The sequence below is a fragment of the Kosmotoga sp. DU53 genome, assembly GCF_001639905.1.
In the GTDB taxonomy this organism is placed as follows: domain Bacteria; phylum Thermotogota; class Thermotogae; order Petrotogales; family Kosmotogaceae; genus Kosmotoga; species Kosmotoga olearia.
Genome location: NZ_JGCK01000007.1, coordinates 1 through 57,671, shown reverse-complemented (window position 1 = coordinate 57,671; position 57,671 = coordinate 1). Strand labels below are relative to the sequence as shown.

Here is a 57,671-nt window from a genome sequence, read left to right as displayed (position 1 = left end):
TCTTTCCTTTATTCTATGCTGTTGCTCTCCTTTTGTCCAATCCTTTTAGGGGGTAAATATGTTTACGCACAACCTACAACCAACAACCGACAACGTTTCTTGATTCCCGCTTCTCTATCCCCTTTCATTGTATAATATCAATATGAACATCATACCGATTTTTCTTCCTCATGCCGGATGTAAGCGGCGCTGTGTTTTCTGTAATGAATATTCAGCAACAGGGTTAAGAAGGGTTCCGACAAGAGATGAGATCTTTCACGAGGTAGATAGATACCTCGCGTATTTTGCAGACAGGGAGAATGTGGAGCTCGCTTTTTACGGTGGGACTTTCACAGGCTTGCCTGAAGGGCTCATGCATGATTATCTGGATTTAGCGATGGAGATAATAAATTCCGGGAAGGCTAAAGCGATTCGCTTTTCAACCTCTCCCGAGGAGATAACCCAACGCAAGGTGGAGATTCTAGCGGATTATCCGGTCTCGCTCATCGAGATTGGTGCTCAATCCTTTGATGAAGGGGTCCTGAGGCTTGCCAACCGCCCTCACGAGGTTAAGGATATATATACTGCCTGTGAACTTCTGAAAGAGGCGAAAATTCCTTTCGGGATACATCTTATGACAGGTTTGCCAGGGGATAGCGAGGAAAAGGATATCAGATCCGCGGTAGAGGTCGTAAAGTTGAAGGCTTCGACCTGTCGTATTCATCCCACCGTTGTCCTTAAGAACAGCACGTTAGAAAGCATGTATCACGAAGGGAAGTACAAACCTCAGGAGCTGGAAGAGGCGTTAAATATACTGTGGAAAATGTACGTGATTATTAGCCTGGGTGGTGTGAAGATAAATAGGATAGGTATCTGTCTTTACGGTGATGAAGTGAACAACGTCGTAGCCGGCCCGTACCATCCTGCGATGGGGGAATTGGTTAAGAATCGGGTGGCGCTGGAAATACTGAGGGTTTTAAAAAGAAGACGGGGTGATAAAATTATACTTAAGGTGGATGAAGGAACGAAGCAGTTTTTCACCGGGCATAAAAAATGTGTTTTGAATAGAGCAAAAGAAGAAGGAATGGAAGTGATTTTCGAAAGGGCCAGTGCTCCGGAATTGAATCTAAGAGAACTCATGAAAACTGTGTTGGTTGAGTCTTTGGATGAGCTCTTTCGCTCTGAAGTTTCCGGGATATTGCTGGCGAATTAGGGGGTACAGTCATGAGACTCGTTTCTATATTCATAAAAGGTTTTAAGAGTTTCGCTTATCCGACAAAGATAGATATAAGTAAAGGTATAACGGCCATAGTGGGTCCCAACGGCAGCGGGAAGTCAAACATCGTCGATGCCATCCGCTGGGTTTTTGGTGAACAGTCGATGAAAACCATAAGGGCGGACAATCGTGAAGACGTAATCTTCGCCGGTTCCGAAAAGAATCCGCCTGCCAACTCGGCTGTTGTCAAACTCACCTTTGAGGATGAACGCGGTTTGATCACTATCGGCCGTGAGATAACGAGAGATGGATTGTCTCAATACAGTATAAATGACAAGCCGTCGCGACTGAGGGATATAAAAGAGATCTTTCAGGGTACCGGTGTCGGTATGGATATATATTCAATAGTGGGCCAGGGACAGGTGGACAAGGTCGTTACCGCTTCCCCATATGAATTGAGGGCTTTGATTGAAGAAGCAGCGGGAACCGCGATCTACAAGGAAAAGAAGAAACAGTCTCTCGCCAAGCTATCGGAAACTGAAGCGAATCTAAACCGTATAGAGGACATTCTTTTTGAACTTGGAAAGCAAAGAAAGTCTCTGTACCTCAAGGCGAAGAGGGCAGAAAAATACCTTGAATATACCGAAAGACTCAAGGAGGTAAGGACCCTTTATTATGGTAACGCCGTGCGAGTAGAAAGGGAGATCCTGAACACGCACATGGAGGGGCACGAAAAGGTAAGCGCCGAACTCAAGGAATTGCAGAGAAAGCTCATAGAGCATGAATCAAAATGGTCAACCCTGAGACAGGAATTCTCCGAGATGGACAAAGAAATAGAGGGTTTTACCCGGTTGCTTGAAGAGTATAAGAAAAGGCAAAACGATCTACTTGAGTTGAAGGAGATGTACTCAAAGAAACTTAGCGATAAGGAAAGTAAGCTAATAGAGGTTAGCACGAAATTAGACACGTTGAAGGCAGAGGTTGAAGACCTTGAGAAGAGGAAAGATGAGTTAAAACTCATAAGTGATGGGATGAAACAGCAGATTGAAGACGAAGAAAAGGAATTGAAAGAGCTTGAGAGTATTAAAGATTCCATGGTACATAAGTACAGCGAAAAGGAGAAAGACTGGCTGAAACTGCAGGAAGAACTTGATTCCGTAGTGAAGAGGATGTCTAAGATAGAGAACGAGCTGGAGAGGCTCAGTAATGTTAGAGAAGACACCCAGAAGAGGTTGAATCTTATAGGTTCTCAACTTCAATCCAAGGGAGAGCGTCTTGAAGACCTGAAAAAAGAGATAGAGGAGCTGGCGGCTCAGGGAAAAGAGAGTACGGAGAAACAAAAAGAGCTGGAGGAAAACATAGCACTCTCAAAGGAAAGAAGAGACACTCTCGAGAATCAACTCGAGGAACTCAAAGAAAAGATAGCCCAATCCATGGAGGAACTCCGGCGATCCCAGATTGAAAGAAGTACCCTGGAAAGGCAGCAGCAGGAGTATCAGGGTTTTTCAAGAGCGGTTCGAGAAATTTTCTCGAGGAGCGACGATTTTGATGGACTCATCGATGTTGTTGCCAACCTTGTCGAAATTCCCAAAACTTTTGAGACGGCTGTCAGTGTCCTTCTGGGTTCCAGAATGCAGGATATTGTGGTTGAGAGCTCAATAACCGCGAAAAGAATTGTTGCCTTTTTGAAGCAGCATAAAATCGGAAGGTTAACGCTTTTACCCCTGGATATGCTGAAGGGTAATTTCAAGAGATTCAAAGCGGTTGAAAATCATCCGGGATTTCTCGGTTATGCTGCTAAAGTTGTTGATGTTGCAGAGGAGTTCAAAATCGTTCCCGAGTATCTCTTTGGTAGCGCTATTGTGGTGAAATCTCTGGATGACGCTATAGATATTCGTAAGAACCTAGGGTTCCAGGGGAGGATAGTGTCTTTGGACGGACAGCTTCTTTCGGCCGGTGGAGCGATAACCGGCGGATACATCGGAAACGATGTCAGGCTGGACCTCGTTACCAGAAAGCGCAGGATTCAGGAGCTTGAACAGAAAGAGAAAGATCTGCAAAAAGCTATGGAACGAATGCAACGTGAATCGGTTAAGATCAAGGACGAGATTCAGGAACTCAGGGGATATATCAGGGTTCTCAATGAGGAATTGAACGGGATCATTTCAAAGGGTGCAGCCATCAACAGGATGATTCACGAACTTTTGAAGACGGCTAATGAGCTTGAAAGCGAAATCGGCGAACTCGATAAGCTCAAGGAAGAGTACACGAAGAAACTGAACGATAGCCTGAATAAGAGGGAAGAACTGGAAGAGGAATTCAAGATCCTCAACCAGCAGAAAAAGGAATTCGAGAAAGAGCTTCAAACCTTCTCTCAGGAACTGAAAGAAGAAAAGAAGAAACTTGAGGAGATCCAGAACCAGATAGTTGACAGGAAGTTGAAACTTTCAGGATTGTACGAAAAGCAGGAACAGTACACGAAAGAGCTGTCTGCTATAAGCCAGAAGAAACGCGAGAACTCCGAAGCGATAATTGTACTCGAGAGAGAGATCGAAGAGCTGGAGAATGAAGCGGAAAAGCTCAGGAAGCAGGTTGCAGATCAGGATAGGGAGCTCCAATCGGTCAAGCGGGAAACAGAAGCGCTCTTTTCAAGCATCAGGGATCAAAGGCAGGGAAAGGAAGAACGTCTCAATGCCCTGCAGGAGCTTGAGAGTGAGATCGAAGCCCTCAAGAGTGAGAGAGAACAGAAGAGAGAGAAGCTTCATCAGTTTGACCTTTTAATCCAGGAATCGAAGATGCGGCTAGAGCAGCTGGAAAAAGAACTTGGAGAGGTTGAAGGCGAGATACCGGTGCTGAGCGATGAAGAGCTGGAAAAGACCCGGATGGAACTCGAGGAGCTGGAAAACAAGCTTAAATTCCTCGGTAGTGTTGACCTCGACGCCATCGAAGAATACAAGCTGGTTGACGCTGAGTATCAGGAATTGATGGTTCAGAAGGAAGATCTGGAAGAGGCACGCCAGAAGCTAATTAAACTGATAGAAAAGATCGACGAAGAAGCGAGAAATCGTTTCAAAAGCACATATGAAAAGGTTAACGAGAATTTTGGAAAATATATATCGGAGATTTTTGACGGCGGTGAAGGCGAGATCCGTATAATCCCGGGCGAGGATTTGCTGGAATCAGGGCTTGAGATCTCTGTCAGACGGCCAGGTAGAAAATTCCAGAAGCTTCAGCTCTTTTCCGGTGGGGAAAAGGCCCTGGTAGGAATAGCCCTGGTGTTCGCGCTTTTGAGCATCAAACCCAGTCCTTTCTATGTTCTGGATGAGGTGGATGCTCCACTGGATGATTTCAACGCCGAGCGATTCAAGAATATGCTGAGAAGGCATGGCGAGGACACGCAGTTTCTTGTAATAACCCACAACAAGATTGTGATGGAAGTTGCATATGTTCTTCACGGTATCACGATGACGGACGGAATTTCCAGAGTTATACCCGTTAAACTCGGGACTATCGAGTCCGTTATAGGTTGATTTTTTAGAGGTGATGGCCACGGAGATTGGAGTTGTAACCACGGAGATAGGTGCTATTCTTTTGCATGCTGATTCTGGAATGCTTTCGAGGATAGAGCTTGTGTTTGACAGCAAACTGGCTCCAAAGCCTCTGCCGCCTTTTACCACGCAAATCCAGGAATACCTCGAAGGGTGCAGAAAAACCTTTGACTTTCCACTGTATTTGCCTTATGCCGGGTTTAAAAAGAAGGTTCTTTTGTACGTTAAGGAGATTCCTTTTGGAAGAGTTGTCACCTACGGTGAGGTTGCAAAAGCGGCAGGAAGCCCGGGGGCTGCCAGGGCTGTTGGACAGGTTATGAAGCGCAATCCGCTGCCCATTGTCATTCCGTGCCATAGAGTTGTTTCAGTGAGAGGTATCGGGGGGTTCAGTGCAGGCCTTGAGTGGAAGCGTTTTCTTCTTGAACTTGAAGGTGTTTCCTTTGACGCCATATAGCGATAGACATTCCCATTCCTACCAGTAATGCGCCAACGTAGAAGAAAAGCGAAGGGCGATGTTTCAAGAATATGATGTCGCCTAAGATGGTGAAAACGGGGATTGTGTACACCCAGAGGGTGGCCGCTTTTCCTCCCCAAAGATGTATTCCCTTTCCCCACATCAGGTATCCAAGGGCGGATGCCAGTATTCCCAGATACAGCATTCCTGAAACAGCTTCTACTGAAAAAATCACCGGATCTTTCAAAAAGAAGACCTCTATAATGCTGAAGGGCGTGATGAAAACTATACCCCACACCATCAGCTGTACGATCGTAGCTATGGAGGAGTCTTTCACTTTATCGAAAAAGTACGTATAACCTGCCCATGAAAGCGCTGCGAGAAATGAAAGGAAATTTCCCAGCACGCTTGAACCCTCAGAGAATTGCCCGCCATAAATCACTATGGATATTCCTATAAAAGCAATGGTACTCCCTAAATATTCGAGACCATCGAATTTTCTGTGTAGGATGTCATACAGGATCATCGTTAGAATCGGAGCAGATGAGACCAGCAGAGAAGCGTCTGAAGCGCTTGTAAGGCGCAACCCGTAGTTTTCGAAAAGAAAATAAAGGGTAACCCCGAAAAACCCGGCCATCGCGATATTGAAGTGTTGCTTGGTTGTTCTTTTCGGGCACACGCCTTTTTTGATTTGTACCGGAATAAAAACAGCCACAGCCACGATAAACCTGAAGAGCGCAAGGGTCATTGGTGGCATGCTTTCTACAGCCACCTTTGTAAAAAGATATGATTCTCCCCAGATGATGGCAGTGGTTGCCAGCAGGAGTGTTGCGGTAACTCTTTTATTCACAGTGCTACACCCTCTTATATGGTGTGTACCTGTCCGGAACTCTTTCGATAATGGGCTCAAGAATTCTGAAGGATCGTGGTTCAACCTGGAGGGTGATGTTCGACACGTCCGTTCGGAACGTTTCGCCGGTGAACAGATCCCTGAAAAGAGTTCCCGTCATTAAAGTGCTTTCATTTATGTAGGTTTTGAATTGAACCTTTTCAAAGGAAAGATTAAAAGCTATCAGTAGCAGATCGTCTATTCTTTCCGTCGAGCGTTTGAATACGATTGTCTTGTCGGGTTGCGAGGTATGGAGAATGCCAAAGCTTCCTATTTGTAGGGCAATTTTTTTCTTGCGTATTTCAGTCAATTTCTTGTAGAAGTTAAGCCGTTTTGGTGAGTTGCTCAGATTTTCCCATCGCATCGCATCGCGGTTTTCAGGATCCTCTCCGCCGATCATCTCAAGCTCTTCTCCGTAGTAGATCATTGGAACTCCTGGAAAGCTGAATTGGAGAGCGATAGCGAGTCGAATATCTCTTTCGTTGTCGAAAAGATTTGACAAACGCGGGACATCGTGTGAGGAGAGCATATTCCAGCACTTTGAGAGATAATCAATACCGCAGTCCTCAACGGTATCTTTCATTATTTTCGCTACTGTTTCAACCGGCATGTCCGCTTTCAGCAAATCTATCACCAGGGACCTGAAATGGTAGTTCATTATGCCATCGAGCCTTGCGAATTCGTTCCAGCCCTTTGGATAATTCCAGACCTCACCAATTATGAGTGCATCAGGTTTAACACTTTTTGCTGCTTCAACTATTATGTGGTTGAGATTTCCTATATCGTGCGCACAATCAATTCGCCAGCCATCTGCACCCTGCTTTAGCCAGTACTTTACCACTGAGTTTTCACCGGTAAAGAGGATCTCCTGGAGTTCCGGGTTTTCAAGGTTGAGTTCTGGCAGAGAACCGGAGTTTACCCAGCTCCTATATTTATCTCCCGAAAAGTAGAAATAATCCCGATATGGAGAATCCGGGGATTGGTAGGCTCCTTTTTCAGGAAACAGGTTCAATCCGTTGAACCATTTTGAAGCAAACCCCACATGGTTGAAAACACCGTCGAGGATTATTTTTAAATCATTCTGGTGAGCGGTTTCGCAGAGTTCCTTGAAATCCTGGAGTGTTCCGAAGGCGGGGTCTATCCTGAAAAAATCTATGGTGTCGTATTTGTGGTTCGTATGGGCATAGAAGATGGGAGTGAGATAAATTATTTCGGCTCCAAGCGACTTTATGTAATCGATTTTTTCTGTTATTCCTTTTAAGTCTCCACCCCAAAATAGAAGCTGCTGGGTTCTGTCACCGGTTCTTTTTGGTTTTTCCTTCCAATCAACCGTTCTCTGGCCTGGAAGCGGATAGAGGCCTTCATTTTCCTTTTGTTTGGCTGTTTTTCCATCGCCAATATTGAATCTATCCGGGAAAATCTGATAAACGACTTTAGATGTGTGCCACTCAACCATAATATCTACCTCTCGATCAGAGTTTGGGCATATGCCAGGTATACCATTCCGAAGAAGATATTGTTTCTTATCGACCACAGATCATCTACGGTCATATCGAGTTCAGAATTGTTTATCCAGCTCTTGAGCTGCCAGAAGGTTGTTTCGTAGATTTGCATCAAGCCTCGCGAGTATATAGTATCGGAGAAATCCTGTTTAATGCTTCTCTCTTCAGCCACTGCGTATGGGTTCATCATCGATTCTACGAGCATTATGGAAGCCACAAGATACGGATCGACTTTTGAAAGGTCAAGATCTATGGTTTCGTTATTGATCGTTAACGGAACCTTTGCGCTGGAGAAGTCCATAATCGCGTGATATATCTCCTGTGCTATTCTTTTTTTGAATGTCGTATCGGATTTTGAAAAACTGTTCAAAGAAAGAACAGCTCTTTCTATCCTTTTACGAAGCTCTGGCATAACCTTTCTCATGTTTTTGTTGACGTACGATTCTATGACGGGATTGGACGAAAATATTTTCTTTCCTTTGTTATCGACTGTTTTAATTCCTGCTAGCATCACGATTGGTTTCCGGTTTATTCCGAAGAAGTAGCGATATGCCTCGAGGACGCTGTCATCATAATCGTAAGATTCATTGGATAGGATTGCCTCATAATCCGAATTCAGACCAGCATTATACAAAACCGAAAGACGCCGGATCTTTTCGGTTTGTTTTCCGGTAAGGATCCTTGGGTTAGTAGGCATATACCATATAATTGCGGCAAGTCCCACAATTATGGATAAAATCAGTAAAAAAACAGGTAAATCGTACTTTTTTTCTCCAGACATACTTCTCGTATTATATCAAAATAAGAGGCCGGGAAGCCCGACCTCTTTTGTTAAATAGTTGTACGGAAAGATTATTTTCTTTTCTTCTTTTTCTTTTCGAACTTACAAACACCCACAGGACAGCTTTCGGCGCCAATATGGGCTTCAATCTCATCCCTGAAACGATCAAGCAGGGATCTGAGAGGTACCGGAACGGATTGGCCAAGGCCACAAAATGCCGAATTCTGCATCGTTTCAGCTATGTCATAAAGCTGGCCAATCATTTCTTTTGTTCCGCGACCTTTGCTGATTTCTTTGAGAATATTGACTATGAGTTTTGTACCTTCACGACAAGGTGAACATTTGCCACAGGATTCGTGAGCGAAGAATTCCATCAGGTTCAGAGCCACGTCAACGGCACAGTGAGTGTCATCAACAGCGAGAATAACACCTGAACCAAGTGCGACACCGTAATCTCTAAAAGAATTGAAATCCAGTGGCGTGTTTATTTCATCTGGTTTTATGAAAGTACCAGCAGCGCCGCCAGTTTGAACCATCTTAAGGTTTCTTCCGTTGGCTATTCCGCCACCATGTTTGTAGATCAGTTCTGCGACCGTGGTTCCCATAGGTACCTCCGTGATTCCTCTTCTAACGAGGTTTCCACAGAGTGAGTACACCTTGGTACCGGGTGAACTTTCCGTTCCAATAGAACGGAACCATTCCGCGCCGTTGAGGACTATCCACGGAACGTTCGCGAAGGTTTCAACGTTGTTGACTACGGTTGGTTTCTGGTACAGGCCTTTCACCGGTGGATACGGTGGTTTCAATCTCGGCCTTCCAGCATGGCCTTCAATTGACTCGATCAAGGCAGTTTCTTCACCACAAACGTATGCACCCGCACCTAATCTAACTGATAGGTCAAAGGAGAAGTTGGTGCCCAATATGTTTTCACCCAGCAATCCGTAATCGTAGGCCTGGGAAATGGCAATTCTCAGATTGTTGACTGATTCAAAGTATTCACCTCTGATATAGATGTACCCCTTGTTCGCGCCAACAGCGTACGCGGTGATGGCCATACCTTCTATAACAGAGTGGGGGTCACCTTCCATTATCAATCTGTCTTTAAAGGTACCAGGTTCACCTTCATCGGCGTTACATATGACGTACTTCTCTTTAGCGTCAACCTTGTATGTGAACTCCCATTTCAATCCTGCGGGGAATCCGGCTCCACCACGTCCCCTGAGCCCGCTTTCCTTTACTTCTTTTATAACGTCTTCAGGGCTCATTTGAAGGGCTTTTGCTAGACCCTGATAACCATCGAAAGCGATGTATTCATCTATGTTCTTCGGGTTTATCTCGCCGGCACGTTTCAGAACGATGCGCTCTTCCTTCGTGATCGTTCGGGCTTCGATGGTTTCAGATCCTTCAAGCTCTTCTACAATGAGATCTTCAACCCTTCGGCCTTTCAAAAGCTGCTCTTCAACAAATCTTTCCACGTCTGCTTCAGAGTTTATTTTGTAGAAGATGTTGTCTGGTAGAAGCAGGAATAGAGCACCTTCGTCGTAGCGCCCAAAGCTTCCTGTTTCCAGCACCTCAACGATACCGTCCAGGTTATATTTCTTCACCAGACCCACAAGATGATTCTTGAAGTGCCTCGCACCGAGCAAAACGCTGTTTGAATCCACCGAGACCAGCACAGTAATCGGTTTCATCTGGCATCACTTCTTTCCTTTTCGCGTATTTCATTGATGATTTTTTCTACTTTATCGGGAGTTAGGTTTCCGTAAGCTTCATCATTAATCATCATTACCGGGGACACACCGCACAACCCCAGACAGCTGCTTTCTTCAAGTGTAAACAAACCGTCTTCGGTCGTGTTACCGAAATCGATACCAAGGGTATCTTTCAGTGCTTCTACAACCTTCTCTCCACCGGTTACGTGGCATGGAAGGCTCTTGCAAACACGTATAATGTACTTACCGCGTTTCTCTGTTGAGAACATGGTGTAGAAGGTGAGGACCTCGTAGATCTTTGACAGAGGGATTCCCATAATGTCTCTCAAAGCTTCGGTAGCTTCCAATGGTATGTAATTTCCATAATAATCCTGAATGGCATGAAGCGTATTTATCAGGATGTCACCCTTTTCAAGGCTTTCGCTCATTACTTTTTCATATATACTGGCGACCGTTTCTTTCACTTCCTCAACAGCCATTCATGCTCCTCCTTTCACCCACTATTAATAACTAAAAACTGCAAAACCCCGGTGGGGTTTTGCAGGAGAATTTATGGAGAAACCTTCTTTATAGCGTCGAATCTACAAACCTCGATACAGCTTCCGCATCGCGTACATATTTCTGGATCTATCCTGTGGGGTTTCCTTATATCCCCAATTATGCCGTTCACCGGGCACACGCGGGCACACGCGGTACATCCCACACACTTCTCTTCATCTATGACAACTCTGGTGAGTTCCTTGCAGCGCTTGGCTGGACAACGCTTCTCTTTTACATGGGCAATGTATTCGTCCCAGAAATACCTCATCGTTGAAACCACCGGCTGTGGCGCTGTTTGTCCGAGCCCACATAGAGAGGTCTTCATTATGTGTTCTCCAAGTTCTTTGAGAACCTCTAAATCTTCTTCAGTTCCTTCACCAGCGGTGATCTTCTCCAGTATCTCAAGCATCTTTTTAGTACCGTCGCGGCATGGGGTACACTGGCCACAGGACTCTTCAACGGTGAACTCAAGGAAGAATTTTGCGACGTCAACCATACAATCATCTTCATCCATAACTATCATTCCGCCAGAACCGATAATCGTCCCAAGTTTCTTCAAGTTGTCATAGGTTATGGGAGTATCGAGATGTTCTTCGGGGATGCACCCACCGCTTGGGCCACCAGTCTGGACTGCCTTCAGTTTCTTACCATCTGGAACGCCGCCGCCTATTTCATATATAAGTTCTCTGAGGGTAATTCCCATGGGCACTTCAACAAGCCCGGTGTTCTTTATTTTACCTGCCAGAGCGAAGACCTTTGTTCCTCTCGAGCCTTCGACTCCATACTGAGCAAACCAGTCGCCACCGTGCAAAATGATGGGGGCTATATTTGCATAAGTTTCAACGTTGTTTATAAGGGTGGGTTTGCCCCAGAGACCGTAAGTCGCTGGATATGGAGGTTTTACCCTTGGAACACCGCGTTTACCTTCGATAGAGTTTATAAGTGCAGTTTCTTCTCCACAAACAAAGGCACCGGCACCAATTCTGATTTCTATATCAAAGCTAAACCCGGTTCCAAGTATGTTCTTTCCCAGGAAACCATATTCGCGTGCAGTTTCAAGGGCTTTAGAGAATCGTTCGATAGCCAGAGGGTACTCAGCTCTTACGTAAATGAATCCTTTTTGAGCCCCCACCGCGTAAGCGGCTATCGTCATGGCTTCAACGACGCTGTGTGGGTCTCCTTCAAGAATAGCTCTGTCCATAAAGGCTCCAGGGTCTCCTTCATCTGCGTTACAGATGACGTATTTAATATCGCCCTTTGCCTTCCTAACGAATTCCCATTTCAAGCCTGTTGGAAATCCAGCGCCGCCGCGACCGCGCAGCTCGCTTTTTTTGACCTCAGATATTACTTCTTCCGGTGTCATCTCTTTGATTGCTTTGTGGAGAGCAAAATAACCATCACGGGCTATGTATTCATCTATCGAGAGCGGATCGATGACCCCGAGGTTTCTCGTTGCTATCTTAACCTGCTTGGTGAAGAACGGTAGCTCTTCCTGAGGTTTTGCTTTAACCTCGCCAAATTCGCCCTTATAGAGCATGTCTTCAACAATACGGCCTTTCAGGAGGTGCTCTTCGACGACCCTTCTAACGTTTTCCGGGGTGAGTTTCTGATAGAAAATACCCTCGGGATAAACAATAATTATCGGGCCAAGGTCGCAGGCGCCCATACAACCTGTCTCAATTATCTTAACGACAGAATCAAGAGCATATTCTTTCAACAAATCCTGAAGAGCGTCTTTGACACTTTTTTCACCGGCCGAAATACAGGCTCCACCTGCACAGATAAGGATCGTGTTTTCTACTGTGGGCACTTAAATCACCTCTTCTTAGAGTTCTCCACGCTTCACTATGAGATCGCCTACAACTTTTCCTTCAATAACGTGCTGTTCTATTATTCTCTTTGCCTGTGCCGGGGTTACATGGCCGTAGATGATAGGCTCAGAATTTTCCATATGTACTTCGATCGTAGGTTCGACGTCACAGAGCCCGAAACAGCCGGACTGAACAACAGCTATATCATCTATTCCTTTTTCGTTAAGAGTTTCTACGATGGCTTTCAGTGTTTCTTTGGCACCAGCAGCGATTCCGCAGGTACCCATGGCCACGATAATTTTTCCGCGTTTTTCAGAGTCCCTCATTTTCAATTCTTTCAGTGCGTTCTCCTTTATTTTCATAAGTTCTTCGAGGCTCTTGATCTTTGCCATTACTTCTCCCCCCTGTACTTTTTGATTATCGCTGAAACCTCATCTGGTGTTACTTTACCATAAAAGTCGCGTTCCCCAACGAGAACAACGGGTGCCATACTGCAGGCGCCGAGGCATCTTACACCGTGTAAGGAAAAAAGGCCGTCACTTGTGGGTTCATCTAAATCCACCCCGAGTTCTTCTTTGAAGCGTTCGAGAATTCTATCGGCCCCTCTAACGTAACAAGCGGTTCCGAGGCAGATTTTGATCTGGTGTTTCCCCTTCGGTTTGGTGGTGAAGAAGTTGTAGAACGTCACGACTCCATGTACCTGACTGAGAGGCACACCTAACTTATCAGCAACATGCTGTTGGAGTTCTTCAGAGAGGTAACCAAAAAGTTCCTGAGCTTTGTGAAGAACGTTGATGAGCACACCCGGTTCTTCTTTTACCTGGTCTATGTACTCATTCAATTGGGTGTATAATTTTTCATGATCCTCGCAACCAACGTGTGACAAACCCTGCACCTCCTTGAGTAAATTCTTATACGATAGGGCTATGTTATTATTTATGTTATTTATTTCACTTGGATTATAACATGCAACTATAAAAAATGGATTTTGCCTTGTGTTAAAATAAGCTTTGTTGGTAGAGAATTAAGGGGAGGAGATAGTGTGAATCTTAAAGACTTTATACGCGACATTCCTGATTTTCCAAAACCCGGAATTATTTTCAAAGATGTCACCCCGATGTTAAAAGACCCCGGTGCTTTCAAAGTTTGTATTTCAAGTTTGAAAGAACTTGTAAAAGACTTTGAGTTTAATCTCATCGTTGCTCCGGAAGCCCGTGGTTTCATTTTTGCGGCACCTCTGGCACTTGAACTTGAAAAAGGATTTGTTCCTATAAGAAAACCCGGAAAACTCCCTTACAAAACCGTATCTGTGGAATATTCACTCGAGTATGGAACGGCGACCCTCGAGATGCATACAGATGCAATAAAAGAAGGCGATAAGGTTTTGATCGTGGATGACGTTCTGGCAACCGGTGGAACGATGAAAGCTATAGCAGAGATGGTAGAAAAGGTTGGGGGGACCATCAGCGGAATAGTATCTCTGGTCGAACTTTCCTTCCTTGAACCAAGAAAGAAACTTTCAGGTTATGAAGTGAGAAGCATCATAACCTATTGAGGTGAGGTTCTATATGCTAAAGTTTGATTTTTCCTTCGCCTTTAAAGAGAATCTAGGAACAGGTCTTTCAAAGGATGAGGTTTTTAATAACAGGGAATTCGCCAAAAGATCTCTTTTGGATGTAATCGAATCAGAGCCGGGATTTCTGAGGATCCTCAAAACCGATGAATATCTTGATGAGGTTGAAGCCCTGAAGGATTGGGTAAAAAACTTTGATACGCTTGTTGTTGTGGGAATCGGTGGTTCGGCTCTCGGTAACCTTGCACTTCATGCATCTTTGAAGCCCATGAACTGGAACCTTCTGAGCGAGGAAGAAAGAGAAGGAAATCTCAGGGTATTTGTCGTTGATAATGTTGATCCGCATTTTGTTGGCAGCGTTATTGAACAGATCGATCTTGACCGAACGCTGTTTAACGTTATTTCCAAATCCGGAACGACAGCTGAAGCCATGGCGAATTATCTCGTGGTGAGAGGAATACTCGAAAAGCGAGGATTAGATATAAGCGAACACCTGATTTTCACCACCGATCCTGAGAAAGGAGTCTTGCGGCAGATAGCGAAAGAAGAAGGCATAAGGACACTGACTATCCCTCAGGATGTTGGCGGACGTTTCAGTGTGTTGACACCCGTTGGGCTATTTTCTGCCATGGCTGAAGGAATAGATATAAGAAAGCTCTATGAAGGCGCTCGTAACGGTGTCAAACGTTATTCTGAGAGCAGTGCCGATACCAATCCTGTTCTGGTAAACGCGCTTCTCCATTATTCTTATCTGAAAGATGGAAAAAGCATCTCTGTTATGATGCCTTACTCGAATCAGCTTTACCTTCTTGCGGACTGGTACAGGCAGCTGTGGGCTGAATCGTTGGGAAAGAAGTACGATCTGGATGGAAATGTGGTTAATACCGGTCAAACTCCGGTAAAGGCCCTTGGTGCTGTGGATCAGCACTCACAGATTCAGCTGTACAACGAGGGGCCCAAGGATAAGATAGTCACCTTTTTAAAGCTTGAGAAATTCCCGGGGGATTTACAGATTCCCGAGCTTCATTCTGAAATTGAAGCGCTGTCGTATCTTGGTGGGAAAAGTCTATCGGAGCTTCTCAACTCAGAACAGGAAGGTACGGCCATGGCACTGACTGAAAACGGTGTACCGAATCTCACGTTGAGATTCGACGAACTGTCAGAATCCAGCGTTGGAGAGTTTATCATATATTATGAGCTTCTGACCGCTGTAATGGGGGCAATGCTCAACATAAATCCTTACGATCAGCCCGGCGTCGAGCTTGGAAAAAAGATCACCTATTCGCTCATGGGAAGAAAAGGGTACGAAGCCTTTGCCGGCAAGTTTTCTGAGAAAAAGTGGAGGTTCGAATTATGAACGATATGGTTAATTATCTGGTGGAATGCCTTAAAGAGTATAAACTTGAGGAATTCTACCATTTAGAAGGAGACGAAGTACCTTTCTATGTAATAGTTTCTCAGGAACCAGAAAAGGTCATAGAAGTTCTCCAGAGCCTTGATGATCTGGAAGCCGATGTTGTCGTTCTGTCGCCGGAAGAGAAAGAGGCAATCGGTTCAACGAACAGCGAAATAGCAGCGGCCGTTTCAAAAGCCATAGAAAAGGGGCAGAAGGTACTCTGATGAAAATCATAGGCGTTACGGGAAAAGCCGGCTGCGGGAAGTCTTTGCTTGTTTCACTTCTTTCCGGTCCTGAAACAAAGGTGATAGATCTCGACAGATTGGGCCACGAGGTTCTCAAGGAGCTCAAAAGCCAGCTTGTACTTACGTACGGTTCCGGGATACTGGATAACAGCAGAAAGAAGATCGATAGAAAAAAACTCGGTGAAATAGTCTTCAAAGATTCTCGAAAACTCAAGCTTCTCAACAGTATTGTGCATCCACTAATAAAAGAAAAAGTGAAAAAGATCATTTCAAAAACCAGGAAGAAATACGTACTGATCGATGGAGCGTTGATCCATCAGATCGGATTGGGCAAATTATGCGATCTGATCATCTGGGTTGATTGCCCTGATGAGGTTGCAATTAAGAGACTCGCTAGCAGAGGGATACCTCGCGAACGCGCTATCAGTATTCTTAATTCGCAGAAAGAGCTGGAAAATTATAAAGTATACTCAGACATAGCGATAGACAATACTGGTTCGCCTCAAGAGCTCTTAATCAAGGTTAGGGAAATTTTGCGGGGAAAAGAAATAATGCTATAATAGTTGGCGCAATGCCACTTCAACAAAGGAGGTAAGGGGTATGAAAAAGCTACTTCTTGTCATTACCATGGTACTTGCATTGTCCATTTTTGCCATGGCTGAGAAGATTGAAGTCGAGTTCTGGCATGCCATGGGCGGTGGACATGGTAAAGCCCTCGAGGAAATCGTTAACCTCTTCAATGAAACACATCCCGATATCGAAGTGAAAGCAATTTACGTTGGTAACTACGGGGCATTGTCTCAGAAACTTCTCGCAAGTGCTGAGTCTGGAAATCTCCCGGTTCTCTCTCAGGCTTACGGAAACTGGACAGCCAAGCTCATCCCGAGAGGCGTTGTTCAGGAACTCGATAGCTTCATAAAGAATCCAGATTACGGTCTTACTGAAGAACAGTGGGACGCTATCTGGGCACCTTTCAAAAAGATGATCACATGGGGAGACACAGTTTACGCCCTTCCGTTCAACAAGAGTACATATGTTCTTTACTACAACACCGATGCCTTCGAGGCTTACGGGCTCCGTCCGCCTGAAACCGTTGAAGACCTCTTCTTCGATGCTATGATGCTTACAGAAGACAAAGACGGCGATGGAGAAATCGATCAGTTTGGATTTGGTTTCAGAACAACCATCGACCACTTCGTTGTATTCCTCAGGGCAAACAAGGGAAAGATCATCGAAGTTAAAGACGATGGTAGCATCGAAATAACCATCAATTCCCCTGAAGCCAAGGAAGCTCTCCAGTTCATGTACGACATGGTTCACACATACAAGATTGCTTACACCCAGGGTGGTTATCTTGATGGTGTTTTCGGCGACGGCAAAATCATGATGTTCATCGAGACCATCGCCAGTAAACCCTATGTTGAAAGAGCTTCAACCGGTAAACACGGTTGGGCATGGGCTCCTGTTCCGTTGTGGAAGACTCAAGCTCCACCCTTTGCCGGAACAGACCTCATCATGTTCTCCACCGCAAGTGAAGAACAGAAAAAAGCTGCCTGGGAATTCATGAAATTCCTCATTAGCCCAGAAATTCAGGCTTACTGGTCAGTCAAGACCGGTTACATGCCCGCTGTTAAGACGGCTCTTGAAACAGCTCAGTGGAAAGAGTACGTTAAACAGCACCCCGAAGCCATGGTTCCAATCAACCAGATTCCCAAGGGAACGACCGATCCTAACATCGCAGAATGGTATGAAGTCAGAAGTGTCATCGGACAGATGGTCGGTGACGTTATGAACAACAAGAGAACCATAGACGAAGGTCTTGCCTGGGCAGAAGCTGAACTTCACCGCCTTATTTTTGGAGAATAATTAGAATTGTTTCTGATTTGCCGGGAGGCCATCATGGCCTCCCGGTTTTATTAAGTTTATCTTCTTTGGAAAGGGAGGCTGGAGTTAATAAACGGCAGAGGAATATACATACACAGATTCAATATATTTGCGGGACTTTTTTCTGTCCTTCTTTATTTGTTGGCCTCATCCATCAATACCGTAGCCGCGTCCTGGCAACTCCCCTATTTTTCGATTGGCCTTTTGAATTTTCTCGGTTCAATCGTCTACGTTCTTTCAACGCTTACCTTCGGTCGACTTGGTGATAAGATAGGTTTCAAACTGCTGCTGATTGTAAGCATGGTGCTCTTTGGATTATTTTTACCCGTTGGTTTTCTATGGTCTCAGGTATGGCATCTCTTTTTATTCGTTGTCGTTATGAACCTGTTCTTCGGAATATTTTTCCCATGTATTGAGGGTCTTATCTCAAGCCGCGAAAAATCCGAGGGCGTTAGCCCTGTTGCCACAACGATGCGTTTTACGCTCTCATGGAGCATCGGAAACATTTTTGGTATGGCTTTCGGTCCTTTTCTGATAGAACGTTTATCCTTTCTTGTTTTTCTTTATGGGATGGTATTATCTTTTCTCGCTGCCTTTCTCATTTACTCTCACTTTAGAAAGTACGGGGACCACCTTCCTGGCCCTTACAGTCCAAAACTTTTGAATACAAGGGCGAAAATAGATTTTCCCCGAATCCGTTTATACAGGAAAACTTATAGACTTACCTTTGTTATAGCCGGAATTATCTATTCGGCAGTTCTGGCTCTATTTCCAAAAATTTTGAGTTTCTACAATTTGCCTTTAGAAAAGGTCGGCTTCTTTATTGTGGGGGCAAACATAGGAGTGTTCCTAAGTTTCGTTCTTTTGACTCTATTCCGTTTCTGGGTTGGAAATCCCGGTTTTTCATTCCTTTTGATGGCCGTCTTTCCTGTAACCGCTGCGAGCTTTTTCCTTTCCCCATCTCCCGCGGTGTTTTTCCTGATTGCTTTTCTCGCGGGTGTTACCTATGCAGTTCCCTACACCTTCGCAATTTTTTACGGTCTCAGCTCGCAGGAAAATGATCACGGAAAGCAGGGCGGGATACACGAAGCGATGGTCGGCATCATCTTTGGCTTTGGCCCGTTGATCGGAGGGCTCTTTCTTGAACTTTGGCCTGATCTAAAGAGCCTTGGGGTAATGACAGCCCTTCTTTGCCTTGTTTCATATGCAATCCAGCTCAGATTTTTGAAAAGGTTACACGAAGAAGATGAAGCTTCACAGCGATTGTGAACAACAGGATTTAATGGATTGTAGTCGTATCTGTGGTGGAAAAAAGTGCGAGCTGTGCTATAATTTTGAAAACTGCTCTCGGTCGGAAATCTATTATTTGACCAGCTTAGGGAGGGGTACGAAGTATGTACGATTTCAAGTCGATAGAAAAGAAGTGGCAAAAGTATTATGAGGAAGAAGAGCCTTTCAAGGTTGATTTGAAAAACGCGAAAAAACCCTTTTACAACCTCATGATGTTTCCGTATCCTTCGGCTTCCGGGTTACATATAGGGAATATGTATTCTTTTATAGGTTCAGACGTTTACGGGCGTTATAAAAAGCTTCAGGGCTACGATGTTTTTGAACCAATAGGATTTGATGCTTTTGGTATCCACAGTGAAAATTACGCTCTAAAAGTTGGCGAGCACCCTGCAAAGCTCACACCCAAAAGTATCAAATACTTCAGGGATGAGCAGCTGAAAAAGATCGGGAATATCTATGACTGGAGCAGTGAAGTCAACACCTCTTCACCCGAATATTACAAGTGGACCCAGTGGATATTCCTTCAACTCTACAAAGCCGGGCTCGCAGAGAAGAAAAACTCCGAGGTCAACTGGTGCCCTTCGTGTAAGACGGTTCTCGCCGACGAACAGGTTATAGACGGAAAATGTGAACGTTGTAGCACTGAAATAACGAAGCGGGAGATGAGCCAGTGGTTCTTCAAGATCACAAAATACGCTGACCGCCTCCTTGAAAACCTGGAAAAACTCGATTGGACCGAAACCACAAAGAATATCCAGCGTAGCTGGATTGGGAGATCTGAAGGGGCAAAGATCCGTTTCCCGGTTGAGAATTCCGATATTGAGATAGAGGTATTCACCACGAGGCCAGACACGATCTATGGTGTTACTTACCTTACTTTAGCTCCGGAACACAAGTTGGTTAAAAAACTCATAAAAGAAGATAAATTTTCGCAGTTTGAAGAATTCCTTGAGAGCGTTAAGAAGATGGACGTCGCTACCAGAACGTCCAAGACGCGCCCTAAAACTGGTATGTTCACGGGAAGTTATGCTATTCACCCGCTCACTGGTGAAAGAATTCCTATCTGGGTTGGTGACTACGTGCTTGTGGAATACGGTACCGGTGCGGTAATGGCTGTTCCCGCACATGATGAGAGGGACTACGCTTTTGCGAAAAAATACGGGCTCGAAATCAAGCAGGTTATCGAGTGTGATCCTGAGGATTTGCCCTACACTGAGAAGGGGATAATGATAAACAGCGGTCCATATACAGGCTGGAAGAGCGAGGATTTTATCGCCAATATAGACAGTGTGCACGAGAAGATAGAATCGGCCGTCACCTATCACCTTCACGATTGGTGTGTCTCAAGGCAGAGATACTGGGGACCACCAATCCCAATAATATACTGTGATAAATGTGGTATCGTTCCTGTTCCTGAAGAGGATCTGCCTGTTTTGCTTCCCGAAACGGACGACTATATCCCGGATGGCAGCCGGAAAGTCCCCTCTGGCGAGGAATGAGGAGTTCGTCAATACCACCTGTCCTAAATGTGGTGGTCCGGCTAAAAGAGAGACAGATGTCAGCGATAATTTCCTTGACTCGGCATGGTATTTCTTGAGGTATATATCACCACACGATCAGGATAGACCTTTCGATCCTGAGCTGGCTAAAAAATGGCTTCCGGTGGATATGTACATCGGAGGTAACGAACATGCAAACCTACATCTAATGTACGCGCGATTCATTACCATGGCACTTCATGATCTCGGAATTCTCCACTTTGAAGAGCCATTCAAATCCTTCAGGGGCCACGGTCTGATAATCAAAGATGGGGAGAAAATGAGCAAATCAAAGGGAAACATCGTCAACCCAAACGACTATTTCGATACCCACGGTGTTGATGCGCTAAGAACTTACCTTATGTTTATGGGAAGCTTCCTTGAAGGCGGTGACTTCAGGGACAGCGGAATGGATGCCATCAAACGTTTCCTCAACAGGGTATGGGAGGTTGCCAACAAACCCGAGGGTGAAAGTTCTCTCCAGCTAAAGATCAAGATGGCAGAGACCATTAAAAAGGTGGAGTATTCGATTGAAAATATCAAGTACAATACGGCTATCGCTGCCATTATGGAATTTATAAATGAGGCTGTTAAAGAAGAACGCATAGAAAGGCAGCTGGTTGTGGATCTGGCAAAACTCCTTGCTCCTTTTGCACCCTTCATTTGTGAGGAAATACACGAAATGAAGGGCGGCAAAGGAACTATATTGAATGCCGGATGGCCCACAGGATATGACAAGTACCTTTCTATGGCGGATGTGGAGATTCCGGTGCAGATAAACGGTAAGATGCGTGGAAAAGTAAAAATTCATCAGAAAGCTTCGGAAGATGAGGTTATAGAGAAGATAAAAGGCGATGAAAGGCTTGCGCACTACCTCAATAAAGGAGAGATACGAAAGGTTATATACGTCCAGGACAAAATAATTAACATTATTGTGAAGTAATAACAGGAAGTTGTGGGGGAGGTTCTACCGAACCTCCCTTCTTAGTTTGGAGAAAATTTTAACTTTATACATTGTAACTTCATAGAATGATATGGTAGAATAACCTTGATAGAAAATTCACAATAACTGTGAGTTTACGTTGCCGAATGGAGGTGCTTCTGGGTGCCAGTTACCGTTACAATCAACGGAAAACAATATCAGGTTGAAGAAAATCGAACAGTCCTCGAAGTATGTCGTGAAATTGGTATCGAAATCCCAACGTTGTGTTATCATCCGGCGCTATCAATCGTGGGAGCATGCAGGGTTTGTATGGTTGAAATCGAAGGAGCACGCAACCTTTCTCCAGCGTGTGCTACCTATGTTACTGATGGGATGGTCATAAGAACGAATACGGAGCGCGTGAACCGCTCCGTGAGGTTCAATCTGGCTTTACTGCTTTCCAGCCATCCCAATGATTGTATGACATGTGATGCAAACGGGCGCTGTGAATTCCAGGATCTCATTTACAGATACGATATCAAGGATATGTTCCCGAAGGACCTCAGAAATATACCCTACGACACGTCCAGCCCTTCTTTGTTCAGGGACATGAACAAGTGTATTCTTTGTGGAAGATGTGGCCGTGCCTGTAAAGAATTGCAAGGACTTTCTATTCTTTCTGTGGCAGGAAGGGGATATCATTCTATACCAGTCCCAGCGCTTGGAGCTCCAATAGCTGCTACGGATTGTATCAACTGTGGCCAGTGCGCAACGGTGTGTCCGGTTGGAGCAATCACGGAGAGAATGGATTTCAGACGTGTAGCCGAAGAACTGTATAAGCATGAAAAAGTTCTGGTGGTGCAGACAGCTCCGGCTGTTCGTGTAGCTCTCGGTGAAGAATTCGGTGAAGAACCGGGAACGATCTCCACGGGTAAGATGGTTGCAGCCCTTAGAAAGTTAGGATTTGACTATGTTTTCGATACAGACTTTGCTGCTGACCTCACGATTATGGAAGAGGGATCCGAACTTCTTCAGAGGATAAAGGAAGGCGGTAAGTTCCCCATGTTCACTTCCTGTTGTCCCGGCTGGGTTAACCTGATGGAGAAACTCTATCCTGAATTCAGAGAAAATCTTTCCACAGCCAAGTCTCCACATGAGATGCTCGGTGCTCTTATCAAAACCTATTTCGCCAAAAAGATAGGCAAAGATCCAAAAGATATATTTGTCGTTTCCGTAATGCCATGTACAGCCAAGAAAGACGAAGCAGAGCGCGAAACATTGCTGGTTAGAGGGCATGTTGCTGTGGATGCTGTTATAACCACTAGAGAATTAGGAAAATTGATAAAGATGAAAAAGATTCCTTATGAATCACTTCCTGAAGAAGAATACGATACTCCTCTTGGCATATCTACCGGTGCCGCTGTAATATTTGGTGCTACCGGTGGTGTTATGGAAGCAGCTCTCAGAACGGCTTATGAGCTTTACACCGGCAAAGAACTGCCGAAGCTCGATTTTGAATTTGTGCGTGGATTTGAGGGAGTCAAAGAGGCTGAGGTTGACCTTGATGGAAAGATTCTGAAAGTTGCTGTTGCCCACGGTGGTGCAAATGTTGTCAAACTCATGGATAAGATAAAATCTGGTGAGGTTTACTATGACTTTGTGGAGATTATGGCCTGTCCAGGTGGTTGCATTGGTGGTGGAGGACAGCCCAAATCCACCAGACCAGATTATCTTGAGAGAAGAATGCAGGCTATTTACGAAATTGATGAAAACATGCCTATCAGAAAATCTCATGAAAACCCGGCGATCAAGAAAATCTACGAGGAATATCTTGAGCACCCGCTTAGCCACATATCCCATGAGCTTCTCCACACGCACTATCTCGACAGGAAAAAGAGCGTTGTGGAACGAAAGAAAGAACTTGAAGAAGTAAATTGAGCTCAATGTGAGCGGGAGATAGATAATCGGGGACACTTTATCAAATGTCCCCGATTTTTTTATTAGCAGCCTAGAAATCTTTAGACACCAGAGATTTTATTACAGCGTAGGGAGTTTTGAGCAAGCACAGGATATCCAGTCTCAGAGAGCGATTCAAAACGTAGTACAGATCGTATGAGGTTTTTATCATGTATTCCTCAGGGGTTGTAGTGTATTTATAGTTAATCTGTGCCCAGCCGGTGAGACCGGGTCTCACCAGTAAACGAAGCTTATAGTTTGGAACGTGTTTTTTACCCATCTCGTGAAAGGCTTTGAGTTCTGGTCTGGGGCCAACCAGGCTCATTTCGCCGAGAATGATGTTGATAATCTGGGGGAGCTCATCGAGCCTCAGTGGGCGCAAAATTTTGCCAACCCTGGTTATTCTCTTGTGATGTTCGCCGTTCGTGAACGTTCTGAACTTGAGCATTTTGAATACCTTCTCATTTCTTCCCATGCGATCCTGTGTTATGAACACGGGTCTTCCGGAAGTGATCAGGATTAGTACGGCTATTATGAGAAAGATTGGAGTCAAAAGAATCAGAAAAACTACTCCAAAAACAAAGTCGAGAAATCTCTTAAAACCATCATAAGTTTTTACGTGGACAAGCTCCTGAAAGTCTTCTTCGACTGTTCCGGGATCAACGGTCATTGGTCTGAGCTTGAAAAATCTTTTGAACCGAAAGAGGATTGTATAGCGGAATAGTGCGGATAATAACGCAGGCAAAAGAATGATTATATCAGATCCGGTAAAAACAAAAAACAGAATCGTTACCATCACCAATGACCCAAAGAAAGAAATTTTTCTTTCTTTGGGATCAAGGATAATCTGTGATTCATACCCCCTCATTGAAAGAGACACGAATCCGCTGATTAGAAATGCCAGTAAAAAATCCTCAACACTATTAGTTATCAAGGGAATCGAAAATAGAAAATCGATCACATAAAAAAACATGACATCTCTCCCATCGCTATTATTGTCGCATGATTTTTGGGAAATTTGAAGATACTGAGGTAAAATGAAAACGGTTAGGAATTGTCGCATTTAACGGTGTATGGTAAAATCACAACGTATGGTAACAAAGGTTTATCTGGGGGATCTTCATATTGGTGATGGAACATTCGAAACCGATTTTGAATACGATAACGAGCTCGCCGACCTTATAGAATCACTTGTAATTTCAGGTTGTTCTGAGCTTGTGATTGTTGGTGACGGATTAGAGCTGGTTAATTCAAATGAAGTTAAATCTCTCGGGTTGTTGCCTTATCCGATTCTTTCGAGGTCATTGACATCCAGACTCATATCTGACATTGAAAGTCGTCATACTCGTGTTTTTGACGCTTTCAGGCGATTTTCCGAGTATGGGAAAATTGTGTATGTTGTCGGGAACCACGATCATTATCTGCTCGAAAATCCGGAATTGCGAAACAGCCTCATAGAAGCTCTGGGTGGTCAAAAAAATGTAAGGATTTTGCCTTTCTATTATGACGCAGAGATGCAGCTTTTCACCCTTCACGGAAACCAATTTGACATTGTGGGAAGATTCTCAAAAGACGATAACGGTAATCTTTTGGCTCCTTTTGGGAACTTTATGGCGCGGTACATGGTGCTAAATTTTGAAGAAAAGTTGAAAAGATTGAATGCACCGGTGCCATTTATAAATGATTATCGATTTGTGCACCCTACTCTGGATGTCTTTCAATGGTTTGAACATATCAGGCAGCGTTATGACGTCGATACGGATCTTCTGGAACTCTGGACGAAGACGTTTATAGAAATGCTCAAGACGCCTGAAGCGCAGAGCTGGTTGAAGACTAACTATCCGAGATTGAGATATCTAACGACGATTTTTGTCAATCGTTTTGGCGGTATGAAATTTGGAGAATGGATAATCCGTGTAATCATGAGTTTCAGACGATTTATGCAAACCGATTATTTATATAGATGCGCTCGACGAATTCTTGGTTGCTCCTTTGAAAAAGGATTTAAGAAAGTAATGAGGAAAACTAATTTTGTTGGTTACTGCAATGGTGTTCCTGAGGTACTTCCCACAGATATAAAGGGGGTGATTATGGGGCATAATCATAGACATACGTTGAGAGGAATTCCGGTGGATGGTGAACTGAAATTTTATGCCAATACCGGCACATGGCAACCTGTGGTAGAAATGGTGGATAGGAAATCTTCGAATAGTTTTGTAAAGAGAGCTCAATTGAGTTATTTGATAGTTCAAAAAATCGGTAAAGATCTTAATATAGAATCTAGACATGTAATGAAATTAAACGGAATTGGTTCTGATCAAAGGTATGGAAGTGATAAATTCACTGCAAATGAAATAAATATACGTGTCTGAGGAGGGATAAGAATGTCCAGGAAAAGTAAGAGTCTGAGTAGTCCAACGCTATCCTTTGTGTTACTCGCCATTCTGGTAATTGGAATGATCTTCACTCTGTCTTCGTGTACCGAACCACCGAAGATACTCGTCAACGCTGTATCACCTGTGCCACGAAATAACGATGACACAGTGAAATACAGTAAGACGATTGAGTTAAGCTGGGACGTAATGTATAAAAAAACCAGTGAAACACTTACGGCAGAGATCTGGATGGGTGAAAGCAAAGACGCTCTTCGGAAGATTGCCGAAGGTGTTAAAGGTGTCCCGTCAAGGGAAGCAAAGGACATTGTGAAATTCAGTTATGAAGCCAATGTTAAGCCCCATAAGCAATATTGGTGGAAAGTTAAAGTATTCAACGAAAAAGGAAAATATGATGAAAGTGAAATTTGGACTTTCAAACTCAAGAATAGCGATCCAGATAAACCCGAGTTGGTTGCTCCTGCCAACAATTCGGCGAACGTTACTGCACGTGGTTTGACCCTGAAATGGATTTCCGGTGGAGATCCCGATGGAGATAATCTTACTTTTACGGTGATGTTTGATACTGACATACGTTTTACAAACCCCGAAAAAGTGAACGTTGGATCTGCTACAAGCTACACAATAGAAGAACTCGAATTCGGCAAGAAATATTATTGGAAGGTAATTGCAAAAGATGGTTACGGTGGAGAAAGAATCTCCGGAACCTATGCATTCACAACAGAAGTGGCGCCGCGGTTGAAGGGTATAACCCTGATAAGTCCAGCCGATACTTCCGTTGTTGGAGAACAGCCTGTTGAATTAACCTGGAAAGTCGAATACAACCGCTATTATTGGCCGGTGAAATTCCAGATACACATCGTTTCTGACGAAGGAGAAAAGGTTTTTGGCCCTGTCGTCAAAAACCCCGAAGAGCTTTCCAGTCCCATAAAGTTCGTACTTGATGAAAAGCTGAAAGGCCATACCAGCTATAAGTGGTATGTGGTCGCTGAAGGTGCATATGATGGCAAGGCCATCAAGAGCGATGAGTGGGCATTTGAAATGTCAAATACAGAACCGGAAGTTGCTTTTGTCTACCCAGCGGAAGAAATGCAGGAAGTTTCCAGAGACGCAACGTTTAGCTGGATTGGAACAGATGCTGACGGTGATAGCCTTGTATACGATGTTTACATTGCGAAGGTTGGAGAACTTTACACCACGCTGGCGACAAATCTTGAGGATGATTTCATTGCTGTTACAGGACTTGACAGTGCTTCCACATATTCGCTGAAGGTTGTTGCCAGGGATACTTACGGTGGCCAGGGCAGCGTGGAAAGAAAGTTTGTTGTTGGCAATAGAGCGCCTGTTGTTGAGATCCTTTCTCCTGAAGATGGGACATTTATTGATCCAAGAAGCGTTGTTCTGGAATGGCACTGTTTCGATCCTGATGGCGATGATGTGATTTATCATGTGTTCATCAGACAAGCTGAAGGCGAAGAAGAAATGTACGAAACACCAGACAGCACCTTCAAGCTTGAAAAGGTTCAGGCACGTTCACAGTACTTCTGGAGGGTTGAAGCAATTGATTCAAAGAAGGCTTCAACTGTAACGGAAGAACACATGTTCTTCACAGAAAACACTGAACCCAATAGACCTATTGCTGAGAGTCCCACTCCAGGTGCTACCGATCTGGATAATTTCGATAGGCTAATCTTTGCCTGGAGTTGCGATGATCCTGACGGAGATGCCTTAACCTACACAATCGAAATAGCGACTGACACGACTTTTGAAACTTTGATAGCTTCTGCAACCCTTGAAGAAAAAACAATAACAGTGGAAGGCATTTTCAGTCCCAGAAGCACCTATTACTGGAGAGTAACTGCAACCGATGGTGCTGCCACAGTCACGAGTGATGTATGGGAATTCTCCACCTTTGATGAACCACCGGTGGTTGAATTAAAAGAACCTTTCGATGGTGCTCCGGTTTCAACAATTAAATCAAAATTCAGCTGGTCGGTATTTGATCAGGACGATCCTGTATTCACGGCCAAACTGTTCCTTCTCCCTGATGGCGAAGAAGAACCCGTGGTTGTAGATCTTGGTGCTAACGTTGAAGAGGTCGAGCTTGACTTCCCGCTGACACCTGATACAACCTATACCTGGTGGGTAGTAGCAAGCGATCCGATCGGCAAGAAAGGAATAAGCGAAAAACGCAGCTTCGTCACAGGTAACGAAAAACCGGTGATAGAGATAACCGGTCCTGGAGACCTCTGGAAATACGGTGCAGTTGCTCCTCTTGAATTCACATGGGAAGCAACCGATCCTGAAGGCGAAGATGTCTTCGTTGAGGTTTATTTTGACACAAGCAAAGTTCCTGAGACGTTGGTGGCTACCGGTATCAATCTGTCAAGCTTTGTAGCCGAAAATCTGGCACCTGATAGTATTTACTATCTCAACATTGTCGCTACAGATGCTCACGGTGCAAAGAATTGGTTAGAGCAGCCTGAGAGAATTGAAACAGCTGATTCTAACCTCGAGTATCTGTCACCTGAAGACGGTAGCGTAATTGATCCAGCTACAGCCACATTCTCATGGGAATACACCAGCGATGATGGGACTGTAAATTACATTTTTGTGCTTTACGACAGTGAGGAAAAGATGATCGACCGTGAATTCGTAGGATCCAAAACATCTTTGACCCTTCCTGAGATATTCTCTAAAGAAGTTGTTGATTCATTGCTAGGAAACAGAACATATTACTGGAAAATCAAGATAGAAGATGAAGAACCGCGTTACGGAAAAGTGAGCAGTTTCATTGTTGAGGACAATCCTGTGGAATTCTCCAATCCGACTCCTATGGATGGGTCTGAAGATGTGGAAACCACTGACGTTGTTCTAATGTGGAATGCGTATGATCCGGACAACGCAAAGCTTGTTTTCGATGTTTACCTTGACGGCCAGGCTGAACCCCTGTACACAGGACTGATCACGCCTGTTGCTACGATAACGACACCGCTTGAAAGCCACAAAAAATACACCTGGCACGTTGTAGCGCGGGATGAATTTGGAAATTCAACTGAATCACCTAAATGGACCTTCACAACAAAGAACAACCCACCGGCTGTTGAGTTGATTGCACCAGAAAACGATGCAACAGATCTGACAGGCGAAATAGTGCTCAGCTGGGAAGGAACCGATACTGATGGTGATACGTTGTTCTACACTCTGTACATTGGAACAGATGTCGATAATATGCAACAGATAGATCTGGCTACAGAAACAACTTACGGTTTCACTGAATACAGTGGAAATAAAGTCTATTATTGGAAAGTCGAAGCCAGCGACGGAATAGACTCAGCCGTTTCAGATGTCTGGAGCTTTGTTACCGGGAATGCCGCCCCAAGAGTGCAATTGAGCGTTCCGGAGAATGGAAGCGAAATGGTTTCTCTGTCACCGGAGTTTGAATGGAAATCAGAAGATCCCGATGGTGATGAAATCGTAAATACCATTTACCTTGGAGAAGATCCTGACGTTCTGACATTTGTTGCCACCACCTCAGAGGACAGCTATAAGCTCACAGAGATTCTTAACGCTGGAAGTACCTACTACTGGCGTGTAAAAGCAACTGATTCGAGAGGTGGCAGTTCCAATAGCGAAGTATATACCTTCACGACAGCTCCGGAAAGAGACAAAGTTGTATATATCGAAAATGGAGTCCTTGTAGAAAAGATCTTTGCTGAAGGAATAGATGAGGTTTACGAACGCAGGTTAACCGACCTTGATCTGAACAGCGAAGTTGCACCGATAATAAACGGAGACCTTGTTTACGTTATAAACAATAACGGCGATCTTATCGCTCTGAAATTGGGTTACAGCACTACGCAGCCAGCTTTCAAACAAGAGCTTGGACTCGGCCTTAAAGATCCTATAGACATGGTTTACGCCGATAACGCTCTATGGATACTCGATATAGATCCTGCTGTTGGAGCTAAGGTTTACAAAGTGTCATTGGACGACCAGGGATTGCCTGGGCAGTCTGAAGTCATATACAATGGGTTGTTTATTTCAGACATCGATGTCTCTGAAGATGCTTCGAAGATTGTTCTGGCAGATTTCCTTTCAGGTGTTGTCAAGTTGACGAGAGATGAAGATGGTAATTACAAATATGCAGGAGAAGAAGGCGGAAATGCGCAGGCTGTTGTACTGAAAGATGATGTTGCCTTTGTTGGTGAAACAGGTGCAAAGGGTGGTCTGAAGTACGTAGATCTCAACATAATGAAAGAGACGGTAGTCGATAGCTTCTATGCTGTCACCAGGTTACTTTTGAAAGGCAACGCACTGTACGCAATTGCTGATGGTGATCTTGTCGTTCTCAATGTTGAAGATCCGTACAACCCTGAAATAGTCAAAGCCATTAAGGATGTTGCAAAAGTTAAGCAACTTGTTGCCGGTGAAAAAATGCTGGCAGTTGTTACCGAAGAAGGGGTCATCCTGTTCGACATAACTGATCCGATGAACCCGGTGAAGTTAGACTGAAGAAAAGGAACAAATAAAAAAGGTCGGGAGTTTTCCCGACCTTTTTTATTACCAGCTTTGATACCATAGTTCTTTATTGCTTGTGGAAATAGCATCTACATAGGGTTTTATCATTTTCAATTCTTCAACATTATCGATCAGTCCCGCTGCAACTATATTGACATTTGGAAGCAATCCCCTGAGCTTTTTTGATACCTTGCAGGCTGCCAGCCCGGGCAGTATCTCAACAGCTCTAACATCGTTGTGGAGTATCTGCTCCAGGCCTCTATCTACTGCGCGTGAATCCAGGGCGAAGAAACGCAACAAACCCGGTATTCCCAGGGATAAAGCAATTTTATAGGTTCTGACCTTAGCGGTGATCACACCGTCAACACCTATTTCTTTAAGGTATTGGACGCTGTCATGGTCGCTGTTTAAACCCGAGATGAAGTCTATATCAACATAAATACGTTTCCCGCTTTCCTTAAATCTTTTCACCCTTTCGGGAAGCTCCAGAAGCCCACCATTCAAGAAAAATATGGTATCGTTAGGAACCCTTTCAGGTGGAATGGTTCTTTCCCATAATGCAGCAATTATACCCTTCAGCATGTGATCCCTCCTTTGTTACGTGATTGGGTAAGCAAAAATTAGAAGAAATGAGAAAAACGAAAAGGGTCATATCTACTAAATGATATGACCCAACTATCGAATCCTTCTTGAAGTTATTTTACCACATAGCCTTATTGATCTATATCTTCTCTCAATGCATTAGATATCTACAACGCTAGATCAATCAGCTTATTATTCAGATGATTTCCTTAGTATCTTTAATGTATCAGCATAAATAGCAGGTGAGGTTGCAAGTATTTCCCCAAGATTCAATTCAAAACCATCTACCGATATAGAAGAAACAGTTGCACCAGCTTCTGACGCTATCAAATAACCAGCAGCGATGTCCCAGGGCGAAAGCCCAATTTCAAAATATATATCAAGATTGCCTGCGGCAATATAACAGAGTTCTAAAGCAGCGGAGCCTAATATTCTTACTTCTTGAGTTACTTCGAGCATCTTTCTAACAGCGTTTTGTGTCCAATTGTGCAGTTTTTTATTGTATGGCCAACCCGTTACACATAGTGCATCCTCTAATCTGAGTTTATTTGATACCTGAATGCGTTTTGAATTCAAATAAGCTCCTTTACTTTTTTCGGCGGTGAATGTTTCCGAAAATGTTGGCACATGAACAACTCCTAAAACCGGATACCCCTTGTCTACGAGAGCAATTGAAACACAGAAAAGAGGAATACCATGAAAATAGTTCAAGGTTCCATCAAGAGGGTCTACAAGAAAATACTTCTCAGGATAAGTTTGTGGGTTCTTTTCTTCTGTAATTATTGGTATGCCAGGACAATTTTTGCTTAGCACATCTAAAATTTCATTCTGAGAAGCAATGTCAATTTCGGTAACTAGATCAGCACTGGAAGATTTTGTTTCGTACTTTAGAAAATCACTTCTGAAGTACTTTAATGCTAATTTACCCGCTGCTTCTGCAGCCTTAATCATGGTTTTTATATTCATAATACACACCTCTGCTGGAATAAAACACCTTTGAGTTTATTGTTGTTCACCGATATTTTGACTCTTAAGAATAAATCGAAAGGCTAATATTACTATAACCATGACAACTAAAAGTAGAATATATGAAGTAGCCGAAGCCTCAGATAAATTTAGTCCCATGAAGGTTTTTCGATAAATAAAGTAACTTAATACCTCGGTTTTGACTCCTGGACCTCCTTTTGTAAGAACATAAACAAGGTCATATGTTCTAAATGCTAGTATTATTCTAATAGTGATCGCAGCTGCAATGACTGGTTTCATTAGAGGAAGAGTTATATAAAGAAATTTTTGTGTTTCATTTGCTCCGTCTATAGTTGCAGCTTCGTAAGGTTCTTTTGGCAATGAAACAAGTCCAGCGAGAAGCAAGAGAATCATAAAAGAAACCTGTTGCCATATGTCAACCATGATTAATGTCCAGAAGGCATTTGTACTATTAGCTAGCCAGTTTACAGGCTTCAAGCCGAGAGAAGTTATAAAATAGTTTATGACTCCAAGATCTGGGTGTAATAACATTTTCCATATCAAACCTACTGCAACTGGACTCATAACCATTGGGAGTGTCAAAATTGTATAATATAGCTTTTTTAATCTAATTTCTCTATTCAACATCAGTGCTATCATAAATCCGATAGCAAATTCCATTGATACAACAAGTACCACGAACTTTAGAGTTACCTTCAAAGAATTCCAAAAATAACTATCTTGAAAAGCGGCAAGATAATTTTGGAATCCCACAAAATTAAAGAAAGGACTAACAAAAGTATAATCAGAAAAGCTCACTATGAATGAGTAAATAAGGGGGACGGCTATAACCGCCCCCAAAACAATTAAAGAAGGGGTCGCAAATATCCATCCTGTTAGTTTTTCGTTCTTCATGTATTTACTGATCATTAGCCCCTTCACCCCACTTATTTTTTCCAGAGTTTTGCAAGCTTGGAAAGTTTATCAAGCTCTTTTGCAATTGTGTCGAGTGCTTTTGAAATACTCTTTTCTCCAGTAGCAGCAAGTGAAAGTTCTCTTCCTGTAATTTCGATCATTTGAGAAGAGTATTGGAATTCGGGAACAGGTTTGGCAGTCATAACAAGCCACATGATTTTTGGATAATACGGGAAAGCTTTCACAACATCTTCGTCGGTGAATATATCAAATCTTGTGGGAGCTCCTCCTAATAAAGCTCTTTGTTTTGCTACTTTGAATGATTCAACCCATTTAATAAATTTCCAAGAAGCTTCCTTGTCAGGAGCATTCCTAGGAATAGCCCAACCCCATCCCCCATTGAGTCCAACACCACCTGGCATTGGTTCAAGGGCAACTTTTCCTGCGATTTTGGATTTTTCAGGATCATTAAGCTGGGCTACCATCCAGTTGTAGGAAATCATACTGAAGGCCTTTCCTTGTGACATTATCCTATATGCATCATCAAGGTTAAAAGAGAGAGCGCCTTTAGGAGCACCATGTTTTAAAAGGTCGATGTAGAGTTGTGTGGCTTTAATTCCTTTTTCATTATTAATTATCGAATGCCACTTTTCATCGTAATAGTCTCCACCTGATGAAAAGAGATAGTTAGACCACTCCATAACGATTGGATCACCGCGCTGTGCCTGCATTGCGGAACCGTATAGATTGGTGTTTTCTTGAATAAATTTGCAGAGTTCTACATATTCATCAAGAGATCTGGGAATGGCAATTTCTTTTCCATATTTCCGTCTGTACATATTCTGTATTTCTGGATCTTCCAGTACATCTTTCCTGTAAATTAGGCCCATGGCATAGTTATACATAGGAATCATGTACAGAGTTCCGTTGTAATACCCTACCATGTTTAGCATCGAAGGTAAATAGACGGATATATCGAACCCATCTCTTTCAACATATTTTTCAAGCGGTTCGAGCCAACCAGCTGCGCTAAATTCTCCAGCCCAATAATTGTCAACCTGTAAAAGATCGTACTGACAATTTGGGCTTAAAAGTTGAGGAACAAGTTTAGCGTGCATATCACCGTACTGAACGATTTCAAAATTGACTTTAATACCGGTGCTTGCTTCAAATTCAGGAAGCAATTTCTTAATGATATGGGTTTCAGGAACATCTTCCATGAGAACATTCAGAGTCGTCGCCATAAGACTCGTAGAAATTACCAAAAGTAAAAGTGCAAACCAGAATTTCCTCATTTCCCCACCTCCAATGGAAAGGTTATAAGTCAAAGGGTGTTACTTTATGGCCCCAAAGCTTAATCCTCTTACAAGGTATTTTTGAATAAACTGACTTAATATGACTATTGGTAATATTGCAATTACAACTCCAGCTGAAAGTTTTCCAATCAACACTCCTCTAGAAGTTTGAAGTGCAGCCAACCTGACGGGGATAGTTGCGGTACCTGGTCCAGACAAAACAAGTGAGAAGAGAAACTCGTTCCAGCACAATATAAAACTGAAAACTGCGGCTGCCATTATTCCAGGGGCGGCTATGGGAAAGACCACTCTGACAAAAGCAACAAATCTATTTGCTCCATCTATCAACGCTGCTTCTTCTATTGACCGAGGAATTGATTCGAAGAATCCTATTAATGTCCAGATAAGAAATGGTAAATTAAAGGCAAGGTAAGAGATTATCAATCCCGTCAGTGTGTTTGTCAAACCTAATTTCATAAAGATAACAAAAAGAGGAATGATTAATACAACAGGCGGCAACATCTGAGTTTGAATTATAAGCATTCTAAATTTACTCCCTCCTACATTGTATCTTGCGAAAGCATATGCGGCCAATGAAGCTATAGGTATGGAAATTAAAGTAGAAACTATGGAGACAATAAAGCTGTTTCTGAAGTATAACAAAAAGTTATTTTCAACAAAAATATCCATATAATTCTTAATAGTAGGCTTGAAAATAAGTTTTGGAGGGATTTCATAAGCGATTACATCACTGGCGAAACTCGTTCTAATCGTCCAGATGATTGGAAAAAGGATTAATATTGAAAATACTATCAAAACGGCATGAGCTATTATGTTCCAACGTTTTTCAGATCTTGTCATTTAACTCCCCCCTCGTTCGCAGAAAATTTTACGGGAGCGAATCAATGTGTACATGCTCCCCCAGTGACATTTATTGCCTGGCCGGTGAGAAAGTCTGCGTCTTCCGATGCCAGGAAGAGAACGACTTTTGCCACATCTTCTGGATAACATAGTCTTCCAAGAGGGGTTTGCTTTATGTACTCTTCCCTTACCTTCTCTGGTTCATCGATTCCCCTGAGTTTTGCTTCCCAGACGATTTCTCGATCTTGCATGCTTGTCTTTACAAATCCGGGGCAAACAGCATTTACATTTATGTTGTAAGGTGCGAGTTCTTTTGATATTGCCTGTGTGAACCCAATAACTGCGAACTTGGAAGCAGAATAATGCGCGAGAAGAGGAGCTCCAATTTTCGAAGCCATAGAAGCGGTATTTACTATCTTGCCCTTTCTTTTCTTTATCATATGTGGAGCAACATGTTTTGAAACGAGCCATACCCCTTTTGCATTCACATTCATGTTATAATCCCATTCTTCTTCAGTAAGTTCCCAGAACCAGTTCATAGTAGAAACACCGGCATTGTTGATGAGAATATCGATTGTACCGAAATCCTCCAGAACTATTTCGACAACGTTCTTGACCAATGTTTCATTGGTGACATCCAGAACATATGCCCTTGAGTCTGGAGAATATTGCTTTATTTCGCCTAATGTTTCGTTCAAAACCTCTTTATTTATATCCGCCAGGGCAAGTTTTGCACCTTCTTTTGCAAATGCTTTTGAAATTGCCTTTCCTATTCCTTTACCTGCTCCTGTTATAAAAACAGTCATTCCCTCAAATCTTTTGCAGTTGCTCATCGTAATACCCCCATCTGGCTTTTTTAAGATTCGGATTTTTCATGGTACACTTCATAAAGTTTTTCAAAAACACTCTTCAAACTTGTATATGTATCTCTGTATATCTCGTAATATTTCGAATAAACCTCGTGATTATCTTGGTCGTATGATATCTTTTCTTTTGTTTTTAGAAATTTGTTTATCTCGTCCCAATCTTCGAACATCCCAGTTGCTTTTCCAGCTATAAAAGCGGCTCCCAGCGATGACCCCGGGTGGTTGGTGATATAAACGGCATCATAACCCACTACATCTGCGACTATCTGCCTCCAGAGCTCATTTTTAGCCCCTCCATTTGACATAAAGACTCTTTCGATGGCAAAACCCATTTCTTCAATGACCTCCACGTGATGCCTAAATCCAAATGCAACCGCCTCAAGTATTGATCTAAACATGTGGCCCTTGTTGTGGAAAAGGGAAAGACCTACCATGGTTCCTCTGGCTTTTGCATCAAATATAGGTGTTTTCTCACCAATGAAATATGGCAACATGACAATACCTCCGCTTCCAACTCCGGCGGTTCTTGCCATTTCGGTGAGTTTATCAAAGCTCACATCGGGAGCAAACTCATTTTTAAACCATTTCACTATACTTCCACTTGATGCCATACAGCCGTTGAGAACATAGCAGTTGGGGATATCGTGGTAGTCAATGAAAAGCTTCTTGCTCAGTTTTAATTGTTCCGTGACAAACAATATATCTCCGGCTCCACCGAATTTTAAGAGGAGGTCACCATTCCTGCTCATGCCAACTGCAAGAGCGGAGGCTATATGATCTGCAGATCCTGCTGTTACAGGAACGCCTTCGGGAATCCCTGTTTCTTCTTCTAATTCTCTGGTAGTTCCACCCACTATATCCCACGGTTCATACACTTCTGGAAGGATACTTTCAGGAATTTCGGAAGCGTCTAATATATCCTTATACCATCCATCTTCAATCTTCCAGAGTCCACTTTCCAGGGCCCAATTCTTTTCAAGGTTGGGAATGCCTGTAAGTTTGAAATTTATGAAGTTATATGAACCCATTATCCACCTTGTTTGTTTGACTTTATCAGGTACATGTTTTCTCAACCATAAGAACTTTGGGAATATTACCTGCTGATTTACTGTATTTCCGGTGACGGAAAAGTATACTTCTTTGTCTATCATCTTTTCGAAGTATTCTATTTCTTCTATCGCTCTACTGTCATTTTGCTGGATTGAGTTATATAAAGGTTTCCCATTTTCATCTATGAGAATTAAAGTAGGAACCATTCCAGAAACACCTATAGAGGCTATTCTCCTCCCAAATTCGGTAGATATTTCACTGAGAATTTCTTTAACATTATTCCACCAAACATTGGGGTCCTCTTCAGCAAATCCGGGTTTTGGTGAAAGAAGATCGCAATTTTTTGTCGTTTCAAAAACTATATCTCCCATCGCATTTATTAGAAGAGCCTTAACTCCTGTTGTTCCAATATCTATTCCGAGGATAAGGTCTTTCATCTAGTTTTGACCTCCTCAACAACCTCCATAAGCTCCCTTACCCTGCTTTCATCTACTGGATTCCATGTGATTCCATCTTTTTTCAAGCTTGTACCAATTATGGCGCCATCAGCTATGTTGAGTATCTCTCTTACGTTTTCTTTGGTTACACCAGTATTGGCAAAGACGGGTTTTTCACCTACTTTGTCTTTGACCTTCTTTATGTGATCCAGAGAAGGCGATTCACCTGTCATCGGGCCAGAGACGAGTATTACATCAGCAAGTGAGGAGAAAGCAACACTTTTTGCTATTTCTTCTAAAGGTCTTCTGTCAAGGTTGTAGGCAAACTCAGCAGATATATTAAAAAACACCGCTATATCATTAGCATCGAGTAATTTTCTATATCTGTAAAATTCTCCAACTTCCGTTTTCCAGAGCCCCATATCTGAAACGTAAGTTCCAGTTATAATTTCCCTGATGAATTTAGCTCCAACAGCTTTAGCTATGGCTATCGCGGCAAACGGATCCCATAAAACATCTACGCCAAAAGGAACCCTTATTTCATCCATAACCTCTCCAATTGCTCTGCTCATGGTAGCCACTGTGGCAGAATCCACCTTCAGTTTGTATGGCCTGTCGTTCTCGTTACAAAACATAACCGCATCTATTCCGCCATTTTGAAGGGATTTAAGATCGCTTTTTATTCTTTCAACGATGAATTCCACCCCTTTTTTGTCGTCATACAACGGAGAACCAGGAAGCGGTGGAAAATGCACCATACCAATTATTACTTTTTCTTTTCCAAAGATTTCCTTTACAGTAGCCATATTTTCCCTCCTCACACAATCACGATCCTTACACCCTTGTCTTCGAGTTGCTTTAGAGTGTCGGCGTCAATTCCAGGCGTGGTTATTATGATGTCCACGCTTTCTATTGGTGCAACCTTTACAAAAGCTTTTTTCCCTATCTTTGAACTGTCGGCCAAAAGTATAACGGTTTTTCCTGCGTTGATAAGTGCTCTTTTAACGTAAACTTCAAACATTGAAGAGTTGGTTATTCCGTTTTCCAGATCAATCGCGTCCACTGTCAAAAAAACTTTTTCTACGGAGAAGTTCTTTATTGTTTCAACAGCAAGTTCTCCTCCTATGCTGTAGTATCCTGGACGTACAATTCCACCGATTATATAGGTTTCTATGTCCGGATTTTTTGCCAACTCTTCAGTTACCCTGATATCTACCGATATAACTTTTATCCCACGTTTTTTCGAGAGATATTTCGCCATGTAAAATGCTGTACTACCAGAGTCGATGATTATGCTGTCGCCATCTTCTACAAAATTCACAGCTTTTTGAGCGATTCTTTTCTTTTCTTCAGCGTTCATAGATAATTTGGTGTCAAACATGAGTTCAAGGGATCCCTTTCCGGTGTCAAGAATGACACCTCCGTGCACTCTTTTTAACGGAAGCGAAGAAATTTTGATTAATTCATTTATGTATCTCCGTGCTGTGGATTCTGAAACACCCAACTTTTCAGATACCATTTTTATAGATACATTGCCCTCTTTTCTGATTATTTCTGATATTATTTTGAGCGATTCTGACTTATTCATTTCATCACCTCGTATGAAATATACCATATTCAGTCAAAAGTGAGCAAATCAGCAAAAGGACGAAATAAGTAGACTATGGGAGAATAAAGACACTAAAAGCACATAATTGTGTTTTTTCGAAAAATCCACATCAAGCTCAAAAAAATGTGAGGAATCATCATTTTGTAGGTTTTTTATGGAACTGAAATATTGATAGAAGCTGCAATATATCATTTTCTTGCAGTCATGTAGTAAAAGATGATATAATAATTTTACCGTGGTGGAGAAGGAGAGAAAACCACGCCAATATTGGCGTGGTTTTTCTTTTTGGAGGTGAAACAGTGAGATTCGCGATAATTGGTGGTGGCGTTATTGGCAGCTTAATAGCCTGGAAACTTTCAAAATACGATGTGGATGTTGTGTTAATCGAAAAGAAGTCTGATTTCGGTCAGGGCGTAACTAAAGCAAATTCCGCGATCCTTCATGGAGGTTATGATGATCCGCCAGGGAGTTTGAGAGCGCGTTTCTGTGTGCTGGGTAATCAAATGTATAGAACGTTAAGCCATGAACTTGGTTTTGAGATTAAATGGACAGGATCAATAGTGCTGGCAAGAGATACAAATGAAGAGATCGAAAAGTTAAAAGAACTCATGAAAAAGGGAGAAGAAAATGGCGTAAAAGGGCTTCAAATAATTGATAGAAACGAAATCGAGAAGATTCAACCCGGGATAGCAGAAGATTACAAATATGCCTTGTATTGCCCAACAGCCGGGGTTACTGAACCGTGGGAGATAGCGATTAACGCTGCCGATGGAGCGGCCCTTAATGGAGCGACTCTGATTAGAGGGGACGGAGTTGTTGGTGGTGAGATCATCAACGGTTCTATAAAAACCCTCAAACTTAGTTCGGGCAAAACAATAAGGGTAGATGTAGTTATAAACGCCGCGGGTCTCTATTATGAACATGTAGCCAATTTATTTGGAGCAAGAACCCCGAAAGTGTTTTTGAGAAAAGGGCAGTACATTCTTTTAGATAAAATTGTTGGGACACGCGTTGAAAAGATTATTTTCCCCCTGCCAAACGAGAAAGGGAAAGGAAAACTTGTCGTTCCCACTGTGGACGGTGGAGTGCTTTTAGGCCCAACATCGGAGGATCTTCCGGGATTCTCGCCGGAGGATGTTTCTACAACGCTTGATGGAATCAAAGAGGTTATGGAAGCGGGAGAACAGCTGATGCCCGGGCTTGCAAAAAGGGAATGGGTGATAAAAAGCTTTGCCGGTCTTCGCCCTGAAACGAAAGAAAAGGACTTTTTCATACAAAGGAGTGAAGAGCTCAGAAACTTCATAACGGTTGGGGCTATCCGATCTCCAGGTCTTACAGCTGCTCCTGCGATTGCAAAATATGTTGTTGAAGAGATCATTCATGAAGAAATGGGACTTGCACTGACCGGGAAAACCGTGATCAAATACCCTGAAAAGAAGACAAGGGTCAAGGAAAAGGATTTCAATGAATTAGCCGAGGAGATTTCCAGAGAACCTTTGCTTGGAAAGATCATTTGTCATTGTAATCAGGTGTCAGAAAAGGAAATTGTCGAAGCGATTCGTGATGGCGCAACCACGATAGATGGGATAAAATTCAGAACCCGTGCTGGCTTTGGAAGGTGCCAGGGAGGTTTTTGCGGCTGGAAGATTGCAAGAATACTTGCGAGAGAGTTGAATATCGATATATCGGAGGTTCTGCAGAATGAGGATGAAAGTTGGCTGGTTAGAGAGAAGGTGAGGCCATGAAGAAACTCAAAACAGATGTACTCGTGATAGGCGGTGGAGCGGCCGGGATGGCTGCGGCCATTGGAGCTGCGAGAGAGGGTTCGAAGGTGATTCTAATTGAACGTGAAGATCGTACCGGCGGGGTTCTTAACCAGTGTATTCACAATGGCTTCGGTTTGAAGTTTTACGAAGAAGAGCTGACCGGACCCGAATTCGCAGCACGGTTGGAAGAAGAAATGAGTCAGAAAAGTATTGATATCATTTCTCAAGCTTATTTGAGGGAAGTGGATTTAGATAACAAAATTGCATATATCCTTTCTCCGGAAGATGCTTTCATTGTCAAGTCGAAAGCGATTGTGATATCTACAGGTGCGAGGGAACGTCCTTTTGGCTCTCTTATGGTTCCCGGAGATAGGCCAGCAGGGATCTTTACTGCCGGCACAGCCCAGAGGTTCGTCAATCTGGAAAACAGGCTTCCGGGAAAAAGGGCTCTCGTTCTCGGTTCAGGGGATATAGGGCTCATAATGGCAAGAAGGCTCTTTCTTGAAGGAATGGAAGTGGTAGGGGTTGTAGAAAGACTTCCATATCCTGGAGGCCTCACGAGAAACGTGGTCCAGTGCCTTGAAGATTTCGGAATTCCTCTCTATCTATCAGCGACTGTAACGTATGTAAAAGGATTTCCGCGTTTAGAGGCTGTAGAGGTGATGGAGGTTGACAAAAACCTCAATCCAATCCCGGGCACAGAGAAATGGTACAACGTGGATACGCTGGTTCTCTCTGCTGGTTTGCTTCCGCAGGTGGAAGATTTCTCCGACAGGTTGCTGGTTGACCGTATAAACAGGGGATTTCTCGTTTCCAATACCTGTGAAACCTCCAAGCCAGGGATCTTTGCTGCGGGAAACAACGTAGCCGTTTTCGATCTCGTCGATTATGTTGCGGCCGAGGGCTGGATAGCTGGAAGGCACGCAGCACTTACCGCTCAAGAAAAGCGTCAAAATCACAAACAGTTTCCTGTTGTGAGGGGTAAAAACGTAGGAGTTCTTGTGCCAGGGAAAATATCACTTGAGGAAAATCTGAGGATTTATCTCAGGTTGAAAAAACCAATGGAGTCGGGTACGGTGGTCTTAAAAGAACTCGGGATTGAATCCTCTTTCAAATACGGAGTCCCAAGTGAGATGCTCCAGATTGTCGTGAACAAGAATAAACTCGCCGCGATTAAGAATCACGAGAAGCTTACCGTGGAGGTGATTGAATGAAGGGACATATAACCTGCGTTTTATGCCCTCTTGGTTGTCGTATCTCTATATCTGAAAAAAACGGTGAGTACAAAATTGAAGGGAACAGATGTCCGCGTGGCAAACAGTATGCGATAGACGAGCTTGTTAGCCCAAAAAGAGTATTAACAACAAACGTAAAAGTTGTTGACGGTGAACTTGAGCTTGTGTCAGTGAAGACTTCGAGGCCGATAAACAAAGACATCATTATAAATAAAATGAAGGAGATCAAGAGGGTGGCAGTAAAAGCGCCTGTTAAAGTAGGCGACGTGATCGTTGAAGATCTTGATGGAAAGGGAACTGCATTGATAGCGACGAGAAATGTTAGAAAACGTTCTGAATAATTTTTATCTCAAAATTCCCGGTACCCCCTTGAAAGAATGACCGATAGGGGTTAAAATAATACTGCGTTCCAGCGTGGCTCAATGGTAGAGCATCCGGCTGTTAACCGGATGGTTGGGGGTTCGAGTCCCTCCGCTGGAGCCAGAGCTCCCGAAAGGGAGCTTTTTGTTTTTTTCCTTCGTACTGTTAATTTTAATTTGAGGTGCATAACTTGGTATATTTGAAAACAGGAGGAGTTAATAACATGAAAAATTGGGAAATTGCTTTGCAGAAATTTCTAAAAAAATGGGAAAACAAAAAGGAAGTAATAGGAGCAATCGTCTGTGGTAGCTATATCACAGGAAATCCGAGCAAACACTCTGATATTGATTTACACATTCTTTTGGATTCAGATACCTCCTGGAGAGAAAGAGGAAATGAAATAATCGATGGAATTTTGATTGAATATTTTGTCAATCCAATTAGGAAGCATTATGAATATTTAGAGGATGATTATAAACAAAGAAGTAGAGTAAACGCTCATATGCTTTGCACCGGAAAGGTGCTTTTTGACAAAACAGGTGAATTGAAAAAATTGATCCAAGATGCGAGAGAGTATCTTGTCAAAAAATATCCTGAGCAAAACAAAATTCAAATAGAATTGGCAAAATATGGTATTTGGGACTTGTGTGATAATCTGGAAGAAGTTTTTGAGGCAAATGGGGAAGAATTCTTTTTTGTTTTCTATGTCCACTTGAAAGAATTATTTGAAATTTATGCGAATTTTTTGCAATTTGATTCTATTCCAGTTCATAAGATAAAGCGTTTTCTTACAGATGAAAAGGATAAGAAAAAATATCACGTGAGCAATTTCCCGGACCAGGAATTTGTGAAAATGTATGTGAATGCCATCAATATTAAAGATAAATCAGAAATGATGAAGGAATACAAGATGCTAACGAATCACGTGCTTGAAAAAATGGGTGGATTCAATATTGATGGTTGGAAAATAAAGAGTCCTGCTTAGATATAGTAAGTCGTAACTTCTTTCATTAACGAACGTTATATCAAAGAGTTCCCGGCCTTGAAACTTTCGCCCTTCTTTTTTTCTTTTTGCGGCTTCTTCAAGGTTTTAAGCTTTACGCAGCCTCGATAAATGACTTGCTTGACAGTTAACTGTACTATGTGATATAGTACAGTAGATTGTTAGTTGTGAACGAATATCTTGGTGAAGGGAGGCACGTGCGTGTTCTACAAAGAATGGAATGAACATAAGACAAGAGCGATAGTTATATTTATACTGTCTCTGATTGTGCTGACCACAACGGTTGCTTTGAGACCCTATGCGTCCAGCATGATGGAACAGATGGTCAATGAACTTGAGGAGATGCCTGAGTTTCTGCAGAAGATGATCGGTGATCCTTCGATTGCCCAAAAGCTCACAAACGATGAGTACTACATAAATAGCCAGTGGCACGGGAAAAACCTTGGGCAATTCCTGCCGATATTTGTTTTGATCATAGCCTTTCCAGTGTTCGCAAGAGAAGTGGACAAAAAGACGATCTACTTCCTGCTATCACGAAGGAAACGGGAAGAGGTTTTCTGGAAGAAGTTCTTCGTGGGATATTTTGTAATAACTGCCATAATCGTTATTTTCTCGCTTGCTGGTCCTATCGCGATGAAAATCGCTGGTTACCAGATTGGATTTAGAAACACCGGTCTCATACTCGTTCATGAAATAGTTGGGGTATCATTTTTCTACAGCCTTTTTATTCTTTTTTCGGTATTGAGCAACGACCAGGTGAAGCCTGTTGTGGGTGGTCTTGTTGTTATCATAGCTCTGCCATTCCTTTCTTTGATTGAGTCTATAGCCTTTCTCAATCCTTATCCGTACATCTTAGGTCTGGACATAATTAACGGATCCGGGATAGATTGGTGGTACACTTTATCCCTTGCTGTTTTAACGCTGGTTATTGCTTTTCAGAGTTACAGGATATTCAAAACCAAGGAATTTTAAAACGTGGTGATATAAAGTGTGGTTTAACGTGGATCTAAGATCAAGAACACCTATATACGAACAGATTAAAAGAGGAATCAGGGAAGCCATTCTCCGGGGAAAGCTAAATGAAGGGGATACATTGCCTTCAATTCGGGATATGGCTTCGAGTATAAGGGTGAACCCAAATACAGTGGCAAGAGCCTACAGGGAACTTGAGATGGAAGGCATTGTTATGGCACATCAGGGAGTAGGCTATATAGTGATAAAGGACAAGGAAGGTATTAAAGAGTTTATGCTTGAAGACCTTAAAAAAGATTTTCGGGAGATTGTTTCTAAGTCCAGGAGAGCCGGCTTTTCTCTGGACGAGATTGTGGAGGTGATTAGTAAGATATGGAACGAGAAGAAATGAAAGTGATAACCGTCCGGAATCTGAAAAAGACCTATAGAAATGGCGTTGAAGCTGTAAAAGGGATAGATCTCGACATAGAGCCTCACGAGGTTTGCGCTTTGCTGGGGCCAAACGGTGCGGGTAAAACAACCACTCTCAAATCCATTCTTGGTTTTATCAATTATGAAGGGGAGATAAAAGTCTTTGGCAAACCGATTGACGAAGTCAGGGATAGGATCTCATTCGTACCGGCAGAGAGGAGTTTTTACGGTTATATGACCCTTTCCAAAGCAATGAAATTCTGTGAGAGATTTCTCCCGAATTTTGACAGCAAAAAGAGCCTTGAGATGATAAAACACTTCAGGCTTCCCATGGATAAAAAAATCGCCGGTTTTTCAAGCGGAATGAAGACAGGGGTATATCTGAGCTTCACACTGGCTCAGGAAGCAGACCTTTACATCCTCGACGAACCGACCTGGGGACTCGACCCGATTATGAGAGATGACGTTCTCGAAATGATCAGGGAGAAGGTCATCCAGGGAAAAAGCGTCCTGTACACCTCCCATATCATCTCCGAAAGTCGAAAAAATATCTGACAGGATCTATATAATCGACAAAGGAAAGATACGCTATTCTGGAGCTCTTGACGGGTTAAAAGAACAGTTTAGAATCTTTTATTTACCAATAGAAGCCATGAAAAAACTGGATAATAGAGATTTCTCCTCTTTAAGAAAGGTACCCAATAGAATCGTCGTCCTTTCAAAGGACCCTGAAGAATGGGAAGAGCTGGAAAATCTCTCTGAGATGGAAGGAACCGCTCCGAACCTTGAGGAGTTTTTTCAGTTCCTAATTAGAGGAGAATGAAGAAGGTGAAACGATGATAGAACTGAAGAATGTTACCAAGGTGTATAGCGGTGGAGTGAAAGCGGTTGATAACCTCTCGCTTTCGGTTGAAAAGGGAGAGATATTTGGTTTTCTTGGACCCAACGGCGCCGGGAAAACCACGACCATAAAGATGATTGTCGGTCTTTTGAAGCCCACGAGTGGCCAGATAAAGGTCTTTGGGAAAGAACTTTCGAAAGAGCCGGAAGCGATAAAACAAAGGATCGGGTACGTCGCCGATGAGCCTCTTGTTATGGAAAAACTCAGAGGCTACGAGTATTTGAATTTCATAGCCGATGTTTTTGGAGTTCCGTCTGATGTTAGACGAGAGCGCCTGGAGAGATTGCTCGCAGATTTTAAGTTGAAGGATGCGATAAAAGATCCGGTATCTTCGTACTCCCATGGAATGAAACAGAAGTTAACCCTGATTGCTGCTCTTCTTCACGCACCTGATCTCTGGATACTGGACGAGCCCATCGTAGGTCTCGATCCTGAATCCGCGTACATCCTAAAGAAGATGATGAGAAAACACGCCGATTCAGGGAAAACAGTATTCTTTTCAACACACGTTATGGAAGTAGCGGAAAAGGTCTGTGACAGGATAGGGATTATCGGAAAGGGAAAACTTTTGTTCGTAGGAACGGTTGAAGAACTGAAAAAAGCCAGGGGTGAAGAAAGCCTCGAAAAACTTTTCTTAGAGGTGACCGAGAGTGAAATGGAAGCGACTGATTTCTCTTATCTCGACGCTGATTAACTCGCATTACGGGATATCGTATAAAAAGTTTATTTACTTCAAAAAGAAAGAAAGGCTCTGGGAACCAATACTCATAACCTTCGCAATTTTCTCCATGATCGTCGGTATGGTTCCGCTGTATTCGATCATTATGAAAACCTCATTTGAGCAGATGACAGCCATGGGGCTTCAAAATCTGTTTCTCATGCAGGCGTTCACAGCAACGACCTTTATTGGTTTCTTTTTTGGTTTGTTTATCGTCGTGAATTACCTTTTCTTTTCCAGAGAGATGAAGGTGCTTTTGCCACTGCCTTTGAAGCCGTCAGAGGTTATGACGGCTAAATTCAGCGTGATAATACTCGACCAGATGCTTATCTCGCTGGTATTGCTGTTGCCGCCGCTTATATATTTTGGAGTAAAGACCTCTCAGGGATTACTTTACTGGTTTTTTGCCGCTGTGATCTTTTTGTTATCGCAGATACTTCCCGTAATGCTGGCGACGGTTATAATCCTGCCGCTGTACAGGGTGATAAAATTCGACAGATACAGGGATTTCTTCATTTTTATCCTGGCGAGCCTTCTTCTCGTAGCTTCTCTATTCTTCGTTGCGATTACCAACAGAATGAGTTTCTCAGGAGGCTTCTCCCCGGAAGCCCTTGCCAGGATTCTCAGCGATCCGGAAAGTTTGATAAACAAAGTTGGAAGAATCTATCCGCCGGCAATCCTTGTTGTGAAGAGCCTGACAGCTGGTGGTTTTGAAGGATTGATTGCGTTTCTGGGATTTGTGGTGTTACATGTGTTTGTGTTCCTCCTGCTTTTGTACATGGGCAAGAAATTCTACTACAGCACTTATATGGAACTCCAGGAAACTCACGCTAAAAGGACTAAAGTTGGAAAAGATGAACTTGAACGTCTTTTTGGAAAATCCAGGAGCCGATTCACGGCATTGATGGCGAGGGAATGGAAATATTTCCTCAGGGTTCCGTCCTTTTCTTTCAACGGGTTCATAAATGTGGTGATCTTTCCGATACTGCTTTTAATCTTCGTATCTGTCGACGGTGAACAGATGGAAGAGATAAAGAGGTTTATCCCACTAATAAAACCCTATGCAGTGCCTCTCGGCGTTTTAGTTGCCGTACTTGCTGGTGGTATAAACTCGCTTTCTCCTACCCTTCTCAGTCGGGAAGGAAGATTGTTCATCGAACTCAAAGCGCTGCCGGTGAGCCCAACGACCATCTTCGTTGTTAAATTTACCCACATCATGACGATTACAATTATTGCTCCGATCTTTGTGTCAATAGCGCTGCATATGTTTTTAGAGCTCAGCTTGATACAGAGTCTGTCGATTTTCTTCATTTCCACAGTGAATCTTTTATTTTTGAACCTTCTCCAGACGATGATAGATTCGAAGAAACCGGTATTAGACTGGGACAACCCGAGCAAAGCTATGAAGCAGAACATCAATGTTGCGCTGACCATTCCCATAATCTTTGGTTTCGTGGGTGGATTTGGTTATCTTGGTTTTGTGCTGAAAGGTACATTATCTCCGGTGGTGATGTCTTCAGTTCTTCTCCTTGTCGGAGTGGCTGGTTCAGCACTATGTGCCCCTATCGCAACGAGGATGTTCGGAAGTGCATTAAGCAGGGACGTTTGATCTCCTGAACATCAATTACAATATTCGAAAGATAAGAAGAGCCGATAACCGGCACTTCTTTTTTTGATGCTTGACAGCTGGAAGAGAACGTTGTATAAATATATATGCAAATCATTTGCGCAAATCATTTGCGAGGTGATTGTTTTGAAACGCTTAACCGAGCTGAGAAAAGAGATCTTAAGGATCATCGAAACATCTGAAGTGCCACTGAACGCCGAAGAAATCTATCAGAAACTTGAAACAAAGCCGAATCTATCGTCAGTTTACCGCGGGCTTTCCTTTCTTGAAGACAACGGGATGATAAAATCGATAAGTTTCGACTCCCATGTCCGCTTTTTCTATCCTGTGGAAAAAAATCATCCATTGCATTTTATATACTGTAAAAACTGCAGAAAAATAGAGGTCTTCAACGAATGCTTTGCGGACAGGATTCAGGCACAGATTGAGAAAAAGCACGATTGCACGATAACAGACCATGTGTTTTATTTCATAGGGCTGTGCAGCGAATGCAGGCACAACTATCCCGGAAGGGGGAGAGAGACATGAAGAAGCTATCTGTCTTTATAGCGTGGATTATAATAATGGCGAGTCTTGGCTTTTCACTGAACGTTGTAACAACGATAAATCCGTATTATCTGATCGTCAAAGAGATCGTTGGGGATAAAGGTAACGTTGAACTCCTCATTCCTGCCGGTCAGAATCCTCACATATATTCGCCAAAGATGAGCGATGTAAAAAAACTGTTTAAGGCTGATATAGTGGTCGCGAATGGGCTGGGATTGGAGAATTTTCTCTTAGACACATTAAAGGATCTTGAAAAACGAGGGAAACCCGTGGTCTATGCCGGAGAGTTTGTACCAATGGGAATGCTAATTTCAATCAATACTGAACATGATACAGCCGATCATACCTCAGTGAATCCCCATGTTTGGCTTGATCCCGTGCTTTTAAGTGAGTATATCGTACCTGGAATAGTAAAAGCTTTATCAAAAATATCTCCAGCGAATAAAGAGTTTTTTGCTGAACGTGCAAACCTGTTGATAGATGATCTGATGGAATTTCACAGGAAAGTGGCGGATTTGCTTGCGCCTTTTTCAGGCAAAGCGGTGATAGTTGCGCATCCGAGTTTTGAGTATTTTTTCAACCGCTATGGTATTGAGGAAAGGACTATTTTCAGCGGTCACGGTGATGAACCGTCTATCTCTGAGCTGAAGGTTCTGATAAATTTTGCAAGAAAAAATACAGTTTTTGGGATCTTTGGAGAATATCAGCAAAACAAAAAGCCGGTGGAGATTATCGCAAAATCCACCGGATTGCCGTTATCAGAACTCGATCCGCTGGGATTTGACAAAGGCTCTATAATTGAGTTATTGAGCTGGAATCTCAACCAGATAGAGAGGGTTATTCATGGTGCAAGATAGAATCATATTGAAGGTCGAAAATCTGAGTTTCAAGACGGGAGACCACTATATCCTCAGAAATATCTCTTTTGAAATGGAACAGGGGTCCTTTGTTGGAATCATAGGCCCCAACGGAGCCGGTAAATCAACACTTGTGAAAGCTATCGTCGGGGATCTGGAAGGTTACACAGGGGAGATCACCGTGAACGGTAGAATTGGATATCTACCGCAGCAAGAGAAAATCGACCGTGAGTTTCCCATAACGGTGAAAGAGGTTGCAGCTATGGGATTGTATCCCAAACGTGGGCTCTTCAAGAAATACACCAGGGAAGATTGGGAGCAGGTCAAGAAAACGCTTAAAGCTGTTGGTATTGTACATCTGGAGAATAGAAAGATAGGAGTTCTTTCTGGTGGCGAACACCAGCGTTTGATGCTTGCGCGAGCCCTCCTTATGGAGCCGGATCTGCTTATTTTAGATGAACCGGAAGCAGGTGTGGATGAAATGGGAAAGGCTTCCTTTTATGAATTGCTCGAAGAATTTAGGAACAAACAGGGAATCAGTATTCTCATGGTCAGTCACGACATAGGTATGGTTTTCGATTCATGCGATAAGGTAATGTGTTTAAATAAAACACTTCATTGCTACAGGGAATCAGCTGATATTTCTCCAGACGAGATCAGGCGAATATTCTCCATGGATTTCGATATATTGATCAGGGGCAAAAGACATTATCACAAGGAGCACGATAAAAAATGAGCATAATACAGGATATCCTGACGTATGAATTTTTAAGAAATGCCTTTATTGCTGGAATTCTGGTAAGCGTCCTGACATCGCTTTTCTCAACGGTTGTTGTATTGAGAAAAATAGAGTTTATCGGTGATGGAGCCGCGCACGCTGCCTTCGGCGGTCTGGCACTTGGTTTCCTTATAGGTGCGGGTAGCGAGATCATGGCAATGGTAACGGCCATAATCTTCGCGCTCACAATCAGCTATTTCAGCAGGCGTGAAAAAATCAGTGAAAACAGCATGATAGGTATGCTGCTCCCGCTTTCAATGGCGGTAGGGGTAATACTTCTTTCCTTTGTCAGGGGATACACCCCGGATGTTATGGGCTATTTATTCGGGAATATCCTTCTTGTAGGGAAGAATGATATCTGGTTGCTGCTTGGGTTCACGGTTGCTGCCGTTCTTTTCTTCTGTCTTTTTTAGAAGGGAGATTCTTTATTATTCCTATGATGAAACTATGGCGAGGCATTGTGGAGTGAATGTCAACTTTATACATTACGCTATTTTAATAGGACTTTCCCTAAGTATCGTGGCTTCGGTCAAGATTGCTGGTATAATTCTTGTGACGGCTTTTATAGTTACACCGGCTGCAACAGCCAAACTCATTGTAAAAACCTACAGGAGTATGATACTTTTTTCTCTTCTGTTGAGTGTTTTTGCAATGATCTTTGGCCTTGGTATTTCGTACCTTTTTGACTTACCACCCGGTCCGGTTGTGGTTTTGATTCTGTTTCTGGAATTTCTGCTTACATATGTATTTGCAATGAAAACAAAGAATGAATAGGTGGGATTATGGAAAAATACGATTTTGATAAGTTCATAGATCGCAGGGAGACAAACTCATACAAATGGGATTATTTAGATGAGGCCTTTGGCACCCGGGATTTGATTCCCATGTGGGTAGCAGATATGGATTTTGAGGCTCCAAAACCAGTAATAGAAGCCATTAAAAATCGCGCGCAGCACGGGTGTTACGGTTATACAGCGAGACCCGATAGCTATTACGAGAGCATAATGAACTGGCTGGAAAAAAGACACAGCTGGAAAGTAGAAAAAGAGTGGCTTTTGCATTCACCTGGTGTTGTTCCCGGGATAGTAATAGCGATATTGGCATTTACGAACCCGGGCGATAAGGTTATCATACAGACGCCTGTTTACCATCCTTTCTATTCAACTGTCCGTGAGAACGGAAGGCAGCTCGTGAAAAATCCGTTGAAACTCGAAAACGGAAAATACTTTATGAATTTCGAAGATCTGGAGTCAAAGATAGATGAACGGGCGAGGATGTTGATACTATGTAATCCCCACAATCCCGGTGGCAGGGTCTGGACCGAAGGCGAGCTGTTGAAACTCGGTGAGCTTTGTATTAAACACGATCTGATAATTTTATCCGACGAAATACATTCTGACATAATCATGCCCGGGTACAAACATATTCCCATAGCATCAATTTCGCAGGAGCTTGCTGATCGAACCATCACCTATATAGCGCCAAGTAAAACCTTTAATCTCGCCGGGCTTACAACTTCAACTGTTATCATTTCCAATCAACGTTTAAGAAGGATCTACAACAATATGCTTTCTTCTCTTGAACTCAATCTTGGAAACGTTTTCGGGATCGTTGCTACTGAAGCAGCGTACAGATACGGAGAGGAATGGCTGGAGCAACTTCTGAAATACCTTAAAGGGAATTTAGAGTTTCTCAAAAAATTCATCTCTGAAAGATTGCCGGAAATTAAGGTTGTAGAGCCTGAAGGGACTTACCTCGTTTGGCTTGATTTCAGAGGCCTGGGAATGGATCAGGAAGAACTCAGAAAGTTTATTATTGAAAAAGCGAAGCTCGGCCTCAATGATGGAGTTACTTTTGGAGAAGAGGGTAAAGGATTTCAACGAATGAACATCGCCTGCCCGCGTTCCATACTCAAAAAAGCTCTGGAACAGCTCGAAACAGCGGTTAAAAATCTAAAAGGAACTTAACGGGTCTCGATACCCTTAACTCCCTGAAAGAAGAAGCCTTTTATCATTAGTCTATCTATTCCTTTGAGGTATCCGTTCAGATACACATACAGTAATTTTGCCATTCGGATGTCGGAGAGTAGATCAAAACGTTCCGGAAGAGTTGTAGTAAGTTTTTCCCTGAGGATTCCGGCTATTTGAAGGTGGATTCCAATCCTCCGTATTCTGCCAAGGAAGTCGTCATTAACCTTCAATCGGTCTCCGCCTTTTTCAATGATCGCTTTAGCCGAGCAAAAACCTGTTTCCATGGCAAAGGATATACCTTCTCCGGTCCACGGATCCACGAATCCGCCGCTATCTCCAACGAACAAGCATCCAGGAACCATGTTATTGAGATCTACGGAGATAGTTTTATCAAACATTGGTAATGGAGCTGCGTTGAGTTTACCAATGGGGAAGTTAAAGAGCTTCTTGACAATATTTTCCGCATCAGCGTATGTGAGGGAATTATCGTAACTGCCAATCCCTACATTGAAAAACCCTTTTCCCGGTAGAATCCACGTATAACCAAAGTCGTGAAAGTTTATAGTTGCGGTGGTGATTGGTACGGATGCCGTCTGTGCTTTGTACGCTATTGAATATGAGATTTTCGATGTATTTTCAAGAAGATTGTGTCCAAAGACACCTGCGGCTATGACAACATATGGGGCACTATAAGTATTACCGCTTCTACCGTGGCAGATAAATCCGTCATCCAATCTTTCTATCCGGATAATAGCATCATTTTCATACTTTGCGCCGTTTCTCAGAGCGTTTTCCATGAGCGCATTATCCAGTTCTTTTCTTGTCGCAACATAGAAGAGCGGTTTTTTGTATATATAGGTAATCGATTCGTTTTTTCGTTCAGTACCTGGATACCCAAATGAAACCTTTGTAATTGGTTTCAAATTAAGGGAGAATACAACCCCGGGATGAATCTTCTCCAGAAGTTTCATAGACTTGGCGGTGAGCACCCCTCCACAGACCTTGTCACGGGGGAATTGGCACTTATCTATCAGTAAAATGTCGAAGTTTCTTCTTGCCAGAACAGTTGCAGCGGTACTTCCGGCCGGGCCTGCACCGATTATGATAACCTCGGCTTTTTTTTCCAACGAAGACACCTCCTATTCTATATTATAGTTCTTTCAACACTTATACAACCATTTTCATACTGATATGTATGAATGCTACAATATACATGTGATTCAAATCAAAGTGTTGGAGGGATCAAAACATGATCAGTGAAAAGATGGTAAGGATGATCAATGACCAGATTAAAGCTGAATTTGAATCTGAATTCCTTTACCTGTCTATGGCGCTCTGGTGCTCAAGGAAAGGATACAAAGGAGCGTTAATGTGGTTGCTCAAGCAGGCTGCCGAAGAACACGAACATGCCATGAAATTCATACGTTACCTCGATCAGGTGCACGCGGATGTAGAGGTTCCCGGTATCGATAAACCAAACGTTGAATTCAATTCGTTGCTGGATGTTTTTGAAAAGGGCCTTGAACACGAAAAGTATATTTCCTCAAGAATATTCAAATTAATGGAAACCGCTGAAGAAGAAAAAGATTACTTCACGGCAGATTTCCTTCAATGGTACGTGACCGAACAGCTTGAAGAAGAAACATCCTTCAGCTCCATCGTTAAAAAGTTGAAAATGGTCGGAGATTCTAAACAGGGTTTGATGATGATCGACGCTCAGCTTGGCCAGAGACAGGAATAAAATAGCAAAAATCTTTAGAAGGGGAGAGAAATATGAGTCAAAGCCTTAAACGAGCGCTTGTGGGCGGAATAATTGGCGGGATAATCTGGGTTTTTCTGTTCTTAATCTTGACCTATGGAAGCTCTATTGGCTCTATTTATAAATTAGAGGGTGCAACGATAGAGCAAAAAATCCAGGAAGATGGTTCGATCGTAGTGCATGAGAAAATCGACTATCTTCTTGTTAAACCGTATCGTGGGGTTTACCGCGAAATTCCTTACGATTTTAGGACTCATTACAGCAACCTGAAGGTTTGGGCGGATGGATTACCCATACAGCATATTGAAAATAACAGCACCGAGAACTCTATAGACGTAAAGGTGTGGTTTGTACCTTACCAATCAGAACCAGTTAAACCGCCAGAGGGTGGTCAGAGGGTGACTCTCCACCTTTCCTATACCGTTCGTGGAGCAATCCAGGTTGGCAAAGATACAGCACAGCTTTTCAGAAAAATATGGGGCGATGGTTGGGATGTCCCTGTGAAAAGTCTGATCGGTATATTCGAGTTTCCGGAGTATTTCCCCATTATGGAGTATTATACGCACCCATTCCTTAGAGTCGAAAAAATAGGAACACAGTACATTTTCAAGGCCGAAAAACTTCCTCCAAGAACATTCGCGGAGGTCAGGTTTGTTTTCCCGAAGGAGAATCTTAGAGGATTATCACTTTCAGCTATAACCCCGGGTGATTTCATGTATAGCGATATAGAGAAAATCGAAAAAGAATATTCTTCAAAGGTAAAGTTCCTGAAATTCCAATTCCCGTTCCTTATGGGGATAGGTGCTTTTGTGATTCTGTCCCTCTTATTCTTCTATTTTGGAAGGGAACCAGAGATTTCTTACAATGCTGAATATGAACGCGAGCCGCCGTTCAAAGACAACCCGGAAGAAGTCAATGCGATAGTAAAGAACCTTTGTACCGGTGCAGATAATGACGGGATAGGTGCGATGCTTCTTAACCTTTACAGGAAAGGATTTATAACATTTGAAACGGATCCAAAAAATGAAAAGATAAGAGGCATCAGGATTTTGAAATTAGGTGGCGAACTCACGGATAGCGAGAAATTCTTCTTATCCTTTCTTAAAGGATACTCTCATGATAACGTGTTCGATTTCGATGCTGTCAAATCCGATTTAAGAAAATCCCAGACGAAAGCAAGAACATTCACGAAGCAATTCCAGGCCTGGAAAAAGCTGATAAAAAACAAGGTTAAAGAGAGACGATACATGGTAACTACGGGAAACACATATGCCAAGCTTTTTGCAGTTATTCTGCTTGGCATTAACCTCTTGATCTTGGTTGTTTCCGTAAAATATCCTGAAATTTTGTTCATGAATTCATGGACAAAATATGTTTACGGTGGATTCTGGGTTCTTGGTTTCAGTGTTCTGTTTCTCCCGATTGATGTGTTCGGAAGGTGGACCAGACAAGGCAGAGAGTATTATCTCAAATGGAAAAAATTCCAGAGATTCCTTGAAGATTATTCGCTCCTGTCTGAACATCCACCGGAAAGCATAACCCTGTGGGAAGAATACCTTGTGTATGCTGCCGCTCTCGGGATCGCCGATAAGGTCAGGAAAAATATGGAACGGATAATTCCATACGAAGTATGGCAGGAAAGAGGCGGTAGGTCATGCATGTACCATCCTGCCATGTTCAATATCTCGAGACAGTTTGGTAGCGTTGCCAGCACCGCTCAAGCAAGTTCTTCAAGCTCTTCCAGCGGTGGAGCTGGAGGTGCCGGCGGTGGCTCCGGCGGCGGAGGCGGCGGAGCGTTTTGATAAAAGACCGAGAGTCCGAGAGAGCTGCTTCGCAGACAGAAAACATTAGACGCTTGCAGAGGCTGTCAACTGGTGGAGCGACGCTTGCGAGGCTGAGGCTTGCGGACGCTGTCAGTTAATAAAGCGACACGAACCGCAAGCGGTTGACACGAACTCCTGGTAAGAATCGAGAGTCCGAGAGTCCGAGAACCGAGAGGGCCGCTATGCGGCTGGTGAGCACGCTGCGCGTGGGTAAGGTGTGCCCGGCATGACATACAACTATAGGGTGAAAGTCCCGAATGTGGGGAGTGAAATAAGCATTAGCTGAGGGCAAGGGTGTCACTGGTAACGGTGAATCTGAAGGAAGCCTAAGGCAAAATCCGGAACTGAACGAAAGTGAACCAGTGTTGGCCGGTAGAGAGGGTAACCTTGCCTTACATGGGGAAGCCCAAGCTCCAACTCTACAGGTTGGGATGGCAGGATTCGGATGAAAGCTGTATGTCTTACCCGGGGAAGTCCTCACTCGTCCCAGAAATGGGTAAGCCGGAACAAGGGGAAACCCAAGGACCGGTAAAGCGGAGGAGGATGGCAGACGAACCCGTAGTAGTGTAGAACCTCTCTGAAAGGAGAAGGGACCATCGCCTTGAGCGATGGGGGTAACAGGAACCGAAAGGGCCTGTTACTTGCGAAGGGGGGAAGGGTTGAGAAAATGGCACAAAGGGAAGTGAGTATAACAGGAGCCCGTAACGGAGGCTGAAATGCTAACGACGGTTGAAAATAACCGGGGCAGGTAAGTAACCATTGCAAAGATAGGAAGATTCCCGGGAGGGTAAAGAATCCAATCTTTGGATGGAAGAAGAAACCGATTCTGTTATATGCGACTTATCTGGAAGGCCATACAGGAGGTAACATGAGGAAGTACTACAGTCTTATTGACAAAGTTTATCTGGAATCGAACCTGGCCAAAGCATATCACAAGGTGCGAAGAAACAACGGAGCACCCGGGATAGATGGAGTAACGGTTCAGGAGTATGGAGAAAACCTTCTGGAAAGGATCAAGAAACTCAGCGAAAAGTTGCGTAAAGGAGAATACCGGCCTTCACCGGTAAAAAGGGTGGAAATCCCGAAAGGAAATGGGAAGACACGTATGCTCGGGATACCAACGGTAGAGGATCGGATAGTACAACAATCGCTGAAAGAAATAATGGAACCAATCTTTGAGGAAGGATTTCATCCTTCAAGTTATGGATACAGGAAAGGAAGGAATCCACACCAAGCAGTAGAAAAAGCCTATGCTTTCGCGTGCAAATACAAAATGAAATACGTGGTCCAGTTAGACCTTAGCCAATGCTTTGACACCTTAGACCACGAAAAGATAATAGACGCAGTAGCGGAAAGAATAAGCGATGGCAAAATATTGAGATTAATAAGAAGTTTCCTCAAAAGTGGAGTCATAACGGACCAATACCAACCCAGTGAGATGGGAAGTCCACAGGGCGGAGTAATAAGCCCCTTGTTAGCCAACATCTATCTGAACAAATTTGACCAGAAAATGATGGCCAGAGGAATAAGGATAGTGAGATATGCAGACGACATACTAATCTTCGCAAAGAGCTACAAAAGCGCGGAAAAATACCTAAAAATAGCTATCCGGATACTGGAAAAAGAGCTGAAATTGAAGGTCAACAAAGAAAAGACGAGAATAACCACGATAGATGATGGAATCGAATTCCTTGGATTTACCATACAAAAAGGCAAAATACGAATCCAGGAAAAGAAAATAAAAAGGTTCAAAGCGAAAGTAAAAACACTCACCCGGAGAAACCAATGTACACCGATTGGAGAGATAATAAAACGGCTAAACCAATTGCTGAGAGGCTTCAGCAATTACTACAAAATAATCGATTGGGTGGGAGTATTCAAAGGCCTCATGGGTTGGATAAGAAGGAGATTGAGAGCCATAATCCTGCGACAATGGAAGACGACAAAGAAACTATGCAGGGTGATGAGACAAAAAGGATACAGAGGCGAAGGGCGTGTCACATATTTTGTGTAAACCCCAAACTCCGGAAAAGATCAGACATAGGATTTCACCCAATCAAATTCTATCATCAAAGTGGCAAGGATTTTATCCCATTCATTTATTCTCACGGTCCATTTTCTAGTTATATTGTTAATGGCGAGATATGCCAGTTTCATGAGAGCCATGTCATTGGGAAAAACACCTCTGTTCTTTGTTACCTTCCTGAGTTGGCT

Annotated in this window: 50 protein-coding genes, 1 tRNA gene and 2 pseudogenes; 33 read left to right on the top strand and 20 right to left on the bottom strand. The window is 43.1% G+C overall.

Features of this window, described 5'->3' with window-relative positions; translation table 11 throughout:
• Window positions 1-142 precede the first annotated feature (142 nt).
• From DU53_RS00800 to DU53_RS00790, 3 genes are read left to right on the top strand one after another with little or no spacing between them, the layout of a single operon-like run.
• On the top strand, window positions 143-1,192 hold the full coding sequence (locus tag DU53_RS00800) for an elongator complex protein 3 (protein WP_063726978.1): 1,050 nt from the start codon (window positions 143-145) through the stop codon (window positions 1,190-1,192).
• A gap of 11 nt (window positions 1,193-1,203) precedes the next feature.
• Complete coding sequence (gene smc / locus DU53_RS00795; RefSeq protein WP_063726977.1) at window positions 1,204-4,725, top strand: chromosome segregation protein SMC; 3,522 nt, start codon at window positions 1,204-1,206, stop codon at window positions 4,723-4,725.
• Window positions 4,726-4,738: 13 nt separating this feature from the next.
• Window positions 4,739-5,197 carry a methylated-DNA--[protein]-cysteine S-methyltransferase gene (locus DU53_RS00790; protein ID WP_063726975.1) on the top strand — a complete coding sequence of 153 codons (459 nt, stop codon included), beginning with the start codon at window positions 4,739-4,741 and terminating at the stop codon, window positions 5,195-5,197.
• Here the strand turns inward: DU53_RS00790 and DU53_RS00785 are convergent.
• The 8 genes from DU53_RS00785 to DU53_RS00750 all read right to left on the bottom strand — a co-directional run bounded on the left by DU53_RS00785 (window position 5,130) and on the right by DU53_RS00750 (window position 13,273).
• A complete protein-coding gene (locus DU53_RS00785) occupies window positions 5,130-6,047 on the bottom strand; it encodes a DMT family transporter (protein WP_063726972.1) in 918 nt (305 codons plus the stop codon). The two genes, DU53_RS00790 and DU53_RS00785, sit on opposite strands and share 68 nt — an antisense overlap.
• 4 nt (window positions 6,048-6,051) lie before the next feature.
• Window positions 6,052-7,542, bottom strand: a complete 1,491-nt coding sequence (gene aglB / locus DU53_RS00780) for a cyclomaltodextrinase (RefSeq protein WP_063726970.1) — start codon at window positions 7,540-7,542, stop codon at window positions 6,052-6,054.
• 5 nt (window positions 7,543-7,547) lie between these two features.
• Window positions 7,548-8,369 (bottom strand): transglycosylase SLT domain-containing protein, encoded by an 822-nt coding sequence (locus DU53_RS00775; protein WP_063726968.1) that lies wholly within the window; start codon window positions 8,367-8,369, stop codon window positions 7,548-7,550.
• Between the two features lie 71 nt (window positions 8,370-8,440).
• A complete protein-coding gene (nuoF, locus tag DU53_RS00770; RefSeq protein ID WP_012744698.1) occupies window positions 8,441-10,060 on the bottom strand; it encodes an NADH-quinone oxidoreductase subunit NuoF in 1,620 nt (539 codons plus the stop codon).
• Complete coding sequence (gene nuoE / locus DU53_RS00765) at window positions 10,057-10,560, bottom strand: NAD(P)H-dependent oxidoreductase subunit E (protein ID WP_012744697.1); 504 nt, start codon at window positions 10,558-10,560, stop codon at window positions 10,057-10,059. Before nuoE ends, nuoF (DU53_RS00770) begins: the two co-directional genes overlap by 4 nt.
• A 71-nt stretch (window positions 10,561-10,631) precedes the next feature.
• Window positions 10,632-12,431 (bottom strand): NADH-quinone oxidoreductase subunit NuoF, encoded by a 1,800-nt coding sequence (gene nuoF, locus DU53_RS00760; RefSeq protein WP_012744696.1) that lies wholly within the window; start codon window positions 12,429-12,431, stop codon window positions 10,632-10,634.
• Between the two features lie 15 nt (window positions 12,432-12,446).
• Window positions 12,447-12,824: a ferredoxin gene (locus DU53_RS00755; protein ID WP_012744695.1), complete on the bottom strand. Its 378-nt coding sequence runs from the start codon at window positions 12,822-12,824 to the stop codon at window positions 12,447-12,449.
• Complete coding sequence (locus tag DU53_RS00750) at window positions 12,824-13,273, bottom strand: NAD(P)H-dependent oxidoreductase subunit E (protein WP_369816064.1); 450 nt, start codon at window positions 13,271-13,273, stop codon at window positions 12,824-12,826. Before DU53_RS00750 ends, DU53_RS00755 begins: the two co-directional genes overlap by 1 nt.
• A gap of 201 nt (window positions 13,274-13,474) precedes the next feature.
• Between DU53_RS00750 and DU53_RS00745 the strand changes: the two genes are divergently transcribed.
• The 8 genes and pseudogenes from DU53_RS00745 (at window position 13,475) to DU53_RS00710 (ending at window position 23,218) form a co-directional block, all read left to right on the top strand.
• A complete protein-coding gene (locus DU53_RS00745; protein WP_012744693.1) occupies window positions 13,475-13,987 on the top strand; it encodes an adenine phosphoribosyltransferase in 513 nt (170 codons plus the stop codon).
• Between the two features lie 13 nt (window positions 13,988-14,000).
• On the top strand, window positions 14,001-15,362 hold the full coding sequence (locus DU53_RS00740; protein ID WP_012744692.1) for a glucose-6-phosphate isomerase: 1,362 nt from the start codon (window positions 14,001-14,003) through the stop codon (window positions 15,360-15,362).
• Window positions 15,359-15,625, top strand: coding sequence for a hypothetical protein (locus tag DU53_RS00735; RefSeq protein ID WP_012744691.1), 267 nt, complete (start codon window positions 15,359-15,361; stop codon window positions 15,623-15,625). Before DU53_RS00740 ends, DU53_RS00735 begins: the two co-directional genes overlap by 4 nt.
• Window positions 15,625-16,206, top strand: a complete 582-nt coding sequence (gene coaE, locus DU53_RS00730; protein ID WP_012744690.1) for a dephospho-CoA kinase — start codon at window positions 15,625-15,627, stop codon at window positions 16,204-16,206. Before DU53_RS00735 ends, coaE begins: the two co-directional genes overlap by 1 nt.
• Window positions 16,207-16,246: 40 nt before the next feature.
• A complete protein-coding gene (locus DU53_RS00725) occupies window positions 16,247-17,512 on the top strand; it encodes an ABC transporter substrate-binding protein (RefSeq protein WP_012744689.1) in 1,266 nt (421 codons plus the stop codon).
• A gap of 78 nt (window positions 17,513-17,590) precedes the next feature.
• On the top strand, window positions 17,591-18,799 hold the full coding sequence (locus DU53_RS00720; RefSeq protein ID WP_148207959.1) for an MFS transporter: 1,209 nt from the start codon (window positions 17,591-17,593) through the stop codon (window positions 18,797-18,799).
• A gap of 125 nt (window positions 18,800-18,924) precedes the next feature.
• A pseudogene (gene leuS, locus DU53_RS13285) lies at window positions 18,925-21,301 on the top strand (leucine--tRNA ligase).
• 162 nt (window positions 21,302-21,463) lie between these two features.
• On the top strand, window positions 21,464-23,218 hold the full coding sequence (locus DU53_RS00710) for an NADH-dependent [FeFe] hydrogenase, group A6 (protein WP_012744686.1): 1,755 nt from the start codon (window positions 21,464-21,466) through the stop codon (window positions 23,216-23,218).
• A gap of 70 nt (window positions 23,219-23,288) precedes the next feature.
• Here the strand turns inward: DU53_RS00710 and DU53_RS00705 are convergent, their stop codons facing one another.
• Window positions 23,289-24,209 carry a sugar transferase gene (locus tag DU53_RS00705; RefSeq protein WP_012744685.1) on the bottom strand — a complete coding sequence of 307 codons (921 nt, stop codon included), beginning with the start codon at window positions 24,207-24,209 and terminating at the stop codon, window positions 23,289-23,291.
• Between the two features lie 118 nt (window positions 24,210-24,327).
• Here DU53_RS00705 and DU53_RS00700 point away from each other — a divergent pair, with 118 nt between their 5' ends.
• Window positions 24,328-25,608: a metallophosphoesterase gene (locus DU53_RS00700; protein ID WP_158302996.1), complete on the top strand. Its 1,281-nt coding sequence runs from the start codon at window positions 24,328-24,330 to the stop codon at window positions 25,606-25,608.
• 12 nt (window positions 25,609-25,620) lie between these two features.
• Window positions 25,621-30,144: a fibronectin type III domain protein gene (locus DU53_RS00695; RefSeq protein WP_012744683.1), complete on the top strand. Its 4,524-nt coding sequence runs from the start codon at window positions 25,621-25,623 to the stop codon at window positions 30,142-30,144.
• Between the two features lie 48 nt (window positions 30,145-30,192).
• Here DU53_RS00695 and DU53_RS00690 read toward each other — a convergent pair whose 3' ends face one another.
• The 9 genes from DU53_RS00690 to DU53_RS00650 form a co-directional block, all read right to left on the bottom strand.
• Complete coding sequence (locus DU53_RS00690) at window positions 30,193-30,732, bottom strand: glycerol-3-phosphate responsive antiterminator (RefSeq protein WP_012744682.1); 540 nt, start codon at window positions 30,730-30,732, stop codon at window positions 30,193-30,195.
• 192 nt (window positions 30,733-30,924) lie between these two features.
• Complete coding sequence (locus DU53_RS00685; RefSeq protein WP_063726964.1) at window positions 30,925-31,698, bottom strand: inositol monophosphatase family protein; 774 nt, start codon at window positions 31,696-31,698, stop codon at window positions 30,925-30,927.
• 36 nt (window positions 31,699-31,734) lie between these two features.
• Window positions 31,735-32,628, bottom strand: coding sequence for a carbohydrate ABC transporter permease (locus tag DU53_RS00680; protein ID WP_063726963.1), 894 nt, complete (start codon window positions 32,626-32,628; stop codon window positions 31,735-31,737).
• A gap of 17 nt (window positions 32,629-32,645) precedes the next feature.
• Window positions 32,646-33,908 carry an extracellular solute-binding protein gene (locus DU53_RS00675; RefSeq protein ID WP_063726961.1) on the bottom strand — a complete coding sequence of 421 codons (1,263 nt, stop codon included), beginning with the start codon at window positions 33,906-33,908 and terminating at the stop codon, window positions 32,646-32,648.
• Window positions 33,909-33,947: 39 nt separating this feature from the next.
• Window positions 33,948-34,769, bottom strand: coding sequence for a carbohydrate ABC transporter permease (locus tag DU53_RS00670; RefSeq protein ID WP_012744678.1), 822 nt, complete (start codon window positions 34,767-34,769; stop codon window positions 33,948-33,950).
• Window positions 34,770-34,810: 41 nt separating this feature from the next.
• Complete coding sequence (locus DU53_RS00665) at window positions 34,811-35,602, bottom strand: SDR family NAD(P)-dependent oxidoreductase (protein WP_012744677.1); 792 nt, start codon at window positions 35,600-35,602, stop codon at window positions 34,811-34,813.
• 23 nt (window positions 35,603-35,625) lie between these two features.
• On the bottom strand, window positions 35,626-37,122 hold the full coding sequence (locus DU53_RS00660; RefSeq protein ID WP_063726959.1) for an FGGY-family carbohydrate kinase: 1,497 nt from the start codon (window positions 37,120-37,122) through the stop codon (window positions 35,626-35,628).
• Window positions 37,119-37,928, bottom strand: coding sequence for a BtpA/SgcQ family protein (locus tag DU53_RS00655; protein WP_063726957.1), 810 nt, complete (start codon window positions 37,926-37,928; stop codon window positions 37,119-37,121). The genes DU53_RS00660 and DU53_RS00655 overlap by 4 nt, the downstream gene beginning before the upstream one ends.
• Before the next feature lie 11 nt (window positions 37,929-37,939).
• A complete protein-coding gene (locus tag DU53_RS00650; protein ID WP_012744674.1) occupies window positions 37,940-38,710 on the bottom strand; it encodes a DeoR/GlpR family DNA-binding transcription regulator in 771 nt (256 codons plus the stop codon).
• A gap of 320 nt (window positions 38,711-39,030) precedes the next feature.
• On the opposite strand from DU53_RS00650, the gene DU53_RS00645 reads away from it, so the two are divergent.
• From DU53_RS00645 to DU53_RS00575, 17 genes are all read left to right on the top strand, one after another.
• Window positions 39,031-40,476, top strand: coding sequence for an NAD(P)/FAD-dependent oxidoreductase (locus tag DU53_RS00645; RefSeq protein WP_012744673.1), 1,446 nt, complete (start codon window positions 39,031-39,033; stop codon window positions 40,474-40,476).
• Entirely contained in the window at window positions 40,473-41,711 is a 1,239-nt protein-coding gene (locus tag DU53_RS00640; RefSeq protein WP_012744672.1) for an NAD(P)/FAD-dependent oxidoreductase, read from the top strand. Before DU53_RS00645 ends, DU53_RS00640 begins: the two co-directional genes overlap by 4 nt.
• Window positions 41,708-42,073 (top strand): DUF1667 domain-containing protein, encoded by a 366-nt coding sequence (locus DU53_RS00635; RefSeq protein WP_012744671.1) that lies wholly within the window; start codon window positions 41,708-41,710, stop codon window positions 42,071-42,073. The genes DU53_RS00640 and DU53_RS00635 overlap by 4 nt, the downstream gene beginning before the upstream one ends.
• A 67-nt stretch (window positions 42,074-42,140) precedes the next feature.
• Window positions 42,141-42,215: transfer RNA gene (locus tag DU53_RS00630), tRNA-Asn, on the top strand.
• 100 nt (window positions 42,216-42,315) lie between these two features.
• Complete coding sequence (locus tag DU53_RS00625) at window positions 42,316-43,077, top strand: nucleotidyltransferase domain-containing protein (RefSeq protein WP_012744670.1); 762 nt, start codon at window positions 42,316-42,318, stop codon at window positions 43,075-43,077.
• Window positions 43,078-43,296: 219 nt separating this feature from the next.
• A complete protein-coding gene (locus DU53_RS00620) occupies window positions 43,297-44,067 on the top strand; it encodes an ABC transporter permease subunit (RefSeq protein WP_012744669.1) in 771 nt (256 codons plus the stop codon).
• 16 nt (window positions 44,068-44,083) lie between these two features.
• Entirely contained in the window at window positions 44,084-44,458 is a 375-nt protein-coding gene (locus DU53_RS00615; protein ID WP_012744668.1) for a GntR family transcriptional regulator, read from the top strand.
• Complete coding sequence (locus DU53_RS00610; protein WP_235599638.1) at window positions 44,440-45,033, top strand: ABC transporter ATP-binding protein; 594 nt, start codon at window positions 44,440-44,442, stop codon at window positions 45,031-45,033. Before DU53_RS00615 ends, DU53_RS00610 begins: the two co-directional genes overlap by 19 nt.
• A 97-nt stretch (window positions 45,034-45,130) precedes the next feature.
• The gene (locus tag DU53_RS12635) at window positions 45,131-45,301 is read left to right on the top strand and encodes a hypothetical protein (RefSeq protein ID WP_235599637.1); all 171 of its coding nucleotides are present in this window, start codon (window positions 45,131-45,133) and stop codon (window positions 45,299-45,301) included.
• A gap of 13 nt (window positions 45,302-45,314) precedes the next feature.
• Window positions 45,315-46,073 (top strand): ABC transporter ATP-binding protein, encoded by a 759-nt coding sequence (locus DU53_RS00605; protein ID WP_012744666.1) that lies wholly within the window; start codon window positions 45,315-45,317, stop codon window positions 46,071-46,073.
• Entirely contained in the window at window positions 46,030-47,706 is a 1,677-nt protein-coding gene (locus tag DU53_RS00600; RefSeq protein ID WP_063726955.1) for a hypothetical protein, read from the top strand. The genes DU53_RS00605 and DU53_RS00600 overlap by 44 nt, the downstream gene beginning before the upstream one ends.
• Window positions 47,707-47,841: 135 nt before the next feature.
• Window positions 47,842-48,252, top strand: coding sequence for a Fur family transcriptional regulator (locus tag DU53_RS00595; protein ID WP_235599640.1), 411 nt, complete (start codon window positions 47,842-47,844; stop codon window positions 48,250-48,252).
• Entirely contained in the window at window positions 48,249-49,127 is an 879-nt protein-coding gene (locus tag DU53_RS00590; RefSeq protein ID WP_012744663.1) for a metal ABC transporter substrate-binding protein, read from the top strand. Before DU53_RS00595 ends, DU53_RS00590 begins: the two co-directional genes overlap by 4 nt.
• On the top strand, window positions 49,114-49,863 hold the full coding sequence (locus DU53_RS00585) for a metal ABC transporter ATP-binding protein (protein ID WP_012744662.1): 750 nt from the start codon (window positions 49,114-49,116) through the stop codon (window positions 49,861-49,863). Before DU53_RS00590 ends, DU53_RS00585 begins: the two co-directional genes overlap by 14 nt.
• Window positions 49,860-50,318 (top strand): metal ABC transporter permease, encoded by a 459-nt coding sequence (locus tag DU53_RS12630; protein ID WP_235599636.1) that lies wholly within the window; start codon window positions 49,860-49,862, stop codon window positions 50,316-50,318. Before DU53_RS00585 ends, DU53_RS12630 begins: the two co-directional genes overlap by 4 nt.
• Window positions 50,275-50,679 (top strand): metal ABC transporter permease, encoded by a 405-nt coding sequence (locus DU53_RS12625; protein ID WP_235599635.1) that lies wholly within the window; start codon window positions 50,275-50,277, stop codon window positions 50,677-50,679. Before DU53_RS12630 ends, DU53_RS12625 begins: the two co-directional genes overlap by 44 nt.
• Before the next feature lie 8 nt (window positions 50,680-50,687).
• Entirely contained in the window at window positions 50,688-51,872 is a 1,185-nt protein-coding gene (locus tag DU53_RS00575) for a MalY/PatB family protein (protein WP_012744660.1), read from the top strand.
• Here DU53_RS00575 and DU53_RS00570 read toward each other — a convergent pair.
• A complete protein-coding gene (locus DU53_RS00570; RefSeq protein WP_012744659.1) occupies window positions 51,869-53,002 on the bottom strand; it encodes an NAD(P)/FAD-dependent oxidoreductase in 1,134 nt (377 codons plus the stop codon). The genes DU53_RS00575 and DU53_RS00570 overlap by 4 nt on opposite strands.
• Before the next feature lie 122 nt (window positions 53,003-53,124).
• On the opposite strand from DU53_RS00570, the gene DU53_RS00565 reads away from it, so the two are divergent.
• From DU53_RS00565 to ltrA, 3 genes are all read left to right on the top strand, one after another.
• Window positions 53,125-53,616: a ferritin gene (locus tag DU53_RS00565; protein WP_012744658.1), complete on the top strand. Its 492-nt coding sequence runs from the start codon at window positions 53,125-53,127 to the stop codon at window positions 53,614-53,616.
• Window positions 53,617-53,648: 32 nt separating this feature from the next.
• Complete coding sequence (locus tag DU53_RS00560) at window positions 53,649-55,436, top strand: DUF2207 domain-containing protein (RefSeq protein WP_063726953.1); 1,788 nt, start codon at window positions 53,649-53,651, stop codon at window positions 55,434-55,436.
• Between the two features lie 889 nt (window positions 55,437-56,325).
• Window positions 56,326-57,471: a group II intron reverse transcriptase/maturase gene (gene ltrA / locus DU53_RS00550; protein ID WP_235599634.1), complete on the top strand. Its 1,146-nt coding sequence runs from the start codon at window positions 56,326-56,328 to the stop codon at window positions 57,469-57,471.
• Between the two features lie 20 nt (window positions 57,472-57,491).
• Here the strand turns inward: ltrA and DU53_RS00545 are convergent.
• A pseudogene (locus DU53_RS00545) lies at window positions 57,492-57,671 on the bottom strand (IS256 family transposase); the annotation flags it as partial.

Bases quoted from the DNA above. Each gene is read 5' to 3' on its own strand.
- DU53_RS00800 (WP_063726978.1), top strand. From the start codon at position 143: ATGAACATCATACCGATTTTTCTTCCTCATGCCGGATGTAAGCGGCGC.
- smc (WP_063726977.1), top strand. From the start codon at position 1,204: ATGAGACTCGTTTCTATATTCATAAAAGGTTTTAAGAGTTTCGCTTAT.
- DU53_RS00790 (WP_063726975.1), top strand. From the start codon at position 4,739: ATGGCCACGGAGATTGGAGTTGTAACCACGGAGATAGGTGCTATTCTT.
- aglB (WP_063726970.1), bottom strand. From the start codon at position 7,542: ATGGTTGAGTGGCACACATCTAAAGTCGTTTATCAGATTTTCCCGGAT.
- DU53_RS00775 (WP_063726968.1), bottom strand. From the start codon at position 8,369: ATGTCTGGAGAAAAAAAGTACGATTTACCTGTTTTTTTACTGATTTTA.
- nuoF (WP_012744698.1), bottom strand. From the start codon at position 10,060: ATGAAACCGATTACTGTGCTGGTCTCGGTGGATTCAAACAGCGTTTTG.
- nuoE (WP_012744697.1), bottom strand. From the start codon at position 10,560: ATGGCTGTTGAGGAAGTGAAAGAAACGGTCGCCAGTATATATGAAAAA.
- DU53_RS00755 (WP_012744695.1), bottom strand. From the start codon at position 12,824: ATGGCAAAGATCAAGAGCCTCGAAGAACTTATGAAAATAAAGGAGAAC.
- DU53_RS00740 (WP_012744692.1), top strand. From the start codon at position 14,001: ATGCTAAAGTTTGATTTTTCCTTCGCCTTTAAAGAGAATCTAGGAACA.
- DU53_RS00735 (WP_012744691.1), top strand. From the start codon at position 15,359: ATGAACGATATGGTTAATTATCTGGTGGAATGCCTTAAAGAGTATAAA.
- coaE (WP_012744690.1), top strand. From the start codon at position 15,625: ATGAAAATCATAGGCGTTACGGGAAAAGCCGGCTGCGGGAAGTCTTTG.
- DU53_RS00725 (WP_012744689.1), top strand. From the start codon at position 16,247: ATGAAAAAGCTACTTCTTGTCATTACCATGGTACTTGCATTGTCCATT.
- DU53_RS00705 (WP_012744685.1), bottom strand. From the start codon at position 24,209: ATGTTTTTTTATGTGATCGATTTTCTATTTTCGATTCCCTTGATAACT.
- DU53_RS00700 (WP_158302996.1), top strand. From the start codon at position 24,328: ATGGTAACAAAGGTTTATCTGGGGGATCTTCATATTGGTGATGGAACA.
- DU53_RS00695 (WP_012744683.1), top strand. From the start codon at position 25,621: ATGTCCAGGAAAAGTAAGAGTCTGAGTAGTCCAACGCTATCCTTTGTG.
- DU53_RS00690 (WP_012744682.1), bottom strand. From the start codon at position 30,732: ATGCTGAAGGGTATAATTGCTGCATTATGGGAAAGAACCATTCCACCT.
- DU53_RS00685 (WP_063726964.1), bottom strand. From the start codon at position 31,698: ATGAATATAAAAACCATGATTAAGGCTGCAGAAGCAGCGGGTAAATTA.
- DU53_RS00680 (WP_063726963.1), bottom strand. From the start codon at position 32,628: ATGATCAGTAAATACATGAAGAACGAAAAACTAACAGGATGGATATTT.
- DU53_RS00675 (WP_063726961.1), bottom strand. From the start codon at position 33,908: ATGAGGAAATTCTGGTTTGCACTTTTACTTTTGGTAATTTCTACGAGT.
- DU53_RS00670 (WP_012744678.1), bottom strand. From the start codon at position 34,769: ATGACAAGATCTGAAAAACGTTGGAACATAATAGCTCATGCCGTTTTG.
- DU53_RS00665 (WP_012744677.1), bottom strand. From the start codon at position 35,602: ATGAGCAACTGCAAAAGATTTGAGGGAATGACTGTTTTTATAACAGGA.
- DU53_RS00660 (WP_063726959.1), bottom strand. From the start codon at position 37,122: ATGAAAGACCTTATCCTCGGAATAGATATTGGAACAACAGGAGTTAAG.
- DU53_RS00655 (WP_063726957.1), bottom strand. From the start codon at position 37,928: ATGGCTACTGTAAAGGAAATCTTTGGAAAAGAAAAAGTAATAATTGGT.
- DU53_RS00650 (WP_012744674.1), bottom strand. From the start codon at position 38,710: ATGAATAAGTCAGAATCGCTCAAAATAATATCAGAAATAATCAGAAAA.
- DU53_RS00640 (WP_012744672.1), top strand. From the start codon at position 40,473: ATGAAGAAACTCAAAACAGATGTACTCGTGATAGGCGGTGGAGCGGCC.
- DU53_RS00635 (WP_012744671.1), top strand. From the start codon at position 41,708: ATGAAGGGACATATAACCTGCGTTTTATGCCCTCTTGGTTGTCGTATC.
- DU53_RS00625 (WP_012744670.1), top strand. From the start codon at position 42,316: ATGAAAAATTGGGAAATTGCTTTGCAGAAATTTCTAAAAAAATGGGAA.
- DU53_RS00610 (WP_235599638.1), top strand. From the start codon at position 44,440: ATGGAACGAGAAGAAATGAAAGTGATAACCGTCCGGAATCTGAAAAAG.
- DU53_RS12635 (WP_235599637.1), top strand. From the start codon at position 45,131: ATGAAAAAACTGGATAATAGAGATTTCTCCTCTTTAAGAAAGGTACCC.
- DU53_RS00605 (WP_012744666.1), top strand. From the start codon at position 45,315: ATGATAGAACTGAAGAATGTTACCAAGGTGTATAGCGGTGGAGTGAAA.
- DU53_RS00590 (WP_012744663.1), top strand. From the start codon at position 48,249: ATGAAGAAGCTATCTGTCTTTATAGCGTGGATTATAATAATGGCGAGT.
- DU53_RS00585 (WP_012744662.1), top strand. From the start codon at position 49,114: ATGGTGCAAGATAGAATCATATTGAAGGTCGAAAATCTGAGTTTCAAG.
- DU53_RS12630 (WP_235599636.1), top strand. From the start codon at position 49,860: ATGAGCATAATACAGGATATCCTGACGTATGAATTTTTAAGAAATGCC.
- DU53_RS00575 (WP_012744660.1), top strand. From the start codon at position 50,688: ATGGAAAAATACGATTTTGATAAGTTCATAGATCGCAGGGAGACAAAC.
- DU53_RS00565 (WP_012744658.1), top strand. From the start codon at position 53,125: ATGATCAGTGAAAAGATGGTAAGGATGATCAATGACCAGATTAAAGCT.
- DU53_RS00560 (WP_063726953.1), top strand. From the start codon at position 53,649: ATGAGTCAAAGCCTTAAACGAGCGCTTGTGGGCGGAATAATTGGCGGG.
- ltrA (WP_235599634.1), top strand. From the start codon at position 56,326: ATGAGGAAGTACTACAGTCTTATTGACAAAGTTTATCTGGAATCGAAC.